52 protein-coding genes, 3 tRNA genes and 2 pseudogenes (1 of these 57 running past the window's edge) are annotated in these 57671 nt (G+C 46.1%); 31 read left to right on the top strand and 26 right to left on the bottom strand.

Going from position 1 to position 57671, the window contains the following annotated elements:
• Window positions 1-120, top strand: partial view of a Uma2 family endonuclease gene (locus tag RIB93_RS02685; RefSeq protein WP_446370033.1) — the 3' portion only. It extends 486 nt beyond the left edge of the window; only the last 120 of its 606 coding nucleotides appear in the window; its start codon lies beyond the left edge, outside the window; the stop codon is at window positions 118-120.
• A 229-nt stretch (window positions 121-349) separates the two neighbouring features.
• Here RIB93_RS02685 and ilvA read toward each other — a convergent pair whose 3' ends face one another.
• Entirely contained in the window at window positions 350-1861 is a 1512-nt protein-coding gene (gene ilvA / locus RIB93_RS02680) for a threonine ammonia-lyase, biosynthetic (RefSeq protein WP_446370031.1), read from the bottom strand.
• Window positions 1862-1956: 95 nt separating this feature from the next.
• Between ilvA and RIB93_RS02675 the strand changes: the two genes are divergently transcribed.
• The 6 genes and pseudogenes from RIB93_RS02675 to RIB93_RS02650 form a co-directional block, all read left to right on the top strand.
• Window positions 1957-2292 (top strand): DUF5674 family protein, encoded by a 336-nt coding sequence (locus RIB93_RS02675; protein ID WP_446370029.1) that lies wholly within the window; start codon window positions 1957-1959, stop codon window positions 2290-2292.
• Entirely contained in the window at window positions 2289-2648 is a 360-nt protein-coding gene (locus RIB93_RS02670) for a hypothetical protein (protein WP_446370027.1), read from the top strand. The genes RIB93_RS02675 and RIB93_RS02670 overlap by 4 nt, the downstream gene beginning before the upstream one ends.
• Window positions 2649-2710: 62 nt before the next feature.
• Entirely contained in the window at window positions 2711-2953 is a 243-nt protein-coding gene (locus RIB93_RS02665) for a hypothetical protein (RefSeq protein ID WP_446370025.1), read from the top strand.
• Between the two features lie 85 nt (window positions 2954-3038).
• A complete protein-coding gene (locus tag RIB93_RS02660) occupies window positions 3039-3818 on the top strand; it encodes a hypothetical protein (protein ID WP_446370023.1) in 780 nt (259 codons plus the stop codon).
• A 352-nt stretch (window positions 3819-4170) separates the two neighbouring features.
• Entirely contained in the window at window positions 4171-4890 is a 720-nt protein-coding gene (locus RIB93_RS02655; protein ID WP_446370022.1) for a hypothetical protein, read from the top strand.
• 239 nt (window positions 4891-5129) lie between these two features.
• Window positions 5130-5423 (top strand): annotated as a pseudogene (locus RIB93_RS02650) (type II toxin-antitoxin system RelE/ParE family toxin); the annotation flags it as partial.
• 86 nt (window positions 5424-5509) lie between these two features.
• On the opposite strand, the pseudogene RIB93_RS02645 reads toward RIB93_RS02650, so the two are convergent.
• The 3 genes and pseudogenes from RIB93_RS02645 to RIB93_RS02635 form a co-directional block, all read right to left on the bottom strand.
• Window positions 5510-5713 (bottom strand): annotated as a pseudogene (locus RIB93_RS02645) (DUF3368 domain-containing protein); the annotation flags it as partial.
• A gap of 69 nt (window positions 5714-5782) precedes the next feature.
• The gene (gene proB, locus RIB93_RS02640; protein WP_446370020.1) at window positions 5783-6898 is read right to left on the bottom strand and encodes a glutamate 5-kinase; all 1116 of its coding nucleotides are present in this window, start codon (window positions 6896-6898) and stop codon (window positions 5783-5785) included.
• A gap of 233 nt (window positions 6899-7131) precedes the next feature.
• A complete protein-coding gene (locus tag RIB93_RS02635; protein WP_446370053.1) occupies window positions 7132-7683 on the bottom strand; it encodes a YqeG family HAD IIIA-type phosphatase in 552 nt (183 codons plus the stop codon).
• 455 nt (window positions 7684-8138) lie between these two features.
• On the opposite strand from RIB93_RS02635, the gene rfbF reads away from it, so the two are divergent.
• The 6 genes from rfbF to RIB93_RS02605 all read left to right on the top strand — a co-directional run bounded on the left by rfbF (window position 8139) and on the right by RIB93_RS02605 (window position 15272).
• Window positions 8139-8993: a glucose-1-phosphate cytidylyltransferase gene (gene rfbF / locus RIB93_RS02630; RefSeq protein WP_446370018.1), complete on the top strand. Its 855-nt coding sequence runs from the start codon at window positions 8139-8141 to the stop codon at window positions 8991-8993.
• 63 nt (window positions 8994-9056) lie between these two features.
• Window positions 9057-10106: an NAD-dependent epimerase/dehydratase family protein gene (locus tag RIB93_RS02625; protein WP_446370016.1), complete on the top strand. Its 1050-nt coding sequence runs from the start codon at window positions 9057-9059 to the stop codon at window positions 10104-10106.
• A gap of 17 nt (window positions 10107-10123) precedes the next feature.
• Complete coding sequence (locus tag RIB93_RS02620) at window positions 10124-11356, top strand: methyltransferase domain-containing protein (RefSeq protein ID WP_446370014.1); 1233 nt, start codon at window positions 10124-10126, stop codon at window positions 11354-11356.
• A 408-nt stretch (window positions 11357-11764) separates the two neighbouring features.
• Window positions 11765-12997 (top strand): class I SAM-dependent methyltransferase, encoded by a 1233-nt coding sequence (locus RIB93_RS02615; protein ID WP_446370051.1) that lies wholly within the window; start codon window positions 11765-11767, stop codon window positions 12995-12997.
• Between the two features lie 56 nt (window positions 12998-13053).
• Window positions 13054-13926 carry a glycosyltransferase family 2 protein gene (locus RIB93_RS02610; RefSeq protein ID WP_446370012.1) on the top strand — a complete coding sequence of 291 codons (873 nt, stop codon included), beginning with the start codon at window positions 13054-13056 and terminating at the stop codon, window positions 13924-13926.
• A gap of 158 nt (window positions 13927-14084) precedes the next feature.
• Window positions 14085-15272: a class I SAM-dependent methyltransferase gene (locus RIB93_RS02605; RefSeq protein WP_446370010.1), complete on the top strand. Its 1188-nt coding sequence runs from the start codon at window positions 14085-14087 to the stop codon at window positions 15270-15272.
• 114 nt (window positions 15273-15386) lie between these two features.
• On the opposite strand, the gene mltG is transcribed toward RIB93_RS02605, so the two are convergent.
• Window positions 15387-16472 (bottom strand): endolytic transglycosylase MltG, encoded by a 1086-nt coding sequence (gene mltG / locus RIB93_RS02600; RefSeq protein ID WP_446370008.1) that lies wholly within the window; start codon window positions 16470-16472, stop codon window positions 15387-15389.
• A gap of 83 nt (window positions 16473-16555) precedes the next feature.
• Complete coding sequence (locus RIB93_RS02595; protein WP_446370006.1) at window positions 16556-17143, bottom strand: DUF3727 domain-containing protein; 588 nt, start codon at window positions 17141-17143, stop codon at window positions 16556-16558.
• 477 nt (window positions 17144-17620) lie between these two features.
• Here RIB93_RS02595 and RIB93_RS02590 point away from each other — a divergent pair, with 477 nt between their 5' ends.
• Complete coding sequence (locus RIB93_RS02590) at window positions 17621-17812, top strand: hypothetical protein (protein ID WP_446370004.1); 192 nt, start codon at window positions 17621-17623, stop codon at window positions 17810-17812.
• 266 nt (window positions 17813-18078) lie between these two features.
• Here RIB93_RS02590 and RIB93_RS02585 read toward each other — a convergent pair whose 3' ends face one another.
• A complete protein-coding gene (locus RIB93_RS02585) occupies window positions 18079-18441 on the bottom strand; it encodes a hypothetical protein (RefSeq protein ID WP_446370049.1) in 363 nt (120 codons plus the stop codon).
• 83 nt (window positions 18442-18524) lie between these two features.
• Here RIB93_RS02585 and RIB93_RS02580 point away from each other — a divergent pair, with 83 nt between their 5' ends.
• The 4 genes from RIB93_RS02580 to RIB93_RS02565 all read left to right on the top strand — a co-directional run bounded on the left by RIB93_RS02580 (window position 18525) and on the right by RIB93_RS02565 (window position 20701).
• Window positions 18525-18761 carry a hypothetical protein gene (locus RIB93_RS02580; RefSeq protein ID WP_446370003.1) on the top strand — a complete coding sequence of 79 codons (237 nt, stop codon included), beginning with the start codon at window positions 18525-18527 and terminating at the stop codon, window positions 18759-18761.
• Window positions 18762-18843: 82 nt separating this feature from the next.
• Window positions 18844-19386 (top strand): HNH endonuclease, encoded by a 543-nt coding sequence (locus RIB93_RS02575; protein ID WP_446370001.1) that lies wholly within the window; start codon window positions 18844-18846, stop codon window positions 19384-19386.
• Complete coding sequence (locus RIB93_RS02570; protein ID WP_446369999.1) at window positions 19380-19769, top strand: alr0857 family protein; 390 nt, start codon at window positions 19380-19382, stop codon at window positions 19767-19769. Before RIB93_RS02575 ends, RIB93_RS02570 begins: the two co-directional genes overlap by 7 nt.
• An 89-nt stretch (window positions 19770-19858) precedes the next feature.
• A complete protein-coding gene (locus tag RIB93_RS02565) occupies window positions 19859-20701 on the top strand; it encodes a hypothetical protein (protein WP_446369997.1) in 843 nt (280 codons plus the stop codon).
• A gap of 127 nt (window positions 20702-20828) precedes the next feature.
• Here RIB93_RS02565 and RIB93_RS02560 read toward each other — a convergent pair whose 3' ends face one another.
• The 7 genes from RIB93_RS02560 to urtA form a co-directional block, all read right to left on the bottom strand.
• Window positions 20829-21077, bottom strand: a complete 249-nt coding sequence (locus RIB93_RS02560; RefSeq protein ID WP_446369995.1) for a hypothetical protein — start codon at window positions 21075-21077, stop codon at window positions 20829-20831.
• A 142-nt stretch (window positions 21078-21219) separates the two neighbouring features.
• Window positions 21220-22989 (bottom strand): ATP-binding protein, encoded by a 1770-nt coding sequence (locus tag RIB93_RS02555; RefSeq protein ID WP_446369993.1) that lies wholly within the window; start codon window positions 22987-22989, stop codon window positions 21220-21222.
• Between the two features lie 307 nt (window positions 22990-23296).
• Window positions 23297-23998, bottom strand: coding sequence for an urea ABC transporter ATP-binding subunit UrtE (gene urtE, locus RIB93_RS02550; RefSeq protein ID WP_446370047.1), 702 nt, complete (start codon window positions 23996-23998; stop codon window positions 23297-23299).
• A 695-nt stretch (window positions 23999-24693) separates the two neighbouring features.
• Complete coding sequence (gene urtD / locus RIB93_RS02545) at window positions 24694-25833, bottom strand: urea ABC transporter ATP-binding protein UrtD (protein ID WP_446369991.1); 1140 nt, start codon at window positions 25831-25833, stop codon at window positions 24694-24696.
• Window positions 25834-25959: 126 nt separating this feature from the next.
• The gene (gene urtC / locus RIB93_RS02540; RefSeq protein WP_446369989.1) at window positions 25960-27135 is read right to left on the bottom strand and encodes an urea ABC transporter permease subunit UrtC; all 1176 of its coding nucleotides are present in this window, start codon (window positions 27133-27135) and stop codon (window positions 25960-25962) included.
• A gap of 197 nt (window positions 27136-27332) precedes the next feature.
• Window positions 27333-28505 (bottom strand): urea ABC transporter permease subunit UrtB, encoded by a 1173-nt coding sequence (gene urtB / locus RIB93_RS02535; protein WP_446369987.1) that lies wholly within the window; start codon window positions 28503-28505, stop codon window positions 27333-27335.
• A 65-nt stretch (window positions 28506-28570) separates the two neighbouring features.
• The gene (gene urtA, locus RIB93_RS02530; RefSeq protein ID WP_446369985.1) at window positions 28571-29893 is read right to left on the bottom strand and encodes an urea ABC transporter substrate-binding protein; all 1323 of its coding nucleotides are present in this window, start codon (window positions 29891-29893) and stop codon (window positions 28571-28573) included.
• A 203-nt stretch (window positions 29894-30096) separates the two neighbouring features.
• Here urtA and RIB93_RS02525 point away from each other — a divergent pair.
• The 4 genes from RIB93_RS02525 to RIB93_RS02510 all read left to right on the top strand — a co-directional run bounded on the left by RIB93_RS02525 (window position 30097) and on the right by RIB93_RS02510 (window position 34386).
• Window positions 30097-30178, top strand: a tRNA-Tyr gene (locus RIB93_RS02525).
• Window positions 30179-30233: 55 nt separating this feature from the next.
• Window positions 30234-30305, top strand: a tRNA-Thr gene (locus tag RIB93_RS02520).
• Between the two features lie 231 nt (window positions 30306-30536).
• On the top strand, window positions 30537-31193 hold the full coding sequence (locus RIB93_RS02515) for a site-specific integrase (protein WP_446370045.1): 657 nt from the start codon (window positions 30537-30539) through the stop codon (window positions 31191-31193).
• Window positions 31194-31296: 103 nt separating this feature from the next.
• Complete coding sequence (locus RIB93_RS02510) at window positions 31297-34386, top strand: UPF0182 family protein (RefSeq protein WP_446369983.1); 3090 nt, start codon at window positions 31297-31299, stop codon at window positions 34384-34386.
• A gap of 93 nt (window positions 34387-34479) precedes the next feature.
• Here RIB93_RS02510 and RIB93_RS02505 read toward each other — a convergent pair whose 3' ends face one another.
• A complete protein-coding gene (locus tag RIB93_RS02505) occupies window positions 34480-36702 on the bottom strand; it encodes a Na-K-Cl cotransporter (protein WP_446369981.1) in 2223 nt (740 codons plus the stop codon).
• A gap of 537 nt (window positions 36703-37239) precedes the next feature.
• The gene (gene argC / locus RIB93_RS02500; protein ID WP_446369979.1) at window positions 37240-38298 is read right to left on the bottom strand and encodes an N-acetyl-gamma-glutamyl-phosphate reductase; all 1059 of its coding nucleotides are present in this window, start codon (window positions 38296-38298) and stop codon (window positions 37240-37242) included.
• 320 nt (window positions 38299-38618) lie between these two features.
• On the opposite strand from argC, the gene RIB93_RS02495 reads away from it, so the two are divergent.
• Together RIB93_RS02495 and RIB93_RS02490 are read left to right on the top strand one after the other, a co-directional pair.
• A complete protein-coding gene (locus tag RIB93_RS02495; protein ID WP_446369977.1) occupies window positions 38619-39029 on the top strand; it encodes an ArsR/SmtB family transcription factor in 411 nt (136 codons plus the stop codon).
• Between the two features lie 53 nt (window positions 39030-39082).
• The gene (locus RIB93_RS02490) at window positions 39083-39592 is read left to right on the top strand and encodes a hypothetical protein (protein ID WP_446369975.1); all 510 of its coding nucleotides are present in this window, start codon (window positions 39083-39085) and stop codon (window positions 39590-39592) included.
• 332 nt (window positions 39593-39924) lie between these two features.
• On the opposite strand, the gene RIB93_RS02485 is transcribed toward RIB93_RS02490, so the two are convergent.
• Window positions 39925-41316, bottom strand: a complete 1392-nt coding sequence (locus RIB93_RS02485) for an S-layer homology domain-containing protein (RefSeq protein ID WP_446369973.1) — start codon at window positions 41314-41316, stop codon at window positions 39925-39927.
• A 214-nt stretch (window positions 41317-41530) separates the two neighbouring features.
• Between RIB93_RS02485 and RIB93_RS02480 the strand changes: the two genes are divergently transcribed.
• From RIB93_RS02480 to RIB93_RS02470, 3 genes are all read left to right on the top strand, one after another.
• Window positions 41531-42445, top strand: a complete 915-nt coding sequence (locus tag RIB93_RS02480) for an alpha/beta fold hydrolase (protein ID WP_446369971.1) — start codon at window positions 41531-41533, stop codon at window positions 42443-42445.
• 161 nt (window positions 42446-42606) lie between these two features.
• Complete coding sequence (locus tag RIB93_RS02475) at window positions 42607-43380, top strand: ZIP family metal transporter (RefSeq protein WP_446369969.1); 774 nt, start codon at window positions 42607-42609, stop codon at window positions 43378-43380.
• A gap of 277 nt (window positions 43381-43657) precedes the next feature.
• On the top strand, window positions 43658-44182 hold the full coding sequence (locus RIB93_RS02470; RefSeq protein ID WP_446369967.1) for a hypothetical protein: 525 nt from the start codon (window positions 43658-43660) through the stop codon (window positions 44180-44182).
• Between the two features lie 353 nt (window positions 44183-44535).
• Here the strand turns inward: RIB93_RS02470 and RIB93_RS02465 are convergent.
• Window positions 44536-44607, bottom strand: a tRNA-Gly gene (locus RIB93_RS02465).
• Window positions 44608-44912: 305 nt separating this feature from the next.
• Between RIB93_RS02465 and RIB93_RS02460 the strand changes: the two genes are divergently transcribed.
• Window positions 44913-45788, top strand: a complete 876-nt coding sequence (locus RIB93_RS02460; RefSeq protein WP_446369965.1) for an Npun_R2479 family HD domain-containing metalloprotein — start codon at window positions 44913-44915, stop codon at window positions 45786-45788.
• Window positions 45789-45798: 10 nt separating this feature from the next.
• Entirely contained in the window at window positions 45799-46914 is a 1116-nt protein-coding gene (locus RIB93_RS02455; protein ID WP_446369963.1) for an ABC transporter permease, read from the top strand.
• On the opposite strand, the gene RIB93_RS02450 is transcribed toward RIB93_RS02455, so the two are convergent.
• The 8 genes from RIB93_RS02450 to RIB93_RS02415 all read right to left on the bottom strand — a co-directional run bounded on the left by RIB93_RS02450 (window position 46856) and on the right by RIB93_RS02415 (window position 53836).
• A complete protein-coding gene (locus RIB93_RS02450) occupies window positions 46856-47866 on the bottom strand; it encodes a LysR substrate-binding domain-containing protein (RefSeq protein ID WP_446369961.1) in 1011 nt (336 codons plus the stop codon). The two genes, RIB93_RS02455 and RIB93_RS02450, sit on opposite strands and share 59 nt — an antisense overlap.
• Before the next feature lie 332 nt (window positions 47867-48198).
• A complete protein-coding gene (locus RIB93_RS02445) occupies window positions 48199-48978 on the bottom strand; it encodes a BMC domain-containing protein (protein WP_446369959.1) in 780 nt (259 codons plus the stop codon).
• 166 nt (window positions 48979-49144) lie between these two features.
• Window positions 49145-49753, bottom strand: a complete 609-nt coding sequence (locus tag RIB93_RS02440; protein WP_446369957.1) for a hypothetical protein — start codon at window positions 49751-49753, stop codon at window positions 49145-49147.
• 278 nt (window positions 49754-50031) lie between these two features.
• Complete coding sequence (locus RIB93_RS02435) at window positions 50032-51744, bottom strand: ribulose bisphosphate carboxylase small subunit (protein ID WP_446369955.1); 1713 nt, start codon at window positions 51742-51744, stop codon at window positions 50032-50034.
• A gap of 377 nt (window positions 51745-52121) precedes the next feature.
• Window positions 52122-52424 (bottom strand): EutN/CcmL family microcompartment protein, encoded by a 303-nt coding sequence (locus tag RIB93_RS02430; protein ID WP_446369953.1) that lies wholly within the window; start codon window positions 52422-52424, stop codon window positions 52122-52124.
• Between the two features lie 138 nt (window positions 52425-52562).
• Window positions 52563-52904, bottom strand: coding sequence for a carbon dioxide-concentrating mechanism protein CcmK (locus RIB93_RS02425; RefSeq protein ID WP_006105258.1), 342 nt, complete (start codon window positions 52902-52904; stop codon window positions 52563-52565).
• Between the two features lie 86 nt (window positions 52905-52990).
• Window positions 52991-53302, bottom strand: a complete 312-nt coding sequence (locus tag RIB93_RS02420; RefSeq protein WP_006105229.1) for a carbon dioxide-concentrating mechanism protein CcmK — start codon at window positions 53300-53302, stop codon at window positions 52991-52993.
• A 387-nt stretch (window positions 53303-53689) separates the two neighbouring features.
• Window positions 53690-53836 (bottom strand): hypothetical protein, encoded by a 147-nt coding sequence (locus tag RIB93_RS02415; protein ID WP_446369951.1) that lies wholly within the window; start codon window positions 53834-53836, stop codon window positions 53690-53692.
• A gap of 54 nt (window positions 53837-53890) precedes the next feature.
• Here RIB93_RS02415 and RIB93_RS02410 point away from each other — a divergent pair, with 54 nt between their 5' ends.
• Together RIB93_RS02410 and RIB93_RS02405 are read left to right on the top strand one after the other, a co-directional pair.
• Window positions 53891-55774, top strand: coding sequence for an NAD(P)H-quinone oxidoreductase subunit F (locus RIB93_RS02410; RefSeq protein WP_446369949.1), 1884 nt, complete (start codon window positions 53891-53893; stop codon window positions 55772-55774).
• Window positions 55775-55987: 213 nt separating this feature from the next.
• Window positions 55988-57472, top strand: coding sequence for an NADH-quinone oxidoreductase subunit M (locus RIB93_RS02405; protein ID WP_446369947.1), 1485 nt, complete (start codon window positions 55988-55990; stop codon window positions 57470-57472).
• Window positions 57473-57671 lie beyond the last annotated feature (199 nt).

Genomic DNA, 57671 nt, shown 5'->3' with positions numbered 1-57671 from the left:
ACAGTATGCCAACTCATGAGGGGGGCGTATCAGCAGCAAAAATATCGCTTGGGAGATACAATTACATCTTACCTCCTGCCAAACTTACAACTCAAACTCGACGATGTGATGCCCAATTAATTATTTATGGTAATCAGTATAATCACCTATCCATGTAGGTTGGCTTGACGCGCCGAAACCCAACATCTCTAGTCATATAGAACTACGCACTAAGGTTAGGACAAATGAAGAAAAATTCAAATCGCTTAATTCCTTGTAAGGTAAGCTTTTGTGTTCACTATTGCCCATGACACACCGAGCGAAGCCGAGGTGTTGCCTATTGCCTATTCCCTGGCGCGTAGCGCTATAACTATCCCAAAAACAGTTTATACGCCGGATTCTGGTTTTCATCCCAATAGCGATAACCCAAAGTATCCAGAAACCCTTGCCATTCCTCCATCTCGTGCGGCGGAACCTGCATTCCTACGACAATGCGCCCATAATCAGCCCCATTATTACGATAGTGAAATAGGCTAATATTCCAATTAGGACTCATAGAACCAACAAACTTCATTAAAGCACCCGGACGTTCAGGAAACTCAAAGCGGTAAAGTAATTCATGATCCGCTAAGGGAGAATGTCCGCCTACCATGTGACGTAGGTGCATTTTTGTCAGTTCATCATCGGTTAAATCTACGGTTTTGAATCCACATCCTTCAAACGCTTCTATCATCTTAGCGGCGTCGCTGCGGTTAGCAATTTGAACACCGACAAAAATATGTGCCTCGTTTTCAGCAGAGATGCGATAATTAAACTCAGTTAGATTCCGTTTACCTAAGCATTCACAAAACTGACGCAAACTCCCCGGTTTTTCAGGAATTGTCACAGCAAAGATAGCTTCGCGACGTTCACCAAATTCTGCCCGTTCTGCCACAAAGCGAAGACGGTCAAAGTTCATATTAGCGCCGCAAGCAACAGCAACTAAGGTTTGTCCCTGAATTTGCTCGCGTTCAACATAAGTTTTAGCGGCTGCGATCGCTAATGCTCCAGCGGGTTCTAAAATAGAACGTGTATCCTCGAAGACATCTTTAATCGCGGCACAGGTGGCATCGGTATCCACCAGAATAATCTCATCCACATATTGTTGACACAGGCGAAAGGTTTCTTCTCCCACTTCCCGCACCGCCACTCCATCAGCAAATAAGCCCACCTGAGGTAATCGCACCCGCTTCCCAGCTTTCAGGGATTGATACATCGCATCTGCATCCACGGGTTCAACGCCAATTATTTTAATTTGGGGATACAACCGTTTCACATACGCCCCAATCCCAGAAATTAATCCGCCTCCACCAATTGCCACAAAAATAGCATGGATAGGTTGCTGATATTGGCGGAGAATTTCCATGCCAATCGTACCTTGTCCGGCAATCACATCCGGATCATCAAAGGGATGAATAAAGGTTAACCCTTTTTCGGCTTCCAGTTTCCGGGCAAAGGCGTAGGCTTCATCATAAGTTTCTCCCTGCAAAACCACCTCTGCGCCACGGGATTTAACCGCATTTACCTTAACTTGGGGGGTAGTGACGGGCATAACGATAATCGCTTGGGTGCCTAGCTGACGCGCAGCCAGGGCGACACCTTGGGCATGGTTTCCGGCAGATGCGGCAATTACGCCCTGTGCCAACATATCGGGGGGGAGTTGTACCATTTTGTTATAAGCCCCGCGCAGTTTGAAGGAAAAGACGGATTGCATATCCTCCCGTTTGAGTAGGAGTTGGTTATTCAAGCGGGCGGATAGGTTGGGGGCGTATTCTAGCGGGGTTTCTTGGGCAACATCGTAGACGCGGGCAGTGAGGATTTGTACCAGGTAGTCACAAAGCATGGGGTTAATCGGGTGGCAGATGCGGGGTGTAACGAAAATTTTACTTTACTAATTCCCTGATAAACTATGGATCTGCTTACTCAGAAGGATTTTGCATGATTCACATCATCCGTACTCGCGCCACGAAAGCGCAAATCGATGAAATGCTTGAAACCCTGAGTGTTTACATTAAGTTGGCAGTAGATATTCGGCGTGCTATTCTCGCTGGTGGTGGAGAGTTCCATGCAGATGGCGAAACAGCATTGCTTGAAGATGGCAGTCAGCAGGCAGATATCTGGGGAGCCGATTGGTATCCAGATACCCAAACTGTGACATACGAATCCCTGATCAACATCCGTCCGAGGCAAAATAATCGTTCAATGGAAATTCTCAATCCTGAAATTCGGGAACAGGTTGCCCAAATTGTTCAAAACTTATTAGGAGGGGTATGAAAGACTGGAATGCTTTACGCGAACGGTATCTAAAAGATGATTTGTCAGCTCGTTTAGGTGGGTTAGCTGCTAACTTAGCTCGAATCAAATCTCTTGTTCAGCGTGGAGCTAGTAGTAACACTGTCGAATATCTGATGAGAGAAAGCAAGTTCTTCATCGAGTGGACAGCAATGGATGCTGGAATAGAAAAGGCTGCGGATTTAGTTGAGTTACAAGTACAACTGGCTCGTTGGCAATTCGGCTGGTCAAATATTTGGGAAGATGATGGACAACGGATGAACGTTGCCGAACAAGCTAAAATTTGGTCAGATCGTGTGTTAGAAATGTCAGGGTTGCTGTCTGAGCCGATTACATAAGCGAGTTGAAGTAGCTAGAGGAATTAGTGCCCGTCTCGCCACTCGCAGGGAACTTAAAGATTATGAACAAAACGTCTTTTGAGCAACCTTCAAACTCTGAAGATGAGCTTTTGCCAGAGTACCAGTTTGATTATAAAAAGGCAAAGCCCAATCGCTTTGCCAATCGAAGTGGAAAGCCAAAGCTAACCGTCGTTGTTTTGGATGAGGATGTTGCCGAGGTTTTCTCAACACCGGAGTCAGTAAATAAGGTGCTTCGGGCACTTATTGAAGCGATGCCTCAAGCAAGTAGTAGTGAAACAGTCTAACTGTTGTGCGATCGCTCTGGGCAATGATGAATCCCAGAGGCTAAACTTGATCTGACAACAGTCGTCTTTCACCCGTCACAGGAATATGGATCAAGCTTCTATTAAGGATGTCCCCCGAAACATGAGACGAACGGGGATGCTCCTTTTTCGTGATGCCTTTATGGAAGCTTTGCAAGGTGAGACGCTCATGTGTGTGGTACATGCGGCTCATGCGGCAGAGATTCTGTTAAAAGCTCGAATAGCTCAAGAACACCCACTGTTGATCTTTTCCAAACTGCCGTCGAACCCCAGTAAGGATGCTCTCACACTGATTGATTTACTAGAAGGCGGGCGCACCCTATCCTATGAGGAATTGCCCAAGCAGCTATGGGCAACTACAGGAATTAAGATTGAGCGGCTTAATCAGTACCGTGAATTCGGTAGACTAAGAAACCAAATTATTCACTTTTCAATGACGAACGCGAAGGCGCTGGATATGCTAACGCTGAGTTATTCTCTTGAAGTGTTAGATCCATTGGTAGAAAGCTTCTGGGGAAGATCGGTTATTGATTTCATAAAAAACGATCCCCATCCCCGCTACGCCGAGATCTTTCAATATGGAATGTTTGAAGACTCAATCAGACAGAGAGGCTTTTCTATAGATCAACGGTTGAGGCGGCTATTGGGGGAGGCTAGTAGAGAAGCCTGGGAAAAGATGCAGGTATACCATGAAGAGATACGTAAATTGAATGAGTCTAAAACCGATAAGGATTTGGCAGCTGAATACCAAGTCTGGTCTGAGTCACAGGCTGATGATGCGGATGACAAGTATACAGAACTAGCAGAAGAACAGGCTAACTGGGAAGCTTTCCTCGACTCTTTCTAGCTAACTATACTAGTGGTTCATGTCAAAAGTTTTGATGGGTTAATCAAGACTCAAAACACCTTACTGGGGTCTTCCATTTGGCAGGCGTGCAGGGTTTCTTCAGAGATACAGCAGTTTGCTCGGCTATGCGGTACATTGTCGATCCCCCTCAATCCCCCTTAATAAGGGGGACTTTGAGCTACTGTACTTTATTACAGTAAGGACACTCATAGACCGCAATAGGGCGGTGTGAATTCGGTTTTTTTGTACATTAGACTGCTAAGTAGCGGTTGAATAAATAGTTCTGTCGCTGCGCTCGGTTCTCCGGGTGCCGCACATTAAAGTTGCTAGTGCAACCAAAAGAGGCAAGATTATGACTAATAATGACATCTACAACAATAGACCAACAGAGCCTTTTGAAGCTGTCGAAGAACTTGTCAAGGAACTTGGTTTACCAGAGGGCTTCTACGCAGAACTTTTGGATGAAGATGATTGGTCATTCATTATTAAGCTCCATGCATTGATGGAGGCGGCTGTCACTGGTCTAATTGTAGCGGCTCTGGGTCAAAAGGAGCTTCATCACCTCATTTCAAGGCTTGAACTGAGCAACAAGACCACTGGCAAAATGGCTTTTGTAAAAGCATTATCACTGCTTGAGGATGATTATAGGAGATTCATTGTCACTCTCTCGCAAATCAGAAATGAGTTTGTTCACGACGTTTCCAATGTTGGGATGAGCCTAAAGGAATACATTGCTCAGTCTAACAAGTTGGATAGCGTTACGAAGGCTTTCTGCTTTGGTAAAGACAAGGTGGAATTTGATAAGCGCAAATTGGATAATAAAGAGTACATGAGGGAAGACCCTAAGGAAGTAATTTGGACAACAGCAGCAGTGTGTTTAGGAGTCATCTACGTTAAGAAACTCAATAAGACAGATATATGGAAGTTGAAAGAAACGCGACAGCGTATGTATGGTCGGCTGGAAGGAGTTATGCGACTAGTTGGCATCGAAACAGATGCCGAAACATTCATAGCCCAACATAAAGAAGCAAACACTGCTGAAACTGACAAAGGCGAATCCGAACAGAGCTAATAACCGCGACAGCCATAGGTTGGGTTGACTAAGGAAACCCAACATCTCATTATTCACTAGCAACACCACCATCCGCATACAGTAGAGATGATCCGGTAAAACAACGATCGCCTTTACCAGTACCCAAAGAGCGATCTGCTTTGCAGCAGCGCTTGCGCTATCGCATCATGGGCAAAACCCTGTCCGCTATATTTACTGACTTGGGAGGAAATCAAAGCATCGATTAAGAGACCACGAGGAATTATGCATTAGTATTTCGTCCAGAAGTTCGCGAAGAACTTGATGAGGCGTACAGTTGGTACGAGAGCCAACAAGCAGGACTTGGTGATGAGTTTTTGGACTGTGTGGACGAGATGCTAAATCGAATTTGTCAAATGCCAGAGTCCTATGCAGTGGTATATCGTGATGTGCGACGGGCGGTGGTGCGACGCTTTCCCTACGCTGTGTATTATCGGATTGTATCGAGTCGGGTAATTGTGACAGCAATTTTTCACAGTAGGCGAGATCCAAAATCGTGGCAGACGCGAACCTAACAAACCTGTTGCAACGAACAGATGAAAGCTGTTGTCAAGCAGATCGCACTTCCTCGTAAAGGTCGAACAGCAGGAATGAACGATCACTGTTTGGCTTCCACCAATACTCCCAGTAAACCAGTAATCCTGATACCTAGACGGTTCGCTGCTGTTCTACCACGACGCTCATCAATGAGTAACAAGTCAGCATTGATTTCCAGTGCTAAAGCGATCGCTTCAGATTCGCCTGGATCGAGTTGCACTGTATGAAAGCAATTGTTCAACCATTGCGCGATCGCTCTTTTGATCAGCTATCGTAGAAACTGAGCCAATCAATATAATTTTATCCCACATTGATCGGTGATCGGTGATCGGTGATCTCAGACATTACTCAAAACCAGGTTATCTCGATGCACGACTGTTTCCGCCCCACCGTAGCCCAAAATTTCCGGAATGTCGGCTGATTTATGTCCCCGAATTTTCTGTAATTCTAGACTGCTGTAGTTGACCAATCCTCTAGCCATTTCTACGCCATGACTATCACAGAGTTGTACCGCATCCGAGGCGTTAAAATTACCCTCAACTGCGGTAATTCCGGCGGCTAATAAAGACTTCCCTCCTTGACAAATTGCTGTCACTGCACCCTGATCTAAATACAGCTTGCCAGCCGGAACTAAACTGTGAGCAATCCAACGCTTACGGGCGTTTTCGGTTCGCGGTTGGGGGGCAAATTGCGTTCCTAATGGTTCTCCCTGTAATATTTTTTCGATGGTTTCTGGGTGTCGTCCTTGAGTAATCACGGTTCTCACTCCCGCACTCGTGGCAATTCTAGCGGCGGTAATTTTGGTTACCATTCCCCCTGTTCCCCACTGAGAACCCGCTTTCCCAGTTTGTATCTGAAGTTCGGCTAACTCTTCCATCCGGTTAACCAGGGTAATCGGTTCAGCATCAGGGACTTGACGCGGATCAGCCGAATAGAGTCGATCAACATCGGTTAATAAGAATAACCAATCGGCTTCGATTAAACTCGCCACCATTGCAGAAAGGGTATCGTTATCGCCAAATTTGAGTTCCTCGACAGCGACGGTATCATTTTCATTAACTACAGGAATGACGCCAAGCTGCAACAGTTCTCGAAATGTCGCGTAAGCATTAACATAACAACTGCGCTGTACCAAGTCTTGGCGGCTTAACAAAATTTGCGCGATCGCTTGATCAAGACTGGAAAATAAATCATCATAGACTCGCATTAATCGTCCCTGACCTACAGCCGCCACAGCTTGCTTGAGGGCGAGGGTTTTAGGACGAGTCTTTAATCCCAATCGTCCACACCCAACTCCCACTGCGCCAGAGGTGACTAAGACTACACCATAGCCAGAAGAACGCAACCTAGTCAGCGTTTCCACTAGCATCGCAATCGTTGACAGCGCTAATTGACCCGTTTCTGGATGAGTCAGACTCGATGTACCCACTTTGACAACAATTGTTTTAGTCATTAGAGAGGGAACGGGGAACGGGGAACGGGGAACAGGGAACAGGGAACAGGGAAAAATACATTAGAGCGCCATATCCCTTGATTCAAGAAGATTTGGCGCTCGCTATGGAATTATAACAGGTGTTCTTATTATGGTTAGGGTCTTTATAATGGCTGACCCCATTTGAACTATTATCAGTATTTCATGATTTTTGGGTTGCCTGCATTTTTATAATCTTTTCTTTATATTTCTGTTTATCTTGATTTATCATTTTTTGTAAAGTTATGTTGCTTGCTGGGCAGTGATACGCCAAGAATTTGAGTGATCCAGACTTCAAAGTCGCGAATCGGAGAAGAGTAGGTAGTCTGAGAGGGATCTATCATCGGTTCGACGAGAATGGTAAACATTCCCAATCGGTTACCTGCCAAGACATCTGTAAACAAGCGATCGCCTACCATAGCAATTTGTTCGACTGGCAAATTCATGGCGGCGGCGGCTTGTTTTAATTTGCGTCGGGATGGTTTAACCGCACCGTGGAGATAAGGCAGATTCAGGGAGTTAGCAATCCCACCAATGCGCGTCTCACTCAGATTATTACTCACTAACCACAGAGACGCTACTGATCGAATATCTTCAACCCACGCCCTGAGTTCGTCTGAGGCTTGGGAGGCTTTCAGAGGAACTAAGGTTTCGTCTACATCTAGCACTAATCCTTTAAGATTATAGTGTTGCAGGATATATCGGGTTAACCCCACAATTGGAGCCTCCAGAACTAAGTCAGGTTCCAAGTTTGATACCCAAGCCATCTTTTCTAAGTTTGATACCCAAGACATAAGCCGCGATTTGTCCTCAGCCAGTAATTTCATTCCCACCTACTCAACATTCCCACCTACTCAATGGTTGTCGCCGTGTTCCTGCTTCATATAGCGTAGCAGTCTTCGCGATCGCAAGAGTAAAACGGGAGGAAACTTCAGCCGATCCGCTTAGTCTCACTCGTCAACAGTCTCAGGTTCCCATACCCTCTGCTCTAGTTGGCGTTACGTAACAAACAGTAATATTAAGCTAATGTAAAACGCAATATTCTGTTTAAGTCAACCAAAATGTCAAAATCCCATGACATTAAAGCCAGCATGAGTTTTTTCTATAGATAAACTTAATTAAAGAATTGATAAAAATAGAGAGTAACTAATTGCTTTTTAGATGATCTCTGGTAGATTTGTCTCTAAAGACAGAAAAATAAGATATCAGGGAGAGATTTCAAATGAAAGTCGCTATGCTTGCTGGTGGTTTAGGAACTCGCATCGCCGAAGAAACCGAAAACAAACCGAAGCCAATGGTGGAAATCGGTGGCAAACCGATTCTCTGGCACATTATGATGCACTATGCCCACTATGGTTTCAAAGATTTTGTCATCGCACTCGGCTACAAAGGGGCAGTCATCAAGAAATACATGGTGGACTACTGTTCATTGAACAGTGAGCAGCTCACCGTCAACTTAGGCACGGGTCAAGTTCAAATGAATAACCATTCGGTGCTGGATTGGACAGTGGAATTAGTGGAGACGGGAATCTCAACGAATACAGGGGGTCGCATTAAACGCCTTGCTCCCTATATAGGCAATCAGACATTTATGCTCACTTGGGGAGACGGCGTGTCTAACCTGAATGTGCAAGAACTCCTAGCGTTCCATCGCGCTCATGGGAAACTCGCCACATTAACCGCCGTTCATCCACCCGCCCGGTTTGGTCATTTAGATTTGGATGGCAATCAGATTGTCGAATTTTCCGAAAAGCCTCAAACTCGCGAAGGATGGATTAATGGGGCATTTTTCGTCCTCGAACCTGAGGTATTTGAGTATATCGATGGGGACGATACCCAATGGGAAAAAGAACCATTAGAGCGATTGGCGCAAGATGGGCAACTTATGGCATATAAGCATACTGATTTTTGGCAATGTATGGATACATTGCGGGATAAGCGCTTATTAGAAGGGCTTTGGCAGAATGGTAATGCACCCTGGAAAACCTGGCAGGACTCCTCAATGCCTGTGAGTCAGACCACTCTAGCAATCGGTCAAAATACCCAGCGTTCCTATACGTTAAGCCATAAAAATTGACAAATCGGTCATTTTTATCCGTTCAATCGTTTCATTTAACCTAAGCTTTCAAGGAAAAAAATAATGCGTCTACTCCTAACAGGTCATAAAGGTTACATCGGGACTGTCATGGTGCCGATGCTTTTAGCCCACGGACATGAGGTTATCGGCTTAGATAGTGATTTATTTGAGCGATGCACGTTTGGTGAAGGAATTGTTAGCATCCCTGAACTCAAAAAGGATATTCGTGAGGTTGAGGCGTCCGATTGCGTTGGCTTTGATGCTGTTCTTCACCTGGCAGGTCTTTCCAACGACCCCTTAGGTAACTTAAACCCCAACTTAACCTATCAGATTAATCATCTCGCCTCAGTGCATCTAGCCAAACTTGCCAAAGCCGCAGGTGTTCCCCGGTTTATTTTTTCCTCCTCGTGCAGTAATTATGGTGCATCGGGAGATAACTGGTTAAATGAACAATCCACATTTAACCCAGTGACGCCTTATGGCATTTCCAAAGTCCGTACTGAACAAGATATTAGTCAACTGGCTGACGATACTTTTAGTCCGACTTTTTTGCGGAATGCCACAGCTTACGGTGTATCACCCCGCTTACGGTTTGACTTGGTACTCAACAATTTAGTGGCTTGGGCATTTACCACAGGTCAAGTTTATATCAAGAGTGACGGTACCCCGTGGCGTCCCATTGTTCATATCGAAGATATCTCACGAGCCTTTATTGCGGTACTCCATGCTCCCCGTGAGGTGATTCACAATCAAGCCTTTAATGTGGGACGTAATCAAGACAACTATCGGATTCGGGATTTAGCGGAGATTGTCCAACAAACAGTACCCGGTTGTCGCATTGAATATGCCAAAGATGCTGGACCCGATAAGCGCTGTTATCGGGTGGACTGTAGCAAAATCGCCCAAACGTTACCGGAGTTCCAACCCCAATGGAATGCGCGACGGGGGGCAAAAGAACTCTACACCGCCTATCAGAAAATCGGCTTAACGCTGGATGAGTTTGAGGGGATGAAATATCAACGGATTGCCCATATTCAACACCTGTTGAGTCAGGGTGAACTCGATGCCAACCTGCGCTGGCATACTGTAACGTCTGCACCATCCTTGGTGTAATCGAAGGAGGATTTGTTATGAGTGACTCTGCGATCGCCTGCCGTTCTTGTGGCTATACTAAACTAGAGCCAATTTTATCCTTTGGCAAAACACCTCTAGCCGATGCCCTGTTAACCAAAGAGCAACTTGACCAACCGGAGATAATCGAGTCCCTAGACTTGGTATTTTGCCCCCAATGCTCTCTGGTACAGATTACCAAAACGGTTCCCCCAGAAATTCTCTTTTGTCGAGATTATCCCTATTTCTCCTCTGTTTCCAAATCCCTACTGAACCACTTTGGGGATAGTGCGAAAGCCTTGATTGAATCGCGGCAATTAAATTCCGAGAGTCTTGTCGTCGAAGCCGCGAGTAATGACGGGTATATGCTAAAAAACTTTGTGGAACAGGGGATTCCCGTGTTAGGCATTGACCCCGCCTCTGGACCTGCGGCAGCTGCCAAAAACGCTGGGATTCCTACGCTTTGTACATTCTTTACTCAAGATTTAGCCAAGCAACTGCGAGAAGAAGAGGGACAGGTTGCGGATGTTTTTCTGGCTAATAATGTTTTAGCCCATGTCCCGGATTTAAATGGCTTTGTGGCAGGAATTCACTCACTGTTAAAAGAAACCGGTGTTGCGGTTATCGAGGTGCCGTATTTGGTTGACTTGGTTGAACATTGTGAATTTGACACGATTTATCACCAGCATCTGTGTTATTTCTCTGTCACCGCTTTAGACAAACTGTTCAGAAGGCATTCCCTGTTTCTGAATCAGATTCAACGGGTTGCGATTCATGGGGGTTCATTGCGCCTGTTTGTGGAACCGAGGGAAGCCATTGGTGAATCTGTGCAGACATTGTTGCAACAAGAAGCCGAGCAGGGCGTTGATCGAATTGAATACTATCACAAGTTTAGCGATCGCGTCTCGGAAATCAAGCGTTCTCTGTTAGCAATTCTCCAGGATATTAAACAAAATGGCAAAACCATCGCCGCTTATGGTGCGGCAGCTAAAGCCACAACATTACTCAGTTACATCGGCATTAATCAGCAACTGGTTGATTTTGTCGTTGACTTGAATCCGTTTAAACATGGGCGCTATATGGGAGGTAATCATTTGCCAATTTTCCCCCCCTCGAAACTGCTAGAGGATACGCCAGACTACGTTTTACTCCTCGCCTGGAATTTTGCCGATGAAATTTTGCGCCAACAAGAGGAGTATCGACAGAAAGGAGGTAAGTTTATTATTCCCATTCCTTGCCCCACAGTCGTTTAGTCGTAGAGACGTTCTGGTGGAACGTCTGGGAACAGGAGAAGCGAAGGAGCAATAAGCTGTTCGGCATTTAAACCTTAATGTCAATAATAGCGAAATCCTTGCCGTAGTGCGAGCATCTTGCTCGCTACATTGAATTGAGCATCTTGCTCGCTACCCATTCCCAATTTAAATGCATGACAACTTACTCTTACCCTTAGTCGGGGCGGGTTTAGTTACATCGGGGTGATGTCAGAAACGATAGTCATGAAACCCGCCACGACACACCTTACAGATGTAGGTTTTTTCTTTTCTGGTTGGGACAAGACAAGGGGGAGAAGGTAACAAGAAGACAAGGGAGAAATGACGAATGACTAATGACTAATGACAATCTTCACCGTTCACGTTAATTGTGTCCACCTACTTAAAACAATGATTCCACAACAACTCCGCCCAAAGGATAAAAAAAATCACGTTAAGGACTGTACAGACAATACCTGTCCTAACTGTGGACATCAAGAACTATCAACATTCTATGAAGTGCAAAATGTTCCCGTTCATAGTTGTTTGATGTTACCCACCCAGCAGGAAGCGTTGGACTTTCCTTGCGGTGATATTGTGTTAGGATTTTGCCACCATTGTGGCTTCATCACGAATACAGCGTATGACGCGAAAGTTGCTGCTTATGCGCCCAATTATGAAGACCAACAGAGTTTTTCACCTACATTCAATAAGTTTGCACTCAATTTAGCCCATCGCTTAATTGAGAAATACGATTTACATGACAAAGATATTGTAGAAATTGGTTGTAGCAAAGGAGATTTCCTGTTGCTAATGTGTGAATTGGGACATAATCGCGGTGTGGGGATTGATCCGAGTGTAGTAACCGGACGGGTTCTGAGTGAAGCGAATGACCGAGTGCGCTTTATTCAGGAGTATTATTCAGAACATCATACAGAGTATGTGGGCGACTTTATTTGTTGTCGTCATACGCTAGAACATATTCATCCCACCGCCGAATTTGTCAGTACCGTAAGGCGTTCGATTGGTTCTCGTACCCATACGGCTATCTTCTTTGAAATTCCCTGCACCAGCCGCATTTTAACCGATTTAGCATTCGAGGATATTTACTATGAACATTGTTCTTATTTTACGCCGGGATCACTAGCACGTTTGTTCCGTTCCTGTGGCTTTGAGGTAACGGATTTGTATCGAGCTTATGGTGAGCAATATCTACTGATTGAAGCCCGACCTGTCGCGACTTCCTCTACCCAAATACACCCCTTAGAAGAAAGTATCGCCCAGATGAAGGAGGATATCAACCATTTTGTCACTCATATCAACGGCAAGTTAGAGCAGTGGCGGAACCATTTACACCAGACCCAACAGCAGGGAAAACGAGTAGTTATTTGGGGGTCAGGCTCAAAATGCGTCGCATTCCTAACAACGTTAAACATACCTGATTCGATTCAATACATCGTTGATATTAATCCTTATCGTCACGGTAAATTTATTCCTGGCTTAGGTAAGGAAATTATGTCGCCGGAATTTCTCAAAGCGTATCAACCGGATCAAGTCATCGTGATGAATCCGATTTATAGTCAGGAAATCAAAGGAATGCTTGATCAGATGGGCGTGAATCCAGAGATTATTCCTCTGGGATAATAAATTATTCACAGCTTAAGTAGAGGGATGTGCATCAACTACAGGAGAAAGAAACAATGAGTAAAAATAAACCTCGCGTCAGTATTGGTCTACCTGTATATAATGGCGAACCGTTTCTCCGAGAAGCCATTGATTCAATCTTGGCTCAAACCTTCACCGATTTTGAGCTAATCATTTCCGATAATGCTTCAACAGATAACACTGAGGAAATTTGTCGGTCTTATGCAGCAAAAGATTCACGTATTCGTTACTATCGACACGATGAAAATCGGGGGGCTTCTTGGAATTTCAACCTGGTGGTTGACTTAGCCGTAGGTGAATACTTTAAATGGGCAGCCCATGATGATGTCTGTGCGCCAACATTCTTAGCAGGTTGTGTCGAAGTTCTTGACCATGATCCGGGGGCAGTTCTCTCCTGTTCTCAGACGATGTTCACCAAACCGGATGGACGAAAATGGTGGAAAGCAAATACTTCACCCAACCTAAATTCCCAGAAGCCTGAGAAACGGTTTCAGGGAGTGCTTTCTCATTTTTGGTGCTTGGAAGTGTTTGGACTGATCCGCACCGATATTCTTAGAAAAACGTCTCGAATTGCTCCCTATTACGGTTCAGATAGACTGTTACTGGTTGAACTCAGTTTAATGGGACGTTTCCGGGAGATTCCAGAGTGCTTATTTTTCCGGCGTTGTCATGCAGAACAGTCCAGTCGGTTATCTGCATCAGAACGGGAGGCGTGGATTGATCCGAAAGCGATTCAACGCTCAAAGTTGCTACGTCCTCGCAGTGTAAGTGGATATATTAAAGCGGTGCTGAAATCTCCCTTAACTTGGTCTAAACGTCTGCGCTGTTTTGCTGTAATTCGAGATTATCTTTTCTCGTCTAAAAATTGGAAGAGTTTCTTTAGGAAGAGTGTTCCGACAAAAGTTTAGGGTGAATGGCACTGATTTAAGGTTGGTGGGCAATGCCCACCCTACGGAATATCAAAGGTTTTTGCACTCCCTAAATGCTGACAGGAGCGTGCTATTCAAATCTCAACCGTTAACTTTACTTTTGTCCGACTACTTATGCCATTTAGTTTAAGGTTGACATGGATACATTACTAGATAAAACTTGTCCGATTTGTGCATCACCGCACCAAATCCTTTTTTTTGAGATGTTAGCCGTTCCAGTCTATTGCAATCTCCTCTGGTCGGACAAGCAGGCAGCACAAAACTGCGCCAAAGCAGATATTAAATTAACCTTTTGTCCCAGTTGTGGGTTTATTTACAATGTGGCGTTTGATCCAACCAAGTTGGGATATTCTCAAGACTATGAAAACTCCTTGCATTATTCGCGGCGATTTCAAAACTATGCTGAATCTCTGGCACAGCAATTAGTCGAGCGTCACAATCTGTACAACAAAGACATTATCGAAATTGGTTGTGGCAAAGGAGATTTTCTGATCGAGTTGTGCCAACGAGGAAATAATCGAGGTGTGGGTTTTGACCCTAGCTATGTGCCGTTATCCGAGCATAATTCGCTAAACAATCAGGTTCAGTTTGTTCAAGATTTATATTCGGATAAATATAATACGTATCAAGCGGACTTTATTTGTTGTCGGCACACGTTAGAACATATTTCCAATCCGGCTGATTTACTACAACCGCTACGACAGGCGATTGGTGATCGATTGAATACGGTGGTTTTCTTTGAAGTCCCCAATGCTTTAGAGACATTTCAACATTTAGCTGTATGGGATATCATCTATGAACATTGCTGCTATTTTGTGCCAACTTCTTTAGCCCAAGCGTTTGCTAAATATGGGTTGAAAGTGGATGATATTAGGGAGACATTTGCGGGTCAGTTTTTGTGTCTAGAAGCTTTGCCCATCAACGATACATCGCCTGATACTGCACCAAACCCTGATGACGTTGAAGCGTTACGGGCAGATATTGCTGCCTTTACCGAAAAATTCCAGACTAAAGTAGAAACCTGGCAACAGACGTTAGCCAAAATTTCCCAAGCGGGTCAAACAGCGGTAGTTTGGGGTGCAGGTTCAAAGGGAGTAACGTTTTTGAACTTGCTCAAACTTCGGGACGAGATTGAGTATATTGTGGATATTAATCCGCGCAAGCAAGGGATGTATGTGGCGGGAACGGGTCAGAAAATTGTGCCACCGGAGTTTCTGCGGGACTATCAACCGGATGTGGTGATTGTGATGAATCCTATTTATGAGGGGGAAATTAGAAAGATGGTTGCTGATTGGGGATTGACGCCTGAATTGATGTGTGTTTAGGGAGCGGGAAACTAAGTGCCACGGTTGTAGAGACGTTGCATGCAACGTCTCTACTGCCCTGGAGCCCCAGAGCCTTCTGCCTTAATCAATACCAACATTCAACCGAACATGATATTATTCATTTTGCTGCGCTTCTCGTTGTTTACGAATGGCGTCTCTTGCCGCTTCATGGGCTTCTAAGGTTTTACTAAATAAATGAGTGCCATCATAGCGAGCAACGAAAAAAAGATAGTCTGTTTGTTCGGGATTGAGTGTGGCTTCTAAACTGTCTAATCGGGGACTACCAATGGGGGTAGGGGGTAATCCGGGATTGAGATAGGTATTATACGGCGAAGGTGTTCCCACTTGGGCATAAGTTAGGGGCTGATCTGCCGTTTGGCGAAAGCCTAATCCATATTCAACCGTCGGATCAGATTCTAGTTTCATCCCTCGGCGGAGACGGGCGGTAAATACCCCAGCAATGAGGGGGCGTTCATCGGCAACCACTGCCTCTTTTTCCACGATACTGGCTAATGTTACCCACTCATGTAAACTTAACTGAGTTTGCTGTTGTCCCTGTTGATACACCGGTAAAGCCACCTGCTCAAATTGTTTGAGCATTTGGTTAATAATTTGTTGGGGCGTGACGCGATCGCTCGGGAGTTGATAGGTGTCAGGATATAGGTAGCCCTCTAGGTGTGGTAAGTTACTGGGTAACCAGGGAAACTGATCGTCGGGAATCTGACTCGCCGCTGCCAGAAAGTCTTGGGCTTTAAAATATCCCAGGGATTCAAAATAGGTTGCCATCTGCTGGAGGGACCACCCTTCGGGAATCGTGAACGAGAGTTGCATCACTTCACCCGTCCAAATTTTTTGGGCAACGTCGGGTAAGGGTTGACTGGGGGATAGTTTATAGGTTCCAGCTTTAAATCCACCCTCTGGATCTTGCAGTTTTAACCAATAACCCCAGAGTCTCCACGCATTGGCTGAACGAATTAAACCCGCTTGTTCTAAATCAAAACCGATTTGCTGGGCGGCTGTTCCGGTGGAAATCTGAATTTGTAGGGTATTGGTTGATGCGTCTAAGGATTGATTGACAGGAGGGGATTGTACCCAACTCCACCATGCCCATCCCTGCCATAAACCGATTCCCATGGTTATGGGAAGTAAGGCAAGATAGTAAGACCATTTAGAAAATTGTTGAATTGTTTTATTTGTCATTGGTCAGGGAACAGGGAACAGGGAACAGGGAACAGGGAATAGGGAATGGATGGGGCATGGGGAACAATAAATTCCTCATTCCATCAATCTAAGTCTTCAAATAATAACTCTTCTAGCAGCGGTTGTACTTTTTGAAATTCTTCGGGAGATAATAGTTCTAATTGACCCTTGGGGTTGCGTTTGGCGAAAAAGAGTAGGGGATCAAGGGGGGTATAAATTCCATACTCTTGTTCTTCATGGTAAAAATTCGCCAATAGTTGCAATTGTTCGGGTTCGAGTTCTACCTCTTCTTCGGCGAGTTCAATGCTGAGAATCTCCTCCTCATCCACGGGCGGAAGTTCACCCGCAACGGTTAAGGTAAACGCGGTTCGTTTCAGGGTGAGATTTTGTTCAGCGAGAACCGCTTGGGCATCGGAGAAGATTTCATCGATTTCTGATTCGTCTTCTACAAGGGTAGCATCGGCTAGATCGTCGGCTTGATCATCCTCATCCCAGGCGACAATTTCCACGGGGGAATCGATAGGGAGGAGGAGTAAATAGTCAATGCCTTCGACATTCAGAGAATGCTCGATTGAACAACTCAGCGATCGCCCCGCTTCATCGGTGAGCGTTACATTACTACTACTGTGACCAGATTGTCCATTTTCTTGGGGAAAGTCAGATGAGAACATGCCGTTTTTGTCAAGGCTCATGGAATATCAAAAACTTGCCGTACTCTGTGGATCAGGTGGCAAAGTCTTAGAATATCATGGCGCATGAACTCAAAATCATCATCTTCGAGGTTATCGGTCTAAGGCGGGACATTTTGGTTAGGAAAGGGAACAGGGAACAGGGAACAGGGAACAGTAACGAATGTCACTGCCTGCCTGAGTATTGCTATACAAACCACACCCGACACCCAACATCCCACACCCGAAGGGATAGTTTATCGGTATAAAATATAACCTCGTTTTTGTCAACGACCTAAAGGTACTCGAAAAGTGTTACCTAATTTGATAGTGTAGCTGCTGATGCTTTTGAACATGCCCAGGCTGAGGAGTTAGGAATAAATCAGACACTCAAAAATCAGGGGCAATTGCACGATCAGGCATCACCAACCGAGACTCAGAACTTGGCTGAGATCCACTCGTTCCTGAACCAATGGGACGTTGACACCGATTTGGTATCGGAGTTTAGTCAAGCTTTGGAATGGTATGAATTTGAACTCGGTGAGTGATGACTTATTCAGCGATCGCACCTCCAGCCAGTCCCAGAATTTGGATCAACCTGAACTGAACCCTAATCACCTTTACTTGGTTTGTCAAGGTCGGGTGCGGCTACTGGGTGACATTAGCGTATAATTTACGCTAGTCGGCTTTTAAATAAGTTTCTATTGTAAAAATATCCGTCTTAATTTATCTTTTCTGGCTTGTTAAGGAGGACTCGGATTTAGAGTATTGAAGGAACAACACACTGTTATGTGTGACTGGAGGATCTAACTGAGGTCAAATCGCTGTCTGCCAAGGCTTTTAGAGTTTGCGATCGCTCTTTGTGTGAGAAATGCGGGTATAGTAGGGACGCGACATGTCGTGTCCCTACAGATAGCGCATTTTGAATAGGTGGATGCCTAACGCGCCGCTTTCGCTCTAGATGTCTCCGGCGGCATACTCTCCAGACTGAGGGGCACCATATCGCCGTTAAACGTCAGTCCTAATAACATCGGTTCCTGGGGTTGAATAAACTTGCCCGTGAGGACACACCGCTCTTCTTGCTGGGCGGTGGCGGGAATACTAGCTCTGATATCGTAGACGGAAAAGTTGGGTCGATAATCACCCGATTTATGCTGGATATAGTTCCAAAGGATATCTCGAATCAGGGCTTGATAGCCTTGGTTGCCAGAAAGATCTTTGAGCTTCTCCTTTAACTCTCTCTCCAAGCGGATGCTAGTCACTTCCATTTCAGTGGTTGAAGTCCTCGGAGCAGTACGTATCATGTTTTTTTCCTCAACTATGTGGACAGGTTCGTAATACAAGTGTAGTATTTAAAAAGCAGTATTGAAAAAAATTACCTCCTGTGAGCCTTCATTTATCCCACTCCACCCCTTGCCCTGATACCAGTCGCCTCGGCGATTGGCGCTCAGCAGGTTTGTCGGTGGAGTTTTTTATTGGGGATGGATATCGCTGGATAGAACCGGGTACAGCCCAAATCGTAACCCGATATAACTCTGACGCCGAGAATTTAACCACCATCAATCCAAAACCAGATCACAAAAGCGGGAGGTACAGGCGCATCCAAGCCGTACCGATATAGGACAAGAAAACCATAACGTTTTTCCAATCCCCCGCTCTGACTCAAACAGCAGCGGGGTTTCTTATACCAAGGAGTAAAAAGCGTGACGAGTGTAACTGACGGATTAAGTCGCTCCGTGGTGGTGTTCTCTAAGAACTACCTACCCCTCAGTCGAGTCAACATGAAGCGGGCGGTGACGCTCTTGGTTACTGGCAAAGCCGAACCGCTAGATTGGTTGAGTGATCAAGGATATCCGGTGCATTCACCCAGCTTAGTCTTGCTGGTTCCCGAACAGATTCGCTTGACCAAAGCTAATTGCGATCGCGTCTGGAAAGTCCCGCCCGTGAATCGCCGTGAAGTCTTGCGTCGGGATAAGCATCGTTGTCAATACTGTGGTAGCCCAAAACGGCTCACCCTCGACCACGTTATCCCCCGATCCAAGGGCGGAAACCATCGTTGGGACAATGTAGTTACCGCTTGCCAACAGTGCAATAGTCGAAAAGGCGATCGCACGCCTGAGCAAGCGGGAATGACTCTACTCACCCAGCCCAAAGCGCCCATGCATCCCACTGTGGCTTTTGCCGAACAGTTCTGGCGCTTTCCAGCACGTCCACCTGGAATAATAGGAGATATCAGGTCATGCTGAAACTTACTTATACTGAAAATAGCTTTTACCTAGAGCGTCTAGCTGGTTCTCTAGAGGAATGGGTGACTGCCCGGGTCATGTTGGCTCTACGAGCCGCGTCCAGCCTCTGGGTCGAATCTAGCACCGCATCGTTTTTACTACCCGCTGATATGCCTCACTTGGCTGACTTAGAAAAGGCGGTTCGCCAACAAACCATCGATGACATTTCTCTGTCGATTTGCGATGCCGATTATATCGAAGTCACCCTAAACGGCACTTGGATGACATCTAATCCTCAGGGTGAAGAGGGTGTGTTTGTCGTCAAGTTAAGCGATCGCACCGAGTTCTTTCTCTGCAAACTGTGGCAGGAGTCGCAAACTTATGCCTCTGTTACCAATGAATAAGCGAGGGCGCACGACTGACAGTGCGCCTTTTTTGTATACGTCTTTTTCGGCTAAAGTGAAGCTGATAACCTTGCCAAATAAATAGAGCCATGAATACCAAGGTACTACTCCCATTCTTAATCACCACCTTGCTGGTGAGTGGATCGGCAACACCGGGAATCGGGCGGGCTGAACCCCCGATTCAAGTCGCCCAATCTATCTGGAAACCCTTTTCCTCAGCCGCAGGCAATTTCACTGTCTTAATGCCCGGTACACCTCGCCAAGAACAGGACACAATCAACACTGAATTAGCTCCACTGAACTTGAAGACATTTACCGTTGAACGTCCCAACGAAGCGAACTATTTGGTGGCTTACTTTGATTTACCGGGGGATTTTAGCACTATGATCCAAACTTCGGGTCAAATCAATGAGTTTTTAACCGGAGTGGTGCTGGGATTATCCGAAAGTATGGCTGGTCAACTATTAAATCAGCAAGCGATCAATTTAAATAATTATTCTGGCAAAGCATTTAGAATGCAGCACTCTGAAGGTGTTGTTGGTAGATATCGGCTTTATTTAGTCAATCAACGGGTCTATTTATTAGGAGTCGGTACGTCCAAAGAAAAATACTTGCAAAAGAGTATTCAGGGCTTTTTTAATTCCTTTCGACTGGCGGGAGGAGCCACCGGAACAGTTACTCCGGAAGGTGCTACCGGAACAGTTAGTTCCCCTTCAGCTGACCTCAATGCCCAATTGCGACAAGCTGTCTGTACTCAAAACTGGTCACAAGCGATTAATGTGATCAATCGGATGATCGGTCAGATTGACTCCCAAGAGGTTCGCCAACAGTTACTTGATTATAAACAAAAATTGCAAGGATTTGCCAGTTCCGATTCAGTGGTTCCCGCTAGTGAGTTACCCGATTGTTCGGCGGAAAATGGGGGTAATTAGGGGTTGCTTCAGGGAGTTTTGTGGTGAGGTTAGAGAGCAGGGGAAGCAATGTAGAGACGTAGCATGCTACGTCTGGGAGCTGGGGGAGCTGGGGTAGCAGAGGGAGCCACGTGCTGGAGTCGCATAGTTAACCCCAAGGATCATGTTCTTCGCCAATCATCCGATTCGCGATCGCTCTCCATACATACGCCAATCCTGTTCTGGATAAGAGGTTAGTCTGAGCAACGATATAGTCAGCCAGATGACTGGTAGCGGATATAACAATTAACCCCGATTCTTCAGCCAGTAACCGTTCCACCAGTTCAGCTTTTTCTTCTGTCGATAGGGTATTCGCTGCTTGCAAAACCATATCTACAGGAGTAGACTGATCGTTCATTGGTATTAAGTCGCGTTCATACATTGTTTTACTTTTCCTCATACAACTAGGAAGATTATAGGAATCATACCAGTTTAAAGAAACCGTAGATCTACTGAAAACTTATAGTTATCGGTGAGAGCAGACTGTAGAATCTACGGAATTACCCCGACTTAATCGGTAAACTGACGACAAACTCTGAACCCTCACCCAACTCTGAAATTACCTTAATTTTTCCTTTATGTTTCTCAATAATCTGATAGGAGATAGCTAAACCCATCCCTGTGCCTTGTCCAACGGGCTTGGTAGTGAAAAAGGGATCGAATATTTTAGGTTTTATGTCCGAAGGAATCCCCGAACCTGTATCCCGAATTTTGATTTCAACGTGATCAGGATTAACCTGCTGGGTTTGAATGAAAATCTGTAGTTTAGCCAAACCAGACTTAACGCTTAGTTCATCGATGGCATTACTGATGATATTCATGAAAACTTGATTTAGCTGCGCTGGATAGCACTCAATTAAAGGAATTTGCCCATACTGCTTGATGATTTTGATATCCTGAGTCAGGCGAGAATTTAGAATTAACAGTGTATTATCAATTCCTTCATGAAGATCGGCTTGTTTCATTTCTGCCTCATCTAGGCGAGAAAAATTTCGCAAGGATAAAATGATTTGGCGAATGCGTTCGCTTCCCACTTGCATGGAGTTCATGATTTTGGGTAAATCTTCACAGATAAACTGCAAATCCATGTCGTCAAGTTTCCTTTGAATCTCCGCTGAAGGGTGGGGATAATACTGCTGATACAGATGTAAGAGTTTGAGAATATCATGCGTATAGTCTTGAGCATAAGTTAGATTGCCATAAATAAAATTTACCGGATTATTAATTTCATGGGCAAGTCCAGCCACCATTCGTCCCAAACTGGACATTTTTTCACTTTGAATCAGTTGAGTTTGGGCTTGCTGTAAGTCGCGAATTTGCGTAGCGACTCGTTGAATAAGATGATTCAGAGATGTGGCTAAAACTCCAATTTCATCTTCAGTCATGACGGGGGCTTGCAGGTCAAAATTACCGTTATGAGTAGCTTGTTCGGCAACGCGGGTTACGGCTTGAATTGGACGTGCGATCGCGCGGCTGGTATAGATGGCTAAAACCGCCGCAATTCCTATCGATAACATCATACTTCCCGCAATGATGCTAGCCCGTAAGATCTTGGCTTCCTTAAATTTAGCCTTTGCCTGCTGTTGTTGAATTTCAGTTAAGCTAACGAGCTTTTCTAAACTTGCTGAAATTGTTTCAAACTGGGGAATCAGTTCGCTTTTAAACGTTTTTACAAAAAAAGGTTGAATCGTTTGAAGTTGACTGGGAGTAAGCGTTTCAGAATTAAGTCTTTCTAAAAGAGAGCTAACGATCTGATGATAGGTGCCTAAACCCCGCTCACAATAATTCAATATATCTTTTGGCGAGTTCTTATAATCGCTGGGTAATTGACGATGAGTTTTTAAATGAAATTGTAATTGGGCGAGTTGACTATTGCTTTTTATTAAAGTTTCATTTAATCTCATAATAAAATCAGCTTCTAAAGGCTGATTTTCTGATAAATAGGTTAGTCGTTCTTGGTACAATTGAATAGTAAAAAAAGATTTTTCTAAATTTCCTAACATATCCAGTCGTTCCTGGGTAATTTCTAACGACTCTCTGGCGCTATCATCATAATGTTCTCCAACGATTAATCCTGTCGCCGTTCCCAAAACAGCAATACTCACCGCTAAAAAATAGCCAGAACCAATTTTTTGATGAATACTCCAACGACGGCTGATACGATTGATCCAGAGTCCAGGATTAGCAAGCAGAAGGAAGCGACGCGCTGGTGGGGAAGGAGTCGCGACACCTGGATGGTTAGAAAGAATACCCGATTCTGAGTGATGCATAAGGCAAATGTGATACCGTCATTGTTTTACTATAGACAAAGCACCCTTTGCCCATCTAAAGTACAATTTTCAGATGTCAATCCTGTGAATTTGATGTTTCAGTCATTCGTCATTCGTCATTTGTCATTCGTCATTTGTCATTTGTCAGGAATAGGGAACAGGGAACAGGGAATAGGGAACAGGGAACAGGTAAGGTAAAGTTTTGAGTTAACTTCCCCATCTTCCCCATCTCCCCCATCTTCCCCATCTCCCTCATCTCCCCCATCTCCCTCATCTCCCTCATCTCCCCGTTCCCTGTTCCCTAAAACTAAACCGCTAAAAAGCGCTGAATCACCTGCTGACTCAATTCGCTGGTTAAACCTGATGCGACAATACCTCCCTTCTGCATCGCGTAGTACCAATCTGCTTGTCGGACAAAATGCAGATGCTGTTCCACCAGCAGCACAGAAATCCCTGTAGACTTGACAATCTGGCGGATAGCGGCTTCAATTTCAAGGATAATCGAAGGTTGAATTCCTTCGGTGGGTTCATCCAACACCAGTAATCGAGGTTTCCCCATTAACGCCCGCGCGATCGCCAGTTGTTGCTGTTGTCCTCCACTCAAATCTCCGCCCATGCGAGATAGCATAGATTTTAGCACAGGAAACAAGCTAAAAATTTCCTCTGGAATCTCAGCGTTGTTCCCTCTACCTTGACGACAGGCTTCCAACCCCAGCAACAGATTTTCTTTTACCGTTAACCGGGGAATAATCTCCCGCCCTTGGGGAACATAACCAATGCCTAATTTTGCCCGTTTATCTGTAGATTTATGGGTAATCGGTTGCTCGGCTAAGGTAATTGTACCTGTTCGAGGTTTGAGCAACCCCATAATCGTTTTCAATAATGTTGTTTTTCCCACGCCATTACGCCCAATCAGACAAACCATTTGTCCAACGGGTACACTTAAATCCACATCCCGCAGGATGTGACTTTCGCCATAGTAAACATTTACATCCCTAATTTGCAGCATTAGCTGAGTTGAGGATTGATGATCGATTTTAGATATTACTTGGTCTGTTTGACTCATAGCTAGAAGCGATTAATTGGTATTCTTAGTGTAGTGCAGCATCGCTCAAGAATTAGTGTAGGGGCGGGTTTAGGGACTAAATTCCGCTATTCACCGATAACATTTCAACAAAACCCGCCCTCCCCACCGATAACTGAACTGGTATTCGTAGGTTGTAGGGGCGGGTTTAGGGATTAAAATCCGCTATTCACCGATAACATTTCAACAAAACCCGCCCTCCCCACTGAACTGGTATTCGTAGGTTGTAGGGGCGGGTTTAGGGATTAAAATCCGCTATTCACCGATAACATTTCAACAAAACCCGCCCTCCCCACCGATAACTTTTCAATTCAAAGTTTTTAATTTGATTTTGTAAATGTTATGGAATTTTGACTGAGCAGCAGCAGTCTCTGGAAAAGCCCAATTTGACGTTGTTATTTGGCTGTAGTATGATATATTAAATTATGTATAGTCTGGTATTATAGGTCAATTGTAGTTAATTTACAAAAACACAGGATTGAAACCCTCAGTCTGGCGTCATTTTCTGCACTAGCGTCAGCAAAACTCAAAAAATACAAGCATACCCCAATGACAAAATTTTTTGAGCTTACTCAGAAATAACTTTGACAAAAAACACATTGTATGTATTTATTCCTCAATCACAACGACTTGGAGGTATCTGCTTTTAAGCGATTTACCACAGCTTCCGGTAAATCCAGAAGCTTGACCAGTTCTTTGTAAGCGGCGGCTTCTTGTTGATTAATAGTGGGTTCATTAGGCGTGCGAGCGCTAACATTAATCACCTCATACCCCAACTTCAGAATTAACTCCCGTTCTTCAGGACTTTCAATTTGAGCCACCAACTCATCAATATCAACATGAGCAGCTAGATAATCCCGCAATTCTGTTTGTAACTTTTCCTGCTCTTCACTATCCGTTGAAAACAATTGACTCAAGCGAGCAATAATTAACTCCGCTTCTTCAGGCGCTAAATCCCCATCAGACCAAGCCATAGCGGTGACAATTCGCAGCAGTTTCATTTGACGGGCGCTAATTGAGGACTCTCGTCCCAAATACACCTCCACCACACGGGGGTCATTATGCACCTCATCAATACTTCCTTCACATAACACCGACCCCTCATGCAGCACCGTCACCTTACGGGCAATCAGCCGCACAAATTCCATGTCATGTTCAATGACAATAATTGAATGACTCTCGGCTAAATTGATCAGTAAGTCAGCAATATTTTCAGTCTCTTCATCCGTCAACCCCGCCACAGGTTCATCAACCAGCAATAAATCCGGGGATTGCGCCACCAACATGCCAATTTCTAACCGTTGCTTTTCCCCATGGGAAAGTAAATCGGCTTGTAAATCGGCTTTGGAAACTAAACCAATTGTTTCTAATAACCCTAACACCGTGCGTCGTTCCGATGTAGCAGGACGCCCAAACAGTGTTGAAAACACAGTTTTACTGCGATTACAGGCTAAGTCTAAATTTTCTCGCACCGTTAGATTTAGGTAAACTCGCGGGGTTTGAAATTTACGACCAATCCCCATGCGTACAATCCTATCTTCTGATTTACGCCGTAAATTCTGTCCTTTAAATAGAACTCGTCCCCTAGTTGGCTGGACTTTTCCGGTGATCACATCGAGGAACGTGGTTTTTCCCGCACCATTGGGTCCAATAATCACCCGTAACTCTCCAGTATCCATACTGAAGTTGAGGGTGTTGAGTGCCTTAAAGCCATCAAAACTAACGGTTAAATCTTCAATCGCTAAAATTTGTTGATTCATGTTTAGCAAGACTTTAGCTGACTAATGACAAAGGAATAATGACAATGATATTTACTAGAATTCCCTATTCCCTATTCCCCATTCCCTGTTCCCTGTTCCCTATTCCCTATTCCCTGTTCCCTAAAACTAATGACTAATTTCCTCTCGTTCACGTTGCACATCTGGGTCTTCTTCTAAACTAGGATAAGTAATTACCTCTTTGCGCTTACCGAATAGACTCAGCAACGCCTGATACCCGGAATACCGCCACCACCCCACAATTCCACTCGGCAACACCGTCACCACTACCAAAAATAATCCGCCTTGGAAAAATAGCCAACTTTCGGCAAAGTTTTCACTTAAAATACTTTTGGCAAAATTAACCACCAGCGCCCCTAGAATTGCGCCCACGAGTGTAGCACGACCACCAACCGCCACCCAAATCACCATTTCAATCGAGAAGGCAATATCCATCGCCTTCGGTGAAACAATACCCGTTTGCAGCGTGAACATCGCCCCCGCGATTCCCGCCAACCCCGCAGAAATGGCAAAGACTAAAACCTTAAATCCGGTGGGATTGTATCCCGAAAACCGCACCCGATTTTCATCATCGCGAATCGCCACCAGTAACCGCCCAAAACGCCCCTGAGTCAGCCAGCGACATAAGGCATAAGAGACAACCAGCAACAGAATTGTGATAGTATAAAATATAAACTGGGTTCGCGTGGCATTCACATCAGCCCCCAGCAAGGTTTGGTAATTGGTCAAACCATTCGTACCGTTGAATAGTTTCTGTTGACCATTGAAGAAATTGAAAAAGACAATTGTCGCGGCTTGGGTGAGGATAGAAAAATAAACGCCCCGAATCCGGTTACGAAAGACAAGATAGCCAAACAAACTCCCGACGACAGCCGGAATAATAATCACGGCAAAGACAGCAAATCCAAAGGAATCAAAGGGTTGCCAAAACCAGGGCAATTTATCCACCCCATAAAGACCCATGAATTCGGGTAAAGTCTCGCCTTCCAAGGGGGCTAATTTTAGATGCATTGCCAACGCATAACCACCCAAGGCGAAAAAGATGCCATGACCCAGACTTAAAAGTCCGGTATAGCCCCAAATCAAGTCAATTGCCAAAGCTGCGATCGCCAATGCCAAAAATCGCCCCAACAAGCTCAGGCGAAAGTCAGACAACGCCAACGGAAACACAATAATCAGCAGCAGTGCGATTAGAGTAACCACACCCACTTCAATCAGCAGCGATTGACGACGCTTGCGCCGTCGGTCTAGTCCGGGAATTTCAATTACTGAGTCATTGGTCATTTGTCAAAACACTGATTTCACGGATTTATTGGAGAGATTGGGGTAGGGAGGTGAGTGAGAGCTTATTCATACACTGATTTCACAGAAAAGTTTGTTCTCTCATTTTGACAGGGTGATTAGGATTTAAAGGAGATTATGAAAGTCATTTGTCATTTGTTTTCCTATTGCCTATTGCCTATTGCCTGTTGTCTTCTGCCTTATAGTTCATAGGATCGTCCTTTCTGTGGAAAAATCCCGCCCGGTCGAATTTGCAGGAAAATGATAATTAGGGCAAATACCATCACCTTTGCCATACTGGTGGTGGCAAAGAAGGTAAAGAAATCAAATAACGGCTCAATGGGCTGAAAGAGCAAAGCCAGTATTCCCGAACCAATCAGGTAATTAATCGTACCAATCGCTAACGCCGCCACAATCGAACCCACCAATTTACCGACGCCGCCAACCACCACCACCATGAACGTATCGACCACATAATTTTGACCGGTATTCGGGCTAACTGAACCCAACAAACTAATCGCACAACCTGCAACCCCCGCTAAACCTGAACCAATAGCAAAGGTTAACGCATCAACCTTACCCGTAGGAATTCCCAAACAAGCGCTCATACTCCGATTTTGAGTTACAGCGCGAATCCGCAATCCCCAAGCTGAACGCTGCAAGAATAGGTAAATTCCCGTGATGCAAAGAATCGTTAGCCCAATAATAAATAATCGGACATAGGATAACTGAAAACTGCCTTCCGATAACTCCACCATCCACCCTCCCCGCATCCAACTTGGCGCGGTGACATCAACACCTTGAGTGCCAAACCAAGGCTTAGTTAACCCTAGCTCGAATGTTTCACTCAAAACCTTGCCAATCGTAAAGACAATTCCCAGGGATAATACCACCATTGTCGGGATTGCCCAAGAACGAATCCGCGGAAAATCTGCCCGACGAGACAGTACCCACAGCGCCCCAAAAAACAGCAGGCAAAATAGAGCAATGCCAATCACCATCACCCAATTTACGCTGCGGACGAACTGCTGCAAAATTAAACTAACGCCCCAGGTTGCTAGCAAGGTTTCCAGGGGACGCCCGTATAGAAAGCGGATAACCCCCCGTTCCAGAACCAATCCGACAAGGGCGGTTACCAGAAACGCGATCGGTATGGCAAATAAGATATAGGTTTCAAACCAAGGTTCCCCCAGAGACTTGAACCCATTTTGGACAACAAAGGTCGTATAAGCACCCAGCATCATCAACTCCCCGTGTGCCAAGTTGATCACACCCATGAGTCCGAACACAATGGCTAATCCCAGCGCTGCAATTAATAAAACAGCGCCAATACTGATACCGCCATAGAGACTATCTAAAAGTCCTGCTAGCACAATTTTCTACGTTGATTGTTGGTCAGGAATGACAAAGGACTAATGACTAATGACTAATGACTGACTTATACATCTTTTAACTTATATTTACCCCCCTTACTCGGATCAGACCAATCACAACCTAATCCCTTAGTATCGGCAACAAATTGATTCCAGGGAACGGGTTCAATAGCCGCTTCCGTCTCGTTGACAATTTCAAACAGACCATCCTCTCCCACTTTTCCAATCCGTACCACCTTCGAGAGGTGATGGTTAGGATTCATGGTGACCATCCCTTCTGGGGCTTCAAATTTCTGACCATAAGCCGCTTTGCGGACAGCTTCTAAGTCATCAGCCGTTCCTGCTTGTTCAACCGCTTGCTTCCACAAGTAAACGCCAATGTAGGCAGCTTCCATGGGGTCATTAGTCACTCGGTCTTCACCATATTTTGCCTTAAATGCCTTGACAAAATCCTGGTTTTCTGGGGTATCAACGGTTTGGAAGTAGTTCCACGCCGCATACTGATCTTTCAGGTATTCTGTACCAATTGCCTTGACTTCTTCTTCAGCAATACTTACAGACATAACCGGATACTTATCCGGGGTTAACCCTGCACCCTGTAGTTGTTTGAAGAAAGCCACATTACTATCTCCGTTGAGAGTATTAAAGATAACGCCCCCCTCTGGTAACGCCGCGCGGATTTTAGTAATAATTGGGGTAACTTCTGTATTTCCTAGAGGCAAGTAATCCTCGCCAACGGTTTCGCCACCCAGTTCTGCAAGCTGTGCCTTAATAATTGTATTAGCGGTACGAGGGAACACGTAGTCAGAACCAATCAGGAAGAATTGTTTGCCCTTATTCTCCAGCAACCAATCCACGGCTGGCTCAATCTGCTGATTCGGAGCAGCGCCTGTATAGAAGATATTGTTAGAACACTCCTGACCCTCGTACTGCACAGGATACCAGAGCATATGTTTTTTCTCTTCAAAGACAGGTAATACCGCCTTGCGGCTAGCCGACGTCCAGCAGCCAAAAACGGAAACGACCTGATCTTGGTCAATTAGCTTTCTGGCTTTCTCAGCAAACGTGGGCCAATCTGAGGCACCATCTTCCACAATCGGTTCAATCTGCTTACCTAGGACACCCCCAGCAGCGTTGATTTCCTCAATGGCGAGTTGTTCGGCATCCACGACACTTTTTTCACTAATCGCCATTGTGCCACTGAGGGAATGGAGAATCCCGACTTTTATCGTGTCACCATTGCCACCAGCCGCCGCCGAGTCAGAGGTTGTCGCCTCTCCTGTGGTATCCGGTGCTGGCGGCTCACTACAGGCTTTGAGCAGAAGCGTGGTTCCCAACGTGGCGGAGCCATAGATCAAAAATTTACGTCGCCCTAATCGTCTAACCATTTGTATAGATATTCCTTCGGTAATTCCAGTCGGTTGATAGAGATAAACCTGGTTAAGCTGTGATATTAGAGCGAGCTTATCCGAGGAATTGTTATTTTTGATACAAAATGACGAGGCAGGAGAGATGGGGAAGATGGGGAAGCCGGAAAAAAAGTTGAACACAAATTAAAAGTTGTGCTAGTATTGATAACTGTGAACGAAATGGGTCGGTGCCCGAGTGGTTAATGGGGGCGGACTGTAAATCCGCTGGCTTTGCCTACGTTGGTTCAAATCCAACTCGGCCCATCACATGACTCTAATTTTTAGAGGGTATGTGTACTAGAAGCGTCCATACAAATATGCCCGTGTAGCTCAGTGGTAGAGCACACCCTTGGTAAGGGTGAGGTCACGAGTTCAATCCTCGTCACGGGCTTTTTGGATATCTATATTTGATAAGGCTTGTAAGCTTATAGCTTAATTGAGACATCCAGAGTTATAGTACTAAATCTGGGTGTCTTAGTTGTTTTCGGGTATCAAGTGGGTATCATGGATTAGAGTACAGAAATATGATACCCAATATTTGATACCCAATGAGAGCCATTACATCTACTGGAACCGCTTCTAAGGCTTCAAAAGGCACTGTGGTAGTAGAAAACTTCAGTAAATAGCTTGTTGGAAATGGTCAAGAACTAAGCAAATTACTCAATACAATCCTTGGAACGAGCTACAGAAAAGAATAAAAGTCCCACCTAAACAGTCTCCTGAACCTTTTAGCAAAGATGAGATTATTAAAATCATAGAATCATTTCAAACAAACAAACATTACAAGCACTATACAAATTACGTACAATTTATTTTTGCGACTGGTGTGAGGACTGGTGAAGCGATAGGTTTAAGATGGAAACATATTTCTAATGACTTTTATACTATCTGGATAGGTGAAAGTATAACGCGCGGTGTTCATAAATCCACTAAAACTAATAAAACTCGAATAATCCCTGTTAATGACAAGCTAAAAAAATTGCTGCAATCAATTAAACCAGGCGATGCTAAACCTGATGATTTAGTATTTACTAGCCCTGGAGGTAATGCAATTGATGACCACAACTTTAGTCAGAGAGCTTGGAAAAAATGTCTAGATCAAGCAGGAGTTGAGCATAGAAAGCCTTATAATACACGACACACATTTATCTCTCATTGCCTAGAAGCTGGAATGAATCCTGTGGTAGTTGCTGAAATAACTGGTCATGATGTGCAAACTTTATATGAAAATTATGCTGGTGTTGTATGTTCAAAACCAACCTTACCTGAACTTTTTTAATTGCTGATGAATAAATGACACAAAGGATAGTCGTTTAAATTTCTATAGATCTAGCTAGCCCCTAAGAGCGATAATATTATGAAGACAAATATAGGTCAGAAAAATGTTTAAACGCATCTGGAACCGCCTTTTTCAAGTCATCATCGTGCTTATGGGGTTGTGGCTAGCCTGGGATTTGCTGGCTCACCTGGTTGCGGAAATTTTATGGTTCATTGAGCTTGACTATTTGTCAGCGTTCTGGTTACGCTTGCGGACTCAGCTAGGTTTGTGGGCATTTGTTGGCTGCTTATCCGCCGGATTTTTACTCAGTAATTTGTTTCTCGCCAATCGGCTGAAGTATCCCGCCGCCATCGCCAAGGAGGTTGGTAACCCCACGAGGATACCTCCGGGGACTACTCAAATCAATCCAACCCTACCAAAGACTCCTACACCAGACTCTACACCCTTCAACCTTATAAAGGGAGCGTTAGCGCTGAGGTTAGGATTACTCTTACCAATCGTACTATGCCTCGACGTACTCGTGGGGATTATGCTACTCCATTACGGCGAAGTGGCTATCTCCCTGTGGCAACCTGATTTTAATTTACCCAGTGTAACCCCACCCCTACCACCTCCTTTTGATTGGACTTCCATAAACGATGTATTGTTACGGCTGCTGGTACAGATAATACAACTCATTGTTTTAGTCATCATTGTCATCGCATTGGTGGTTAATTCCCAATTCTGGTTAACGGCGATGGCTGTTGCTTTTTCAGTGGTTTTTGCCTTAGTGGTATCTGGACAATGGGGCAGGATTTTGCAGTATTTCCAGCCAACCGCCTTTAACGCGAATGACCCTTTATTGGGCACGGATATTAGTTTCTATGTCTTTAAACTTCCGGTGTGGCAACTATTGAACTTTTGGCTGGGGGGGCTGTGTCTGTTTGGTTTAGTCGCCGTAACGTTAACCTATTTGGTATCTGGAAATAGCCTGTCTCATGGGCGGTTTCCCGGATTTTCTGATCATCAACTTTATCATTTACATGGATTGGGTTCCTTGGCGATGGCGACGGTAGCGTTCCATTATTGGCTATCGCGCTACGAACTGCTGTATTCCACTCGTGGCGTTACCTATGGTGCTAGTTATACCGATGTTAAGGCGCAGTTACCGATTAATACAGGGTTAAGTGTTTTCGCCCTGGGAATTGCTCTATTTTTACTGATTAGACCGATAATCGGGTTTAAGTCGCTGCACAGGAGTGGCAAGGGAACACTCTCCCTACTGGGATTGTATGTGATCATGGTCGCGATCGCAGGCTGGCTAATCCCGGCGACGGTGCAACGGTTTGGCGTGCAGCCAAATGAATTGGAACGAGAACGCCTCTATATTGAACGCAGTATCAAACTGAGTCGAGCGGCGTTTGATCTTGATAGTATCAATGTGGAAATCTTTGACCCTGAAGGCGAACTCACCAGTGCTGATTTAGATGAAAATATTTTAACGATTCGCAATATCCGCCTCTGGGATGCTCGTCCCATTCTGCAAACTAATCGTCAGCTACAACGTATCCGTCTCTACTACGAATTTCCGGACGCTGATATTGACCGCTACAGACTACCGTTAGAAGTGACGGGTGTTCCGCCTTCCTTTGCGGGAGAACAAGGCGATGAACTAGAAGCAGAAGACACAGAGATTTCCCTAACTGTACCCACACCCGGTTTCACGATTGAAAAGCAACAGGTGATTATTGCACCCAGGGAATTATCCTACGAATCGGTTCCCGAACAAGCCCAAACCTGGGTTAACCAACACTTAGTTTATACCCACGGCTATGGCTTTACGATGAGTCCTGTAAATCGGGTGGGTAGTGGCGGATTGCCTAACTATTTTGTTAAAGATATTGGCACCGGTGCTGATCTCGGTGTTGGCGGCGATTTATCCACATCTAGCCAACTGATTCGCGAAAGTATTCCGATTGGGGCGCCGCGAATTTACTACGGACAACTCACTGAAAATTATGTGATGACTCCCACTAAAGTGCAGGAATTCGATTATCCCAGTGGTGAGGATAATGTTTACAATACCTACGATGGCACTGGGGGTGTGCAGATTAGTTCACTATGGCGCAGGCTGTTATTTGCCGAGTATCTCAAAGATTGGAAGATGTTGTTTACGGACAACTTTACGCCGGAAACCAAGGTATTATTCCGTCGCAACATCAACCAACGGATTCGGGCGATCGCGCCGTTCTTACGTTATGATCGCGATCCGTATATTGTCAGTGTTAATCCTCAGGGTAAGGAAACAGAAACGGATCAAGCCTATCTTTACTGGATTATTGACGCCTACACCACCAGCGAACATTATCCCTATTCTGACCCGGGTGATAATGAATTTAACTATATCCGCAATTCGGTTAAAGTCGTCATTGATGCCTATCACGGCACGATTACATTCTATGTTGCCGACCCCGACGATCCAATTATTCAAACCTGGACAAAGATTTTTCCTACCCTATTCCAACCGTTAGATGCTATGCCTCCGGCGCTGCGACGTCATATTCGCTATCCGGTAGACATCTTCAGTGTTCAGTCGGAACGGTTGCTTACCTATCACATGACTGACCCCCAAGTATTTTACAACCGGGAAGACCAGTGGCGGATTCCCCAGGAGATTTATGGCAGGGAGTTGCAACCCCTAGAACCCTACTACCTGATTATGAAACTGCCAACTGCCACCAATGAGGAGTTCATTCTCCTCCATCCCTTTACACCTCAGGCACGTAATAATTTAATTGCTTGGTTAGCAGGGCGTTCAGATGGTGAGAATTATGGCAAATTACTTTTATATCAGTTTCCCAAACAAGAACTAATTTACGGACCCGAACAAATTGAAGCCCTAATTAATCAAGATCCGGTCATTTCTCAGCAAATCTCACTGTGGAATCGTCAAGGTTCACGGGCGGTTCAGGGGAATCTTTTGGTGATTCCGATTGAACAATCCTTACTTTATGTCGAACCGCTTTACCTGGAAGCCGAACGCAATAGCCTACCTATTTTAGCGCGGGTCATTGTTGTTTATGAAAATCGCATTATCATGGCGGAAAGTTTAGAAAAGGCGCTGGAGGGAATCTTTGAGCAACCTGAACAAGAACCAGCCCCCACGATTATTCGTCCCCTAGAGGAACCTCCTGTGCCGTTAGGGGGGGGATAAGTAGGGTCTAGTGGGTAGGGAGCAGGGGGAGCAGGGGGAGCAGGGGGAGCAGGGGGAGCAGGGGAAGTTAGTAGGGGTTTGGTGACCAAACCCCTACACGCCTCCCTCCTGTAACACTTCCGAGAAGGCAAAATCGGGTTCGGCTAATACAAATATTGTTGTCGGTAATCCCGTGGCTAAACCTTGCAAACGTTCGTAATAACTGGTGTAATCATCCATCGGTTTCGCCATACCTAAGAAGACTAAATCCGCACTTTGAGAAGACCGACGCAGGATTTCCGGGAACGGGCGTCCCTTTGCTTCAATCACTTGCGATCGCGCCCCGATCCGCAGTTGTTTAGTCAGGTTTTCCACATTCTTCCGCGTGGCTTGGGCGGCGGCGTTATTGGCGACGACTAATTTAAGGTTAATTTCGGCACTGCGCCATTCCAGACTCGTCCGCAACAGATACGCCAAAATTAACATCAAACCCCCATTTGCCTGTAACCCCCCCCACCAAACATCAATCCGTTTGCGGCGACCAAATCCCCGTTCCTCCACATCCCGTAAAATCACCACATTGCGACGGGCTTGATGCAAGTTGGCGATCATCTGACAGTAACTCCCGCGATGAGAGGCTTGTTCACTATCGCCTAACAGAATCGTATTGGGAACCAACGGACCAATCCCATACGCCTCAACTAACCGTTCCGCCCCAATAAACGGATCAGGGGCAGTAATTAACCGGGCTAACCCTTGCACCCCCCGCTTCTCCAAATACTCGCGAATCGTGGCTTCCATTTCCAACTGCTTGGCTGGATCACGAGATCCACTGGGAATCACACTGGCGACGGTAAATAAACTACGTTTGTGGGTTAAATTTGCCGCAAACTCCACCAAATGCCAGCGACGAGTCGGTGCGCCAGAAAAGACCAGAATATGAGGACGCCAGTTTTTCGTATCAGCGGTATAGTCGAGGCGATTAATTCCCGTCCGTACCAGCGCCATCCAGACACCCTGACGCACATCCCCCCACGCACTTTGTAATTCCCGCCGTTCTAACCAAATATAAACACTCGATACAATCACCGCCGCCATAATTGTCGCCACGGCGTTAAGTAAGAACATCACCCCCAAACAGCCAACCGCCCCCAGCAGAGATAAGGACCAATGCACCCGGAAGGAGGGGCGAAAGGAGGGACTGCGTAAAAAGCTTTCAATTCCCGCCGCCACGTTCAAGACTAAATAGGTGGTGAGGAAGAACATACTCAAAATTGGGGCGATTACGTTGAGATCCCCCAAAGCCACGGCGACTAACACCAAGCCCAAGGTTACTATCGTAGCAATACGCGGTTCATCTTCAGATCCAGAACCCGTTCCCAGAAACTTCAGCCACCGGGGTAAAATCCCATCCCGCGCCAGCGCCTGCATGACTCGGGGTGCACCGAGAATACTACCAATCGCACTGGATAATGTCGCCCCCCAAACCCCCAATAAAACCGAAGGACCCCAGAGGGAGATTTTCTCCATAATTAACGGGTTTTCGATTAAGGTGAGAGCATCCGCCCGCATGGCTAAAAGTATGGGTAATGCCATATAAACCACATAACCCGTCCCCACCGCCGCCAATGTACCAATGGGAATCGAACGGGTAGGATTGCGTAAATCCCCGGACATATTCACCCCCGCCATAATCCCGGTAACGGCGGGAAAGAAGACAGCGAAGACTGTCCAAAAGGGTTCAGAGTTTTGCGGTTTCGCCCCCCACAGTTCAATCTGAGTATTCGGGTCAACCGGGGACCCAAACACCAAACAAATCAAAGACAGCGCGATCGCTGCCATAATAAAGTATTGTGCCTTAATCGCAATTTGGGCAGACGCGATCGCCAGAATTGCCACCAGAATTGTGGTAATGATCGCCGTCAGCCGTAGATTTAAGTTTGGAAACGTCAGCGTCAGACTCTCAGCAAAACCAATCGTATACAGCGCCACGGATATCGCCTGGGCAAAATACAGGGGAATCCCCACCGCGCCGCCGGTTTCAATCCCCAGAGAACGGCTAATCATATAATAAGCGCCCCCAGCCTTGACCACCCGATCTGTTGCGATCGCACAAATCGACAGCGAAGTCAGAAAGGTAATCGCCGTAGACAGGGTGACAATAATCAGCGTACCAAACAACCCCACATTCCCCACGACCCAACCAAATCGCAGGTACATAATCACGCCCAGAATCGTCAGCAGGGACGGCGTATAAACTCCCCCAAATGTACCTAAACCGGTCTCCGGTTCAGGGGGAATTACTGGAGATGACTGTTGACGGAAAGGGTTTTTCATGGTAAGCACCTAAGCCTGGTTCAATCCAACAAGAAAAGGGGAAATTGTTTCAGCAAAGACAGAGTTAGTTCTATCTTGATGTCCCCGTAAACAAGCAAAAAAAAAGAATTAAAGCTTTCTAGCACCCTCACGAAACCCGTATCACACCCTAATTTAAACGATTTTAAGCAGTCGGCGATCGATTCTACTGAATACCCGTGTCCGTTACTGTAGCAAAAAAAAATTCTCTTTAATCTCTATCTCAGGATTAGGGAATGTTGATCCTTCGCTGCGATCGAGGAAACCAGGTTTATAGGGGCGGGTTTAGGGACTTTCGTCTCGCCATGAGATGATAACATTTGTGCAAAACCCGCCCTGACTTTGTAGGGGCGGGTTTAGGGACTTTCGTCTCGCCATGAGATGATAACATTTGTGCAAAACCCGCCCTGACTTTGTAGGGGCGGGTTTAGGGATTTTCGTCTCGCCATGAGATGACAACATTTGTGCAAAACCCGCCCTGACCGAGTGCAAAACCCGCCCCTACACCGCATCACCCCATCACGGATAAAAACTCAACAACGGTAATCCCAACTTTTCATCCCACCCCATGATCAGATTCAAGCATTGAATCGCTTGACCGGCTTGACCTTTAATCAAGTTATCGGTAACTGACATAACAATCACCCGGTCAGTACGCGGATCAACTTCAACGCTGATATAACACAAATTCGTTCCACACGCCCACTTGGTTTGCGGATACGTCCCACTGGGTAAGACGCGCACACAAGGAGACGCACGATAAAATGCATTATAAATCGTCGCCAAATCTTCTCGCACTAATCCGGGGTCACGCAATGTTGCATAAACCGTCGCCAGGAGTCCGCGCACCATTGGCATTAAATGAGGCGTAAACTGTACCATCACCTCATGACCCGCCAAATCACTGCAAATCTGCTCAATTTCCGGGGTATGGCGATGACGCGCCACTCCATAAGCCGACACCGAACTATCCGCTTCTGCGAGTAAAAGATTAGTTTTCGCCTTACGCCCCGCCCCCGATGTGCCTGATTTGGCATCAATAATCGCCGTATCGGGCTGAATTAACCCCTGTTTAAGCAACGGTGCAAGTGCCAAAAGACTGGTAGTAACATAACAGCCAGGACACCCTACCAGTTTCGCATTAGCGATGCGATCGCGATATAATTCCGGTAAGCCATAAACCGCTGAAGCCACGGTTTCCTGGTCATTACGTTCTCCCCCATACCAGGTTTTATAGGTCTCCAAATTCTTAAACCGATAATCAGCCGAAAGGTCAATCACCTTACACCCTTTCGCCAACAACGGCGGCGCCATCTGACACGCCAAACCATTGGGTAACGACAGAAACACCACCTGACAACGGCTGGCAATTTTATCTAAATCAATCTCCTCAATGGTCAAATCCACACAATGACCCAAATGAGGATAGAGTTCAGAAAACGGCTTCCCCGCACTACTACTTCCCCCCAAATAAACCACCTCAACACCTGGGTGATCCATCAATAGGCGTATTAATTGCACGCCTCCATAGCCAGAAGCGCCAATAATTCCGACAGGCAATTGTCCTAAATCACCCATAATATTCCTTCCCTAACAGAGTTAACATCAAAAACAGATGAACATTTGCTGCATTTTAGCTTGAACCGTGATTTCGTGATTTATTTATGGATGGCAGGAATGTTGAGAGTGTAGGGGCGGGTTTAGGGACTTTCATATCGCTATTGATGATAACGTTAATTCAAAACCCGCCCTGACTATCTGTAGAGGTCGATTTCACGACTATCGGTTCCTTTTCACCCAGAGGTAACTAAACCCACCCCATCTCCCCACCTGCACTCGGTTCAGAGAGTTCGCTACTATAAAATCAGACCATTCCACAGCCAAGGGATAGTAACTCAATGCCAATCCGATTATCCACGCCAGAGGCAAACATTTCTGCTAATCCAGACACAGACACACCTCATTGTCATCCGCCCCATCAGGTTGAACGCCAGCGGATTAGTTCATTGCAGCCAAAAATGCTCAACACCGAAAAAGCCCAACGCATGGCAGAATTGTTCAGTTCCCTAGGAGACACAAATCGGCTGAGGATCATCTCCCTACTCGCGATCGCAGAACTCTGTGTATGTGACATCGCCACCGCGCTGGATATGAGCGAATCCGCCGTCTCCCATCAATTACGCACCCTACGAGCCATGCGATTAGTACGGTATCATAAACGCGGTCGCAAGGTCTATTATCATCTTCAAGATCAGCACGTTCTCGACTTGTATCAATCCGTCGCCGAACATCTAGATGAACCGATCTAACTATGAATCCTAAATTCCCCATTCCCCATTCCCCATTCCCTGTTCCCTAAAAAATGATTACTTGGCAACAAAATAGTGACAATCCTGAAAATGGCGCAAATCTCACCAAAATTAGCAAATTTTGGACAGCGTTAAACAACCGTAAAATTGCATGGCGACAGCGACTAATTCCTGCTAGTGGAAATGCCCAGGAAATCGACTGGGAATGGCAGCGGTTTGACGACGAGTTTAAACTGCAAAATCCCCAAATTCGCGGAATTACCCTCTACTGGCAAAAAGTGGACACAGATCAAGAACGCAGCACAACCCCCTGGAAACTTGAACTTGATCCGCAACGGCTTCAGCTTTATATTTATCCTCAATCTCAGAAAAATTTAGTCATCCGGGTGGGAATTCCGGAAGTTGTCTATCAGAAAATAGAAATTACCAATCCTCAATGGGAAAGTCACTCTCAAGAGGAAAATCATATTATCACATTGCGCGATAAGCAGCAACAAATCGAAGTAAAACTTACCCTCAGCCCCGAAAATATCGCCCAGCTTAAAGAAAATCTGCCCGGATAGCAGCAGTTGGATATCCCCCTAAATCCCCCATGGAACAAAAAGCGAAGCAACATCTGGTCTCCCCCATGGAACAAAAAGCGAAGCAACATCTGGTCTCCCCCTTTTTAAGGGGGACGGAAGGGGGATCAAATAGGGGGACGGAAGGGGGATCAAATAGGGGGACGGAAGGGGGATCAAATAGGGGGACGGAAGGGGGATCAAATAGGGGGACGGAAGGGGTAATTTCCAGTTCCCTCCCCTTGATAAAGGGAGGGTTAGGGTCGCGTCAAGGTATTGCGTTCTGTTTGAGCTTAAGTTGACACCAATGGGGCTGAATATCCCCCTACTTATTATTAGCGATTTCCTGGTGTTCGTCCCCCCTCATCATTACTACCGCCATGAGGACGAGAATTGCCGGGATCACAACCTTCTGCCCCATTACCAATGCCTTGGTTACAATTTTGGCGTCGAGGTTTTTCCATTTCTATTTCCTGTTCTCCACCCGATTCTTGCACCTCATTTTCCAGTTCTTCAAATTCAATCGCCGCCACATAAGGAGAAGAAATTGCCACGGTTTCCCCGGTACTCACCAAAGCTTGATACAAAAATGCCGCTACTTCTGCCCGAGTTGCTATCTGATTAGGATTCAGTAATTCGACATTAGGATAATTGACCACAATGCCTCGCTGCGTCGCCGCAGCAACTAAAGGACGAACATTAACCGGAATCGCTGATGCATCATTATAAAATTGCAAAATGTTCGTCGCTGATCCATTCACAGAATAATTTAACCCCTGAGTTAATGCCAATAATACTTCCAATCGCGATAACTTTTGCTTGGGGTTAAAGTTATTAGCAGAATTAACCGTTAAAAACCCCGTTTCACAAGCTTCTTCAATGGCATTGTATGCCCAGTGACGGCTAGAAACATCCCGGATACTAACATTACGGATTTTCGTCTTCTCAAACGCCTTACGAATCATCGCCGCAAACTGGGCGCGAGTCACAGGTTCATTGGGACGAAATCTGCCATCGGGAAATCCGCTGATAATATCTAAGCGTACCAATTCGGCAATAAAGTCCTGCGCCCAATAGTTACTGGCGATATCAGCGAAATTCGTTTGTACAGTTTGGCGGATTTGGGAACCACTAGCGGCGACTTGTTGCTGTTGAGTCGTCCTCCCACTCATCTGAGTGGTTTGGTTGGTTTGACGTTGACTAGCGCGACTGTCAACAGTTCCCTGTGTGGTTTGACTGGTGGTACTTCCGGAGGTAATTTGCGTAGTTTCACGGTTGCGGGTGCGGATGCGTTGTTCTTCAATCAGCGTCGCGGTATACCGGGCGGTCATTTTCTGGCTTACGGTTTCATCCAGGGCGACGACTGAACCCGTTCCATCCGTGCGATACGCCCACAGTTTATCCTCACTCCCGACAATCACCAACCACCCTGGAACTAGCGCCTGGGTGCAAATCTGATCGTCGCCTAATCCCAAACAACCATCAGACCAAGTTTGGCGGGCGACTTTGAGGATTTTTAGCTCAGATGTATCCAAATTACGGCGACGGCTGATATCCTCAAAGACAGCCTCTGCGATCGCGTCCGGTAAAGATTCAACGGTATCCGCTTCTACTGAGGAAGTTTGGGCAAGTTCCATCCCCTGAATCACCTCTAGGGGAGATGTGGGGATAGGATTTGCCAAGGAAGGAGTAGCGGTGGCGATCGCAAATCCAGTGACAACGATCATTATCCTACCGCTTGACGCAAATAGTTGTTGACTCATAACACGCATACCAAACACAAACAAAAGGAATCTAAAGACAGAACTGATGGGGAAACTGTTCCCATTTATTCAAACGTGGCGATTCTCAATAAACAGGAATCTGGGCAAAAATTTTCCAGAATCTGTCTCAATCCCGGTATCATAGAACAAAACACTTAAACAAACTTCATAAAGCACCGTGATTACCCAACCGCGAATCCCGAACAACCCCTTAGAAAAGCACGTTTGGACTTGGCAAGGTCACTCAATTCAATACACCGTCCAGGGAACAGGTCAACCCTTGTTATTGATTCACGGCTTTGGTGCATCCATTGGACATTGGCGCAAGAATATCCCGGTTCTGGCGGATGCAGGATATCGGGTGTTTGCGATTGACCTGTTAGGGTTCGGCGGATCAGATAAACCCGCCTTAAACTACAGCTTAGAGGTATGGCAGGAACAGATCAAAGACTTCTGGGACGCCCATATCCAAGAACCAACGGTATTTATTGGCAACTCAATTGGGGCGCTATTGAGTTTAATGGTGGTTACTCAAGACCCGGATATCGCCGTTGGTGGTGTTTTAATTAACTGTGCAGGGGGCTTAAATCACCGTCCCGATGAGTTAAATTTACCCTTGCGGCTGGTGATGGGAACCTTTAACAAATTGGTCAGTTCTAAAACCGTCGGTCCGTTTTTATTTAACCGAATTCGCCAAAAAAACCGAATTCGCAACACGCTGCGTCAGGTTTACTGTGATCCCGCCGCGATTACAGAAGAATTAGTCGATTTACTCTACCAGCCCTCCTGTGATCCGGGTGCCCAACAGGTATTTGCATCTGTCTTAACGGGTCCAGCCGGTCCTGCGCCTGGGGAATTATTACCCAAATTAAACCGTCCTCTATTAGTTCTTTGGGGCGAAAATGACCCTTGGACACCCATTAATGGGGCGGCGATTTACCAGCAGCAGCGCCAAATGGAGAAAGATGTCGAGTTTTTTGCCATCCCCCAAGCGGGTCATTGTCCACATGATGAGAAGCCAGACAGGGTTAATTCCTTAATTCTCGATTGGCTGAGTCAGCAATATAGCAGCACTAAGCTGTCATGCATTTAAATTGGGGATGGGTAGCGAGCAAGATGCTCGCACTACGGCAATGATGAGAGCCATTCTTGACATTAATGTTTAAATGCCGAACAGCTTAAGGCAAGTTAGAACATTCTTACCGTTCCCTGTTCCCTGTTCCCTGTTCCCTGTTCCCTGTTCCCTGTTCCCTTATGAATCCAATTCTTGCGGGTTTTATTGCCAGTTTACTGGCGGGACTCGCAACCTTTGTCGGTGCGTTACCCGTATTTTTACCGATTCCTTTGACCCACCGATTACAAGCGATCGCGTTAGGATTCGGGGGTGGGGTAATGCTAGCTGCGACGGCGTTTTCGTTAATTTTACCGGGTAAAGATGCGGCGATTTCTCAAGGCGCTTCCCAGATGAATGCAGCGTTAATTATGAGTTTGGGTGTGCTTCTGGGAACGGCGTTTTTAGGGTTAAGTAATAAGTATCTACCACACGAACATTTTCATAAGGGTTCAGAAGGGGTAAATTCTCAACATCTCAGACGCATTTGGTTATTTATTATCGCGATTACGATTCATAACTTTCCCGAAGGCTTGGCGGTTGGGGTTAACTTTGGTGCAGGAAATCCGGCGCAGGGAATTCCCTTGGCGATCGGGATTGGATTGCAGAATATTCCAGAGGGTTTGGTTGTAGCGGTTTCGTTGTTGGCGGAAGGTTACTCAAGCTTTTATGCTGTGGGGGTTTCGTTGTTGACAGGGTTAGTCGAACCCGTGGGGGGTTTACTGGGTGCAGGTGTGGTGGCGATCGCACAACCCCTTTTACCCTGGGGAATGGCATTTGCAGCGGGTGCGATGCTGTTTGTGATTAGCGATGAAATTATCCCCGAATCCCATCGTCAAGGTCGCGAACACGAAGCCACAATTGGGATTATAGTAGGATTCGTGATCATGATGCTTCTCGATATTGGCTTAGGTTGAACCAATACCTCGATAAAACAAAGTGAGTAGCACAGTCTATGTACTTTGTCTAGCTTTTTTGTATTTACTTTATAAATAAACCTCCATCGGTGAATCCACGCGGACTTTTCGGGAATTTCACCCAAAAATTTCCGTAGTTCTCTGGATGTTTTTTGGGCTGAGATCTCCCAAAATTGAATTGGGTGAATTCTGTGAGGGACTACCCTCAGCAAGCCAGGTCAATGATTAGGTTGTCTGGTGATTTCGATTATCAGTTGGTTGCATCTAACAAAAACAAATGAATCTTGAAGACATTGCTCGGTATTACATTGATACCCCAGCGTATGATCTCTCGCCTTCCATCGTGAAAGGCTTCCGTCAGTTTATCGTGGATATAGCACAGGTAGAACTCCAGGGTATGGAGTTTCAGTATGTTGATTACTTTCCTTACATGAAAGGAACAGAACTGAGCTTAGAGCATATCTATAGGGATTACAACCAAGGAAAACTAATGATTACCACTCAGTTCAACAACTCTGATCTTTTGGGTTCAGACATTAACCTGATTTTCCGCTGTATTCACGAAGTCCATCACATCAAACTGAATGTTGGTTTTGATTTAGAAGGGGAATTTGCTACAGCGGTTCATCTGATCGAGAAAACAGATAATCTGTTATTTAAGCAGATTCTTTTCAGTGAAAGCTTAGGACAAATTGCCGTGCGCTTGTGCCAAGGAAAGTTTCCCGACGACCAAAAAGTTGTCCTCTTTGAGCCTGAGGTGCTGCACTGTTTGAAAAAAGAATGGAAATCTTTGTTGAACTGAATTTTCCAAGCAAGAGATAGGTTAGATAAGGGAAATGGGGAGTTATAGCACTACGCTCTAAGGTTAGGACAAAAGAAGAAAAATTAATTTAAATCGCTTGACCCTGAATTTCGACAGGACTTCGGACGTTCGGCGAGCGCTCAGTCGAGCCGCGCTCACGCGGCAACTGAGCCTGTCGAAGTTCAGTCGAACGCTCAATTGCCGCGAAGCGACGCCCTTAGTCACTGTAGTGGCGTGGCACACCTTAGCAAGATGAATTAGAATGGGAGACCCGAAACCGTAGGGGCGCATAGACGTGCGCCCGATTCAATGGTAAAGTCTATTCCACCATTTTAGCTGTGCCATGCCAGTAGAGCGGGTGATGGGACTCGAACCCACGACATCCAGCTTGGGAAGCTGACGTTCTACCACTGAACTACACCCGCAAGTTACTCTCAACGAGAATCTTTAAGCTATTATATCAATAAATTTGCCTCATATTTCTACCTGACTCTGAAGTTAAAGACTTAACCTTGATTGAGTTAGGTGTGTTTTTGTTTACACAAAACCCCTGAAAGTCTTGCAAATAAAGGGGTTGCGAGTTCGGTAGCAGTTAGCTATGACTAAGAACACGCCGAGGTTGTGAATCCTCAGCTCACAATCAGCTTAATTTCATTGCATCCTGTAAAGTATAGAGTTATAACTGTTCGATTGATCCTCAAACCATTGCACTCCGCAGGGATTACCCAGGATGTTTAACGCAACAGAAATTCTCATAAACTCATTTGTCCAAAAACTCCGGGACGGCTACCACCGGACTTACGGGGGGCTGAAAACTGACTATGAGGACATTATTGCTTGGGCAGGCAGTATGGCAATGGAAAATATTGCCAACAGCGATGCCCTCTATCATAATGTCGAGCATTCTATTCTCGTCACCTTAGTCGGTCAGGAGATTCTCCGAGGCAAGCATATCCGTGAAGGGGGCGTCACACCAGAAGATTGGTTGCACTTTATCATTTCTCTGGTTTGCCACGACATTGGCTACGTCAAAGGCGTCTGTCGTCAGGATCGCGAAACTGAACGACTTTATGCGACGGGCAAAAATGGTGAGATGGTGCATCTGCCTCCTGGCGCTACCGATGCATCCCTAACGCCTCATCATGTTGATCGGGCGAAACTGTTTACCGATGAGCGATTTGGCGGTCATAAACTGATTGACGCGGAACTGATTAAGCTCAATATTGAACTGACTCGTTTCCCGGTTCCCAAAGAAGGGGATCATCGAGATACCCTGAATTATCCCGGTTTGATTCGTGCCTCTGACTTAATTGGTCAGCTTTCTGATCCCCGCTATCTCAAGAAAATTAGCTCTCTATTCTACGAATTTGAAGAAACGGGTGTCAATCAAGCCTTAGGCTATGAGCATCCTGGTGACCTTCGCGCTGGTTATTCCAGGTTTTACTGGAATGGAGTATTTCCGTTTATCCAGGAAGCCCTGCGTTACCTGTCCCTCACCCAAGAGGGTAAGCAAATCACCGCCAACCTCTACTCCAATGTGTTTGTTGTCGAACACGAAAAGAACGAAGAACAACACCGACAACTCGCCCAGCAGCTTAACTCTTAACCTGTAACCCATGAACTGGTGGCAAAAACTGAAAAAGAACCCCCTGGCTCGGTTTGGCGCGATCGTGCTATTGATTTTTTACCTTGCCGTAATTGCGGCTGATTTTGTCGCGCCTTATGACCCGTATGTCTCCCAACCCAATGGTTCCCTGTTGCCACCCACCCAAGTCTACTGGCGCACTCCTGAAGGCAGGTTTATTGGTCCCCATGTTTACCCAACTACCCAAGGACCAACAGATTTAGAGACGGGGGAACGAGAACTGATGGTGGATTGGCAAAGTCCGTCCCCCATCCGTTTATTTGTTCAAGGTTCGGCGTACCAGTTTCTGCAACTGCGTTTCCCCTTACCACCAAATTTTGAAGAGGTGGAGATATTTGGCGGAATTCCGATGAACTTGCACTTGTTCGGCACGATTGGTGAAGGCAAACTGAATCTGTTGGGGACGGATGAGCAAGGTCGTGATCAATTCAGTCGTTTGGTGTATGGAGGGCGAATTAGTCTAAGTATCGGGTTAGTGGGAATTGCCATCTCTTTTCCTCTGGGTTTAATTATCGGCGGAATTTCTGGCTATTTCGGGGGGTGGATTGATGCCATGTTGATGCGCCTAGTCGAAGTGATGATGACGATTCCCACTCTATACCTACTCGTGGCATTGGCGTCAGTGTTACCACCAGGACTAACCAGCGCCCAACGATTTTTGTTAATTGTTTTAATTACCTCGTTTATTGGCTGGTCTGGATTAGCCCGGGTGATTCGCGGACAGGTATTATCAATTAAAGAACGAGAATTTGTCCAAGCATCCCAGGCGATGGGGGCTAAACCGCTGTACATTATTGTCCGCCATGTGCTGCCCCAAACGGCCACCTATGTGATTATCTCAGCCACTCTCGCCGTCCCCAGTTTTATTGTGGCGGAATCGGTGCTGAGTTTAATTGGTCTGGGCATTCAGCAACCTGACCCCTCCTGGGGAAATTTGTTGTCCTTGGCAACGAATGCTTCGATTTTGGTGCTACAACCCTGGTTAATTTGGCCCCCCGCCGCGCTGATTATCTTGACCGTGTTAGCCTTTAACTTGCTGGGGGATGGTCTACGGGATGCCCTTGATCCTCGGAGTTTGCAGCGCTAGGGGGAAGAGTTCCATTGGATTGCGCTGGTGGCAAGGTTCGGCGTAGGGCAGTCTTTTGGGCAAAGTCTTTGCCTTCGGTGAGCAGATAATCGAGAAAGGTGCGAGCGACAATGGAGAGTTGTTTGCCATTTGGGTAAACCGCATACCAGTATCGTTCAATCGGGAATTCTTCCACATCTAGAATGGTCAGTTGGTTACAGATGCCCTCTAAGGCTAAGGTATGACGGGATAAAACCGAAATGCCTAACCCTCCCGCGATCGCTTGTTTAATGGCTTCATTGCTGCCTAAGTCAAGCTGTACTTTTAACTCAATATCACGGGCATCAAATAGTTCTTGTACTGCCTTGCGTGTTCCTGATCCCGGTTCTCTCATAATAAAGGGTTCCTCTGCCAAACGCTCTAGAGGAATATTGGTTTCATTCACCAACGGATGATCCGCCGGGGCGATGACAACGAGGGGATTGTCAAGAATGGCTTCGTAGGTAATATCCAGATCCGGGAGTTGACTCATGACATACAAGTCATCGGCATTGTCATTCAGACGATTCAAGATAAATTCATGATTGGTCACCTGAAGCGACACATCGATTCCTGGATAACGCCGACAAAATGGACCGAGTAACCGGGGAATAAAATATTTGGCGGTTGTGATCACCGAAACCCGCAGGCGTCCCTGTTTCAGACCTTGCAAATCAGCGACGGTCATCTCAAACTGGTCTAAATTCTCAAATATGGCACGACAGGTCTTGACGAGTTCCTCTCCGGCTTGGGTAAGATAAAGACGTTTGCCTACTTGATCAAATAAGGGAACACCAACCGCTCGGGTCAACTGTTTCACCTGCATTGACACCGTGGGTTGGGTGAGAAATAGTTCTTCGGCTGCACGAGTAAAACTATTATGTCGAGCAACGGCTTCAAAGACTTTGAGCTGATGCAGCGTGGCTTGCTTCAACGATACTCCTCCTTGATAGAAATAATTTATAGATTATAGTCTATGATTTCTATCAGAACAATATATTTTTCCTATGGTAACTCTGAGTTAATATTTCAGATAACACCAAACAAGTGACAGTCTTCCTTCCAGCCTGCGTTGCCCCCTAACCAATTTGTATGTTCCGGAATAAGCGGTTTGGTTTTAGCCTGTACCTACAGGAAAGCTTAATCCGATCATCGCTGGAATTGGGTGCAACGCCTTTTTTTAGCAGAAGGCTCCAGGGCAGAAAGCAGATTAGTGATAGGGGGTTGGGAGAGCCGTTAAACCTCCGATTAAGCCGCAACTTGATATCAGAAGTCAATTTCTTTAGTCGGCGCGGGCAATTGATCTAAATCAGGGAGTTCGACTAATTCCTTCTCTGTTTCCTTGACCTCGACAGGCAATCGTAGGGGTTCGGGTGTTTCTTCTTCTTCAATGAAGTAACTTGCCAAGGGTAGCGCTTGTTCGAGATCTTCTAACGGTCGAGTAATCACGGTAACAGCAACCAGTTCCCCAATCCGTTGGGCTTCTGCCATACCCACTTGCAGCGCCATGGCAACTTCCGCCACTCGACCCCGGATAATCACGGTACATAAGCCCGCGCCTATGGTTTCGTAACCCGTCAGTTCTACATTTGCAGATTTGAGCATCGCATCCGCTGCACCGACGATCGCGGGAAAGCCTCGGGTTTCTAGAAGTCCTAGGGCTTGGGAACTATGGCGCGATCGCAGTTGCTGTTGCGCCTCTTCTAGCAAATGAGAACCCAGAGGTAAGACAACCTCCAAGTTGGGAAAGGGTCGAGGAATTACCAAGGAGGACAATAATCGACCTTCTCGTTTAGCATGTTCAACCCCAGCTTGCACCGCAATCCGTACTTCTGCTGTAGCGCCGCGCACAATTGCCGTACAGTGACCACTACCAATTTTTTCAAATCCTATCAACGTCACTCCAGACGCCTTGAGCATCGCATCAGCCGTACTCACAATTACGGGAAAACTGAGCGTAGACACCAAACCCAAAGAGGAGTGACGAAAGCGATTCCGTTGAGTAGAGGGGGTGTGGGGGATAATTCCAGGGTTGTATGACTCCATAGCTCGGCTCTCCATGTCGTTGTTGGCAGTTAAGTGTTGCCTCTAATCCAGTCTAAGAAACCCAACACCTCAACGCTAACAACTTATCGGTATAACCTATCTCAGCGCTGATCTTAACACTACACATTAAAGGGGCTAAATGACTCCCCTGCATCAGGAGTCCAAATTATTGATTATAGGGAAATAGAGTTTTGAGAATCCGGTCTACACTACCTTGCCCATAGACAGAGTTTTCCGCCGGGGAGTTAGCAGATTCAGGTTCCTCTTCCGTCGTAGACTCACTGGAACGTCTCTGTGAATCAACAGGTGGGTTAGCATCCTGCTGTTCAGGCTGTTCAGGAGAGGGAGATGGGCTAGAGGCGATCTTAGGTGAATGATTCACCGCTTCTGGGGGATTATAGCTATCAACCGGAGGAGTCGCTGGTGCACAAACTTCGGCAACTTGACGCCCCACATCACCAACAACAGACCCCGCAGGCACAACGGTTAATCGCTCAATCGAAGCATTCCAAATCGTGGTCAGTGAACCGATACAAGCATTTGCCCCAATTGTCCCGTGACCCACGACCAATACACCTGTACCCAGATTGACACCGGTTTCTATCTCTAACGTCCCTTGGTCAGCGTGCAGAATTGAACCTGCACCAATACAAACACCTGCCGCGATAATCACTTGACTCTCAGGATTAGCCCGCAAAATTACTCCCGATGAAATAACAGCACTCGGATCAATGGTTACATCACCTTGAACATAGACATGAGAGTGACTGCTCAATGGTAGTGGCAGGGGCAAATGCATTTTATAGTTATAGACGTTATAAACGTGAAGCTAATCCGGTCAATAGAATTAGAAGTACCGCGATTTTGAAGTCAGTGATTTCGGATTCCCTCTGTGGAAAAGGAAAGGGATTGAGGATTAAAAATTGTCAATTCTCTGTTGAGCAATTCCGGAGAAAGAATTGAGTTCTTGCTCTAACTCCATCGCCAATCCCCAATCAACGATCACCCTTTCCCTGCCAGCGGACTTCTAACGGTTCCTGACTTAAGGGTTGCTCAATTTGGCTTTTGAATCAGGGTTTCAAAGACACGCCGCTTGGCTTTTGGATCAATGCCAATCAGACGAACATATTCCTCACTATGTTCAGCCATACAGCCTTCTAACCCCTCAATCACCTCAGAAACCTGATTGGATTCGATGGGAGCGCAGCTTTGCCAGGAACTGGTGCGGAAGCGACGCTTGTCGGCGTGTTCGGTACCAATTTTGTAGCCCTGAGCTAACAAACCCCGGATTTGATCAATCGCCTCTTGGCTCAAAGACGTATCCGCAGGTGATACAGAATCCGCTTTTGAGGGTGCTGATACCGAGGTTTTGGTGCTGGTGCGATCGCGCCGACCATTTGAGTAGACCGATGTCCCTGTTGTCAAGGCTTTACTATCGGGTCGTTGAATAATTTCTTGTAGCACCCGCCGTTTCACATTGGGATCAATCCCAATCAAGCGCACGTACTCGCCCTCATGGTCGGCTAAACAGTCGGTAATCGCGTCCATCACCTCCGATTCGCGATTGGATTGAATCGACATCGCGCTCTTCCAAGAACTGGTGCGGAAGCGCCGCTCATCGGCATATTCTAAGCCAACCCCATAACCTTGAGCGACCAGTCCCACCACCGTTTGCTGAAGATCGGATTCTAATTGAGGCTGGGAACGGGAAACCTGACGCTTGTTGCTCGCCGCAGGTTGACTGTAACGATAACTCGAAGATGCTTTCGCTGGGGTGGACTTGGACGGCTGATCACCTGGTCTTTGGATAATTTCTTCCATCACCCGCCGTTTGGCTTTCGGGTCAATCCCAATCAGGCGGACATATTCGCCCTCATGTTCGGTTAAGCAATCGCTCAGAGCATCAAGCACCTCTGATTCACGATCTGAGTGAATCGCGATCGCACTTTTCCAAGAACTCGTCCGGAAGCGCCGCTCATCGGCATATTCGGCACCAATCCGATATCCTTGAGCTAACAGTTGACGAATTTGTTTCTGCAGGTCTGAATTTATGGCTGTAAATGAAGGCATGGAACTATAAGAATAAGAAGAACGACGAGAAGGTTGATTTCCATTTTCCTGATCAGAGTCAGAGGCTTGAAGCCTCTCCTTGCGGATTGGCGCAATACAAGCTTCATCCTCTGCACACTGATACCCTGATCGCAATGCATCGTTGCAGGCGATCAGATTATGAGCAAACGTGAGATCCTCCTCTTGGACATCGGGCAGTCTATCCGCTTGCTGCTGGTTATTAATGACTGCTCCAGAGGGTACATATTTCCCCGGCGGAATTTCCACATCTTGCACCAAGGCGTGCATCATGACGATACAGCCCTGACCGATGCGAGCATTAAACACGGTGGAGCGAAAGCCAATAAAGCTATCATCTCCAATGTAGGCTGGACCGTGAATCAGGCATAGATGAGTAATAGAGGTATTCTGACCAACCCAGACGGAGTAAGCTTTTTTGTCATCTCCCATCACTCGCCCATCTTCTAAGCCATGAATCACCACTCCATCTTGAATATTCGAGCCAGCGGCAATGTAAAACGGTCCACCTTCGTCTGCTCGAATGGAAGTCCCCGGAGAAATCAGGACATTTTCGGCGATTCTGACATCTCCGATAATATTAGAAAAGGAGTGGACGTAGGCACTTTCGTGAATTTTGGGTTCCGCCAAACTTTTTGACCAAGGGGTCGGGGGTGCCGCGTAGCTACTAACTACCATGATAATATTTTCCTGCCTTGCACAACGTATATCAACGTGTTGTTTTTTTGTTTAAACCAAGAGCATTCCATCCAAATCTCTTGGATGTTTACCCCACTGGAGATATAAATATCTTTGTTTAAGCTGGACTCAAAACATCAGCAATTCCAGATTGTCGAGTTTTCAGAGGGAAGCCTTTGGTTAAAACCAGGGTACTGAGCTGGGGTTTCTTGAGTTGACCCCCTGCCGCCAGCAGAATAGATATTGGCTTTAATACGCCAAATTAGGGTATGAATTCTTGGTCTGGCGGTCAGTCATCTTAGACCGATAAGGGAGTCGGACTCAGGGCTTGCTCATGATTGGTGTTAACGATTTCGGATGACTTTTTTCACCCCAGACTATCGATATTGATCTTTTTTACTGTAGAGAATGTGATTATCTACATTAACGGTGTCGATAATCCCCACTACCATAGCATCAATAGGGCGCTTATCACTTTCACCCACCTGACGGGCTGCGCTGCCACAACTCACCAAAACCCACTCATCCACACCCGCACCGACGACATCTGCTGCCACTTCGTAGTTAGGTAGAGGTTTACCCTCTTCATCCATAAACTGTACTAAGAGAAATTTTACACCTCTCAGGCTGGGTTCTTTACAAGTACTAACGACTGTCCCCCGCACTCTGGCAATTTGCATTTATCCTCCACGGTTGGGATTTTGGATCGTCGGTTTTGGGCGGACTGAGTTGCCGTTTTTTTTAACCAGCGAGTCTTGCCTTTGTCTCAATCCCCAATTAACCTTTCCCATAATTATTTACGGATAAGGGTATTGGTCTTAGGGACGGTTAAGCGGACGGATGGCATTCGTGCTTTCTCGGAACTGTTCTACATCTTCAGTGTACCGAATCGGCAGCACGTACTCTAGGTTTTCATGAGGGCGAGCAATAATGTGAGTGGATAGAACCTGACCCCCATTGACGCGCTTGACGTTATCCACACCAGCGGCTACAGAGGCTTGGACTTCCGACACATCGCCCCGGACGATAACCGTAACCCGACCACTACCGATTTTTTCATACCCGACCAACGTGACGCGGGCGGCTTTCACCATGGCGTCAGCGGCTTCGACGACAGCCGGAAAGCCGAGGGTTTCTACCATTCCAACGGCGATTGACATGAATGTTTCTCCAAAATCTAGGGGTTTGTCTGTTTTGACACCTTGGGAGCGCCAGTATTTAGCCCAATCTAAGCGTAGAGATCTCGCTAATAGGATCGGAATTGCTCCACGGCTTCGCTATATCGAATTGGTAGAACGTATTCCAAGTTTTCGTGGGGACGGGCAATGATGTGGGTGGATACGACTTCACCCCCATTGACCCGATTGGCAGATTCTACGCCAGCCGCGACGGAGGCTTGAACTTCTGAGACATCGCCCCGAACAATAACCGTAACCCGCGCACTACCAATTTTTTCATACCCGACCAAGGTGACACGGGCAGCTTTCACCATGGCATCGGCGGCTTCGACGACAGCCGGAAAGCCTTTGGTTTCAATCATTCCTACAGCAATTGGCACGTTGATTTTCTCCTTGTGAATACGTTGACCATGAGTCAGCCCATCCCGGTTGGGCGAAAATTTGGACGGGAATGCCGAAGTTTAGACTAATAAATTACTAGCCAAAACCAAGCATAAAGAAGCTTGGCACAATTGACAATATAAATTATTATGATAATTCTTAATCAAACTGTTTAACAAAACTTAACTCTAGAGCGATAATAATCGAGAGGTTGGGCAAAATTCTCAGCTTTTGCGAAATGTTGGCGTTGTTTTATAATTTTTTGGTAACCTTTTTATAAGTTAAACTGACCAGTCTCCAGACGCTGAGACAATCACCTCAGAATCAAGCAGGGGACAACGGGTAGGAAAACCGCCTAACCGAACAACTCAAGCTTGGAGAGAAGGTCAAGGCTCTAGGGTTAAGTATAAGTTCAGATTATCACTTTGATTAAGCTGACCTTTAATATAGATAATATAGAGGGACTCAAATAGAGGGACTAAAACAGCGATCGCACCAGCCTTGCGCCAGCGAATCCCTTGGTCAATAGGCAAAAATCTGTATCGATATGATCCAGTGATCAAAAACCAACGAGGTACGCAAGCGGGATGACAGAGTTTCTGAATCAGACAATTTGGTTAGTGCCGTTTTATGGGTTAATTGGCGCTATTTTAAGCTTACCTTGGGCAACAGGCGTGATTCGTCGCACCGGTCCCCGTCCGGCTGCCTATCTTAACATATTAATGACGCTTTTTGCCTGTATTCACGGTTTGGTAATCTTCCGGTCTGCCGTAAATCAGCCGATGGTGAACGAGTTTGTATTTGACTGGCTGCAAGTTGGCGGCGTCAATTTCTCCTTCGCCCTAGAAGTGTCGCCTGTGAGTACAGGTGCGGCAGAGGTGGTGACCAGCCTCAGCCTGTTGGCGCAACTGTATGCCCTAGGATACATGGAAAAAGACTGGGCATTAGCCCGCTTTTTTGCCTTAATGGGATTCTTTGAAGGGGCGATGAGTGGAATTGCCTTGAGTAATTCCTTACTCTTGAGCTATGCCCTGTTGGAAATGCTCACCCTCTCCACCTACTTACTCGTTGGCTTTTGGTATGCTCAACCCTTAGTGGTTACCGCTGCACGAGATGCCTTTTTAACCAAGCGGGTGGGTGACATGTTGCTGTTAATGGGGGTTGTCACCCTGGGAAGCCTCGCCGGTAGCTTAAACTTTAATAACTTATACAATTGGGCAGGAACAGCAAACCTCCCCCCCATCCTCGCCACATTGCTGGGATTAGCCCTAATTGCCGGACCTTTAGGGAAATGCGCTCAATTTCCCCTGCATTTATGGTTAGACGAAGCGATGGAAGGACCCAACCCCGCCTCCGTCTTGCGGAATTCGCTGGTCGTCTGCTGTGGGGCGTATGTGTTGATAAAACTGCTGCCGATTTTAGCCCTATCCCCAGTCACCTTATCCGTGTTAGTGGTAATTGGCACGATCACAGCGATTGGTGCATCCTTAGTCGCCATTGCCCAAATTGATATTAAGCGATCGCTCTCCCATACCACCAGTGCTTATTTAGGGTTGGTGTTTATCGCCGTGGGAACCGGACACGCCGATCTTGCCGTGGCGTTACTCCTCGCCCACGCCTTTGCCAAAGCCCTATTATTTATGAGTACGGGTTCAATTATTCTCACAACCAGTAACCAAAATCTCACCGAGATGGGTGGCTTATGGTCACGGATGCCCGCCACAACCAGTGCCTTTGTCGTCGGAACAGCGGGGATGATTGGACTATTGCCCCTAGGAGGGTATTGGGCGATAAGTAAAGGCATTAATTCACTGTGGGCGGATTCGCCCGGATTAGTAGCAACCTTTATCGTGGTGAATGGGATTACAGCCTTAGGATTAACCCGCGTCTTTCGCCTAGTATTTTTAGGCAATCCCCAGCCAAAAACCCGCCGCGTCCCGGAAGTGGTGTGGCCCATGGCGTTACCTATGGTCGGGTTAACCCTGATTAATCTGGGGATGCCATTGTTGCTGCAACAATTAAACCTGTTACCCGTTGCCAAGTATGAGTACCTGATTGAAGTCCCCCAACTGTTATTATTGGGTTCCAGCGTAGTGGGTTGTGCGATTGGCGGTTTAATGGACTTACACAGAACGGGATTGCGATCGATTCTCTTACCTGTGAGATTTTTGCAAGACCTTTTAGCTTATGATTTTTACGTCGATCGACTCTACAACCTGACCGTGGTCTTTGCCGTTGACCTGTTTTCTAAACTGACCGACTGGATTGACCGTCATATTGTCGATGGTGCGGTGAATTTAGTCGGTCTTGCCACTGTGGTTGGGGGTCAATCATTGAAATATAGTGTTTCGGGGAAATCCCAGTTTTACCTGTTAACGATTCTCATCGGCGTCAGCTTATTAGCACTATTGATGAGTTGGCCCCTCAGTCAGTGGGACTGGGAACGGTGGTTGTTTCTGAATGGGCAATAAAAATTTTGTTGTCGGTTGTAGGGGCGGGTTTCACTATAATTGTTTATGAGTTAACCCATAAGTGGCTAAACCAGCCCTGATTGATTGGTATCGATAATTATATTTTTTTAACGCAGAGGGACATAGAGGGACTAGATGACATAAGACGTGGCTTGCTTCTTTTCGGGAAGCGAGTATGACGAATGACATCAGACATAAGACGAATCACAAATCATGCTAAGTGCTTTAATTTTAGTCCCGCTATTAACAGCCCTAGTCGTAGGATTTTTGCCCACGACGCTGATGGGAAAAAGGGCGCGTCAAGTCACACTAATCGTTACCAGTGGTCTATTTATTTGGTCACTGGTACTGCTAGCGCAGTTTGATCCCGGTCAGATGAGTATTCAATTTCAGGAAAAACTGTCTTGGATTGAGTCAATTGGGTTAACCTACAGTTTAGGCATCGATGGGTTGTCAATACCCTTAGTGGTATTAAATGGCTTACTCACCGTGATGGCGGTTTACGCGACTGATCAGGAGTTAGAACGCCCTCGATTTTATTACACGCTAATTCTGTTATTAAATGCTGGGGTAGCCGGGGCATTTTTGGCGCAAGACTTATTGCTGTTTTTCCTCTTCTATGAACTGGAATTAATTCCCTTATATTTGTTAATTGCAATCTGGGGCGGAAAACGGCGTGGCTATGCGGCAACCAAGTTTCTCTTATATACAGCGGCGTCTGGGGCGCTGGTTTTAGCGGCTTTTTTAGGTTTGGTCTTTTTGAGTGGGGCAAATACCTTTGCCTACAGCAATGTTCAAAACTTAGCCTCATTATTGCCCGTGGGTCGTCAATTGCTGTTATTAGGCGGAATTGTGATCGCCTTTGGGATTAAAATTCCTTTAGTACCCTTTCATACCTGGTTACCGGATGCCCACGTTGAAGCCTCTACGCCTATTTCCATGCTGTTGGCGGGAGTGTTGCTGAAATTAGGAACGTATGGATTGTTGCGCTTTGGTTTAGGATTATTCCCAGAAGCTTGGACAGTAGTCGCCCCATGGTTAGCTATATGGGCAGTTGTCAGTGTTCTCTATGGCGCGTTTAATGCGATCGCACAACGGGATATGAAGAAGATGGTGGCGTTTAGTTCCGTGGCGCACATGGGGTATATTTTACTAGCAGTCGCCGCTGCGACATCAATTTCCCTGGTGGCGTCAGTGATGCAAATGGTGAGTCATGGGTTAATCTCGGCGTTATTGTTTTTCCTGGTGGGTGTGGTATATAAGAAGACGGGTTCGCGGGATTTAGATGTTCTCAATGGACTCTTGAACCTGGAACGCGGATTACCTTTGATTGGTAGCTTCATGGTATTGGCGGTAATGGCGAGTGCGGGAATTCCGGGAATGGTGGGATTTATCTCCGAATTTCTGGTATTTCGGGGGAGTTTTCCGGCGTTTCCGGTGCAAACGCTTCTGTGTATGATTGGGACAGTTTTAACGGCGGTTTATTTCTTAATTCTGTTGGATCGCACCTTTTTTGGTCGTCTCTCGGCGCAGGTGATTGATTTACCCCGTGTTTACTGGAGTGAACGGATACCTGCGATTGTGTTAGCCGTGTTGATTGTTATTTTTGGCATTCAACCGGGATGGTTAGTGCGTTTGAGTGAAACAACTACAGCGACGATGGTGACACATTCACCGACAATTGCTTTAGAGAAATAAGTTAATACTGAGTCAGGGCGGGTTTTGCCTAAACGTTACTATCAATAGCGAAAAAAAAGTTGGCTCTTTTAGACTAGCTATGATAAAATACTAAAAAATAATCTCCATAATCCTTGCTACGCAAGAATCATGGAGATTAAAAAAAGCAATTCTAATAAAACAGGCTTTTGATTCTGTTAGAGCCTTTGCTACTTAAGGG

Origin of the sequence: Coleofasciculus sp. D1-CHI-01, assembly GCF_040218875.1 — a bacterium.
Lineage (GTDB): Bacteria > Cyanobacteriota > Cyanobacteriia > Cyanobacteriales > Coleofasciculaceae > Coleofasciculus.
Note: the sequence above shows the minus strand (reverse complement) of the source record. Positions and strands in the feature narration are given on the sequence as shown.

Excerpts from the sequence above, each read along its gene's own strand:
- ilvA (WP_446370031.1), bottom strand. The coding sequence starts at position 1,861 with ATGCTTTGTGACTACCTGGTACAAATCCTCACTGCCCGCGTCTACGAT.
- RIB93_RS02675 (WP_446370029.1), top strand. The coding sequence starts at position 1,957 with ATGATTCACATCATCCGTACTCGCGCCACGAAAGCGCAAATCGATGAA.
- RIB93_RS02670 (WP_446370027.1), top strand. The coding sequence starts at position 2,289 with ATGAAAGACTGGAATGCTTTACGCGAACGGTATCTAAAAGATGATTTG.
- RIB93_RS02665 (WP_446370025.1), top strand. The coding sequence starts at position 2,711 with ATGAACAAAACGTCTTTTGAGCAACCTTCAAACTCTGAAGATGAGCTT.
- RIB93_RS02660 (WP_446370023.1), top strand. The coding sequence starts at position 3,039 with ATGGATCAAGCTTCTATTAAGGATGTCCCCCGAAACATGAGACGAACG.
- RIB93_RS02655 (WP_446370022.1), top strand. The coding sequence starts at position 4,171 with ATGACTAATAATGACATCTACAACAATAGACCAACAGAGCCTTTTGAA.
- proB (WP_446370020.1), bottom strand. The coding sequence starts at position 6,898 with ATGACTAAAACAATTGTTGTCAAAGTGGGTACATCGAGTCTGACTCAT.
- RIB93_RS02635 (WP_446370053.1), bottom strand. The coding sequence starts at position 7,683 with ATGGCTTGGGTATCAAACTTGGAACCTGACTTAGTTCTGGAGGCTCCA.
- rfbF (WP_446370018.1), top strand. The coding sequence starts at position 8,139 with ATGAAAGTCGCTATGCTTGCTGGTGGTTTAGGAACTCGCATCGCCGAA.
- RIB93_RS02625 (WP_446370016.1), top strand. The coding sequence starts at position 9,057 with ATGCGTCTACTCCTAACAGGTCATAAAGGTTACATCGGGACTGTCATG.
- RIB93_RS02620 (WP_446370014.1), top strand. The coding sequence starts at position 10,124 with ATGAGTGACTCTGCGATCGCCTGCCGTTCTTGTGGCTATACTAAACTA.
- RIB93_RS02615 (WP_446370051.1), top strand. The coding sequence starts at position 11,765 with ATGATTCCACAACAACTCCGCCCAAAGGATAAAAAAAATCACGTTAAG.
- RIB93_RS02610 (WP_446370012.1), top strand. The coding sequence starts at position 13,054 with ATGAGTAAAAATAAACCTCGCGTCAGTATTGGTCTACCTGTATATAAT.
- RIB93_RS02605 (WP_446370010.1), top strand. The coding sequence starts at position 14,085 with ATGGATACATTACTAGATAAAACTTGTCCGATTTGTGCATCACCGCAC.
- mltG (WP_446370008.1), bottom strand. The coding sequence starts at position 16,472 with ATGACAAATAAAACAATTCAACAATTTTCTAAATGGTCTTACTATCTT.
- RIB93_RS02595 (WP_446370006.1), bottom strand. The coding sequence starts at position 17,143 with ATGTTCTCATCTGACTTTCCCCAAGAAAATGGACAATCTGGTCACAGT.
- RIB93_RS02570 (WP_446369999.1), top strand. The coding sequence starts at position 19,380 with ATGCTGAAACTTACTTATACTGAAAATAGCTTTTACCTAGAGCGTCTA.
- RIB93_RS02565 (WP_446369997.1), top strand. The coding sequence starts at position 19,859 with ATGAATACCAAGGTACTACTCCCATTCTTAATCACCACCTTGCTGGTG.
- RIB93_RS02560 (WP_446369995.1), bottom strand. The coding sequence starts at position 21,077 with ATGAACGATCAGTCTACTCCTGTAGATATGGTTTTGCAAGCAGCGAAT.
- RIB93_RS02555 (WP_446369993.1), bottom strand. The coding sequence starts at position 22,989 with ATGCATCACTCAGAATCGGGTATTCTTTCTAACCATCCAGGTGTCGCG.
- urtE (WP_446370047.1), bottom strand. The coding sequence starts at position 23,998 with ATGCTGCAAATTAGGGATGTAAATGTTTACTATGGCGAAAGTCACATC.
- urtD (WP_446369991.1), bottom strand. The coding sequence starts at position 25,833 with ATGAATCAACAAATTTTAGCGATTGAAGATTTAACCGTTAGTTTTGAT.
- urtC (WP_446369989.1), bottom strand. The coding sequence starts at position 27,135 with ATGACCAATGACTCAGTAATTGAAATTCCCGGACTAGACCGACGGCGC.
- urtA (WP_446369985.1), bottom strand. The coding sequence starts at position 29,893 with ATGGTTAGACGATTAGGGCGACGTAAATTTTTGATCTATGGCTCCGCC.
- RIB93_RS02510 (WP_446369983.1), top strand. The coding sequence starts at position 31,297 with ATGTTTAAACGCATCTGGAACCGCCTTTTTCAAGTCATCATCGTGCTT.
- RIB93_RS02505 (WP_446369981.1), bottom strand. The coding sequence starts at position 36,702 with ATGAAAAACCCTTTCCGTCAACAGTCATCTCCAGTAATTCCCCCTGAA.
- argC (WP_446369979.1), bottom strand. The coding sequence starts at position 38,298 with ATGGGTGATTTAGGACAATTGCCTGTCGGAATTATTGGCGCTTCTGGC.
- RIB93_RS02495 (WP_446369977.1), top strand. The coding sequence starts at position 38,619 with ATGCCAATCCGATTATCCACGCCAGAGGCAAACATTTCTGCTAATCCA.
- RIB93_RS02490 (WP_446369975.1), top strand. The coding sequence starts at position 39,083 with ATGATTACTTGGCAACAAAATAGTGACAATCCTGAAAATGGCGCAAAT.
- RIB93_RS02485 (WP_446369973.1), bottom strand. The coding sequence starts at position 41,316 with ATGATCGTTGTCACTGGATTTGCGATCGCCACCGCTACTCCTTCCTTG.
- RIB93_RS02475 (WP_446369969.1), top strand. The coding sequence starts at position 42,607 with ATGAATCCAATTCTTGCGGGTTTTATTGCCAGTTTACTGGCGGGACTC.
- RIB93_RS02470 (WP_446369967.1), top strand. The coding sequence starts at position 43,658 with ATGAATCTTGAAGACATTGCTCGGTATTACATTGATACCCCAGCGTAT.
- RIB93_RS02460 (WP_446369965.1), top strand. The coding sequence starts at position 44,913 with ATGTTTAACGCAACAGAAATTCTCATAAACTCATTTGTCCAAAAACTC.
- RIB93_RS02455 (WP_446369963.1), top strand. The coding sequence starts at position 45,799 with ATGAACTGGTGGCAAAAACTGAAAAAGAACCCCCTGGCTCGGTTTGGC.
- RIB93_RS02445 (WP_446369959.1), bottom strand. The coding sequence starts at position 48,978 with ATGGAGTCATACAACCCTGGAATTATCCCCCACACCCCCTCTACTCAA.
- RIB93_RS02435 (WP_446369955.1), bottom strand. The coding sequence starts at position 51,744 with ATGGTAGTTAGTAGCTACGCGGCACCCCCGACCCCTTGGTCAAAAAGT.
- RIB93_RS02430 (WP_446369953.1), bottom strand. The coding sequence starts at position 52,424 with ATGCAAATTGCCAGAGTGCGGGGGACAGTCGTTAGTACTTGTAAAGAA.
- RIB93_RS02425 (WP_006105258.1), bottom strand. The coding sequence starts at position 52,904 with ATGTCAATCGCCGTTGGAATGGTAGAAACCCTCGGCTTTCCGGCTGTC.
- RIB93_RS02410 (WP_446369949.1), top strand. The coding sequence starts at position 53,891 with ATGACAGAGTTTCTGAATCAGACAATTTGGTTAGTGCCGTTTTATGGG.
- RIB93_RS02405 (WP_446369947.1), top strand. The coding sequence starts at position 55,988 with ATGCTAAGTGCTTTAATTTTAGTCCCGCTATTAACAGCCCTAGTCGTA.